This is a genomic window from Microvirga sp. GN3 (genome assembly GCF_055792825.1).
Genome location: NZ_JBVVAK010000031.1, coordinates 1 through 51,925 on the forward strand (window position 1 = coordinate 1; position 51,925 = coordinate 51,925).

64 protein-coding genes, 2 tRNA genes, 1 other RNA gene and 1 pseudogene are annotated in these 51,925 nt (G+C 61.4%); 36 read left to right on the forward strand and 32 right to left on the reverse strand.

Annotation, left to right across the window (positions count from 1 at the left end; genetic code table 11):
* Nucleotides 1–223 (forward strand): hypothetical protein (locus ACS5Q1_RS16390; RefSeq protein WP_473099223.1); only part of this gene is annotated, 223 nt, incomplete at its 5' end.
* A gap of 352 nt (nt 224–575) precedes the next feature.
* On the opposite strand, the gene nudC is transcribed toward ACS5Q1_RS16390, so the two are convergent.
* Together nudC and ACS5Q1_RS16400 are read right to left on the reverse strand one after the other, a co-directional pair.
* Entirely contained in the window at nt 576–1,478 is a 903-nt protein-coding gene (gene nudC, locus ACS5Q1_RS16395) for an NAD(+) diphosphatase (RefSeq protein WP_473099224.1), read from the reverse strand.
* A 4-nt stretch (nt 1,479–1,482) separates the two neighbouring features.
* Nucleotides 1,483–1,893, reverse strand: a complete 411-nt coding sequence (locus ACS5Q1_RS16400) for an HIT domain-containing protein (protein WP_473099225.1) — start codon at nt 1,891–1,893, stop codon at nt 1,483–1,485.
* A gap of 249 nt (nt 1,894–2,142) precedes the next feature.
* Between ACS5Q1_RS16400 and ffs the strand changes: the two genes are divergently transcribed.
* The 7 genes from ffs (at nt 2,143) to ACS5Q1_RS16435 (ending at nt 8,048) form a co-directional block, all read left to right on the forward strand.
* Nucleotides 2,143–2,239, forward strand: an RNA gene (gene ffs / locus ACS5Q1_RS16405) — signal recognition particle sRNA small type.
* Nucleotides 2,240–2,267: 28 nt separating this feature from the next.
* Entirely contained in the window at nt 2,268–4,088 is a 1,821-nt protein-coding gene (locus tag ACS5Q1_RS16410; protein ID WP_473099226.1) for a DNA polymerase III subunit gamma/tau, read from the forward strand.
* 15 nt (nt 4,089–4,103) lie between these two features.
* Entirely contained in the window at nt 4,104–4,424 is a 321-nt protein-coding gene (locus tag ACS5Q1_RS16415) for a YbaB/EbfC family nucleoid-associated protein (protein WP_473099227.1), read from the forward strand.
* Between the two features lie 74 nt (nt 4,425–4,498).
* A complete protein-coding gene (gene recR, locus ACS5Q1_RS16420) occupies nt 4,499–5,104 on the forward strand; it encodes a recombination mediator RecR (protein WP_473099228.1) in 606 nt (201 codons plus the stop codon).
* Between the two features lie 246 nt (nt 5,105–5,350).
* On the forward strand, nt 5,351–6,187 hold the full coding sequence (gene dapD / locus ACS5Q1_RS16425; RefSeq protein ID WP_473099229.1) for a 2,3,4,5-tetrahydropyridine-2,6-dicarboxylate N-succinyltransferase: 837 nt from the start codon (nt 5,351–5,353) through the stop codon (nt 6,185–6,187).
* Between the two features lie 4 nt (nt 6,188–6,191).
* Nucleotides 6,192–7,349, forward strand: a complete 1,158-nt coding sequence (dapE, locus tag ACS5Q1_RS16430; RefSeq protein WP_473099230.1) for a succinyl-diaminopimelate desuccinylase — start codon at nt 6,192–6,194, stop codon at nt 7,347–7,349.
* A 108-nt stretch (nt 7,350–7,457) separates the two neighbouring features.
* Nucleotides 7,458–8,048, forward strand: coding sequence for a hypothetical protein (locus tag ACS5Q1_RS16435; protein WP_473099231.1), 591 nt, complete (start codon nt 7,458–7,460; stop codon nt 8,046–8,048).
* Here the strand turns inward: ACS5Q1_RS16435 and truA are convergent.
* From truA to def, 4 genes are read right to left on the reverse strand one after another with little or no spacing between them, the layout of a single operon-like run.
* The gene (gene truA / locus ACS5Q1_RS16440; protein WP_473099232.1) at nt 8,040–8,789 is read right to left on the reverse strand and encodes a tRNA pseudouridine(38-40) synthase TruA; all 750 of its coding nucleotides are present in this window, start codon (nt 8,787–8,789) and stop codon (nt 8,040–8,042) included. The two genes, ACS5Q1_RS16435 and truA, sit on opposite strands and share 9 nt — an antisense overlap.
* 1 nt (nt 8,790) lies before the next feature.
* Nucleotides 8,791–9,285: a GNAT family N-acetyltransferase gene (locus ACS5Q1_RS16445; RefSeq protein WP_473099233.1), complete on the reverse strand. Its 495-nt coding sequence runs from the start codon at nt 9,283–9,285 to the stop codon at nt 8,791–8,793.
* Between the two features lie 8 nt (nt 9,286–9,293).
* Nucleotides 9,294–10,226, reverse strand: a complete 933-nt coding sequence (gene fmt, locus ACS5Q1_RS16450; protein ID WP_473099234.1) for a methionyl-tRNA formyltransferase — start codon at nt 10,224–10,226, stop codon at nt 9,294–9,296.
* The gene (def, locus tag ACS5Q1_RS16455) at nt 10,223–10,741 is read right to left on the reverse strand and encodes a peptide deformylase (protein WP_203442782.1); all 519 of its coding nucleotides are present in this window, start codon (nt 10,739–10,741) and stop codon (nt 10,223–10,225) included. Before def ends, fmt begins: the two co-directional genes overlap by 4 nt.
* Nucleotides 10,742–10,828: 87 nt before the next feature.
* Between def and ACS5Q1_RS16460 the strand changes: the two genes are divergently transcribed.
* Both ACS5Q1_RS16460 and ACS5Q1_RS16465 read left to right on the forward strand, forming a co-directional pair.
* Nucleotides 10,829–12,016, forward strand: coding sequence for a DNA recombination protein RmuC (locus ACS5Q1_RS16460; RefSeq protein WP_473099235.1), 1,188 nt, complete (start codon nt 10,829–10,831; stop codon nt 12,014–12,016).
* Between the two features lie 109 nt (nt 12,017–12,125).
* Entirely contained in the window at nt 12,126–12,629 is a 504-nt protein-coding gene (locus ACS5Q1_RS16465; protein ID WP_203442784.1) for a YciE/YciF ferroxidase family protein, read from the forward strand.
* 188 nt (nt 12,630–12,817) lie between these two features.
* Here ACS5Q1_RS16465 and ACS5Q1_RS16470 read toward each other — a convergent pair whose 3' ends face one another.
* The 5 genes from ACS5Q1_RS16470 to ACS5Q1_RS16490 all read right to left on the reverse strand — a co-directional run bounded on the left by ACS5Q1_RS16470 (nt 12,818) and on the right by ACS5Q1_RS16490 (nt 17,251).
* Nucleotides 12,818–13,549 (reverse strand): pyrimidine 5'-nucleotidase, encoded by a 732-nt coding sequence (locus ACS5Q1_RS16470; protein ID WP_473099236.1) that lies wholly within the window; start codon nt 13,547–13,549, stop codon nt 12,818–12,820.
* Between the two features lie 83 nt (nt 13,550–13,632).
* Nucleotides 13,633–14,538, reverse strand: coding sequence for an acetylglutamate kinase (argB, locus tag ACS5Q1_RS16475; RefSeq protein ID WP_203442786.1), 906 nt, complete (start codon nt 14,536–14,538; stop codon nt 13,633–13,635).
* A gap of 76 nt (nt 14,539–14,614) precedes the next feature.
* Nucleotides 14,615–14,983, reverse strand: coding sequence for a DUF423 domain-containing protein (locus tag ACS5Q1_RS16480; RefSeq protein ID WP_473099237.1), 369 nt, complete (start codon nt 14,981–14,983; stop codon nt 14,615–14,617).
* A complete protein-coding gene (gene yihA / locus ACS5Q1_RS16485) occupies nt 14,980–15,636 on the reverse strand; it encodes a ribosome biogenesis GTP-binding protein YihA/YsxC (protein WP_473099238.1) in 657 nt (218 codons plus the stop codon). Before yihA ends, ACS5Q1_RS16480 begins: the two co-directional genes overlap by 4 nt.
* A gap of 64 nt (nt 15,637–15,700) precedes the next feature.
* Complete coding sequence (locus ACS5Q1_RS16490; RefSeq protein WP_473099239.1) at nt 15,701–17,251, reverse strand: CYTH and CHAD domain-containing protein; 1,551 nt, start codon at nt 17,249–17,251, stop codon at nt 15,701–15,703.
* A gap of 196 nt (nt 17,252–17,447) precedes the next feature.
* Here ACS5Q1_RS16490 and ACS5Q1_RS16495 point away from each other — a divergent pair, with 196 nt between their 5' ends.
* Entirely contained in the window at nt 17,448–18,056 is a 609-nt protein-coding gene (locus ACS5Q1_RS16495) for an NUDIX domain-containing protein (RefSeq protein ID WP_473099240.1), read from the forward strand.
* On the opposite strand, the gene ACS5Q1_RS16500 is transcribed toward ACS5Q1_RS16495, so the two are convergent.
* The 4 genes from ACS5Q1_RS16500 to rpmH all read right to left on the reverse strand — a co-directional run bounded on the left by ACS5Q1_RS16500 (nt 18,039) and on the right by rpmH (nt 21,198).
* Nucleotides 18,039–18,683, reverse strand: coding sequence for a CatB-related O-acetyltransferase (locus ACS5Q1_RS16500; RefSeq protein ID WP_473099241.1), 645 nt, complete (start codon nt 18,681–18,683; stop codon nt 18,039–18,041). The two genes, ACS5Q1_RS16495 and ACS5Q1_RS16500, sit on opposite strands and share 18 nt — an antisense overlap.
* Before the next feature lie 75 nt (nt 18,684–18,758).
* A complete protein-coding gene (yidC, locus tag ACS5Q1_RS16505; protein WP_473099242.1) occupies nt 18,759–20,618 on the reverse strand; it encodes a membrane protein insertase YidC in 1,860 nt (619 codons plus the stop codon).
* Entirely contained in the window at nt 20,611–21,045 is a 435-nt protein-coding gene (gene rnpA / locus ACS5Q1_RS16510; RefSeq protein ID WP_203442793.1) for a ribonuclease P protein component, read from the reverse strand. Before rnpA ends, yidC begins: the two co-directional genes overlap by 8 nt.
* A gap of 18 nt (nt 21,046–21,063) precedes the next feature.
* Entirely contained in the window at nt 21,064–21,198 is a 135-nt protein-coding gene (rpmH, locus tag ACS5Q1_RS16515; protein ID WP_027314822.1) for a 50S ribosomal protein L34, read from the reverse strand.
* Nucleotides 21,199–21,452: 254 nt separating this feature from the next.
* Here rpmH and ACS5Q1_RS16520 point away from each other — a divergent pair, with 254 nt between their 5' ends.
* From ACS5Q1_RS16520 to ACS5Q1_RS16530, 3 genes are all read left to right on the forward strand, one after another.
* A complete protein-coding gene (locus ACS5Q1_RS16520) occupies nt 21,453–22,247 on the forward strand; it encodes a TVP38/TMEM64 family protein (protein ID WP_473099243.1) in 795 nt (264 codons plus the stop codon).
* Nucleotides 22,248–22,407: 160 nt separating this feature from the next.
* On the forward strand, nt 22,408–23,844 hold the full coding sequence (locus ACS5Q1_RS16525; RefSeq protein ID WP_473099244.1) for a sensor histidine kinase: 1,437 nt from the start codon (nt 22,408–22,410) through the stop codon (nt 23,842–23,844).
* A gap of 105 nt (nt 23,845–23,949) precedes the next feature.
* Nucleotides 23,950–24,026: transfer RNA gene (locus tag ACS5Q1_RS16530), tRNA-Arg, on the forward strand.
* 111 nt (nt 24,027–24,137) lie between these two features.
* Here ACS5Q1_RS16530 and ACS5Q1_RS16535 read toward each other — a convergent pair.
* Nucleotides 24,138–24,305 carry a hypothetical protein gene (locus tag ACS5Q1_RS16535; RefSeq protein ID WP_203442796.1) on the reverse strand — a complete coding sequence of 56 codons (168 nt, stop codon included), beginning with the start codon at nt 24,303–24,305 and terminating at the stop codon, nt 24,138–24,140.
* 144 nt (nt 24,306–24,449) lie between these two features.
* Here ACS5Q1_RS16535 and ACS5Q1_RS16540 point away from each other — a divergent pair, with 144 nt between their 5' ends.
* Complete coding sequence (locus ACS5Q1_RS16540; protein WP_203442797.1) at nt 24,450–24,716, forward strand: GlsB/YeaQ/YmgE family stress response membrane protein; 267 nt, start codon at nt 24,450–24,452, stop codon at nt 24,714–24,716.
* Nucleotides 24,717–24,780: 64 nt separating this feature from the next.
* On the opposite strand, the gene ACS5Q1_RS16545 is transcribed toward ACS5Q1_RS16540, so the two are convergent.
* Complete coding sequence (locus tag ACS5Q1_RS16545) at nt 24,781–25,014, reverse strand: YgaP-like transmembrane domain (RefSeq protein ID WP_203442798.1); 234 nt, start codon at nt 25,012–25,014, stop codon at nt 24,781–24,783.
* 138 nt (nt 25,015–25,152) lie between these two features.
* On the opposite strand from ACS5Q1_RS16545, the gene ACS5Q1_RS16550 reads away from it, so the two are divergent.
* Nucleotides 25,153–25,647 carry a YciE/YciF ferroxidase family protein gene (locus tag ACS5Q1_RS16550; protein WP_473099245.1) on the forward strand — a complete coding sequence of 165 codons (495 nt, stop codon included), beginning with the start codon at nt 25,153–25,155 and terminating at the stop codon, nt 25,645–25,647.
* A gap of 75 nt (nt 25,648–25,722) precedes the next feature.
* Here the strand turns inward: ACS5Q1_RS16550 and ACS5Q1_RS16555 are convergent, their stop codons facing one another.
* The 3 genes from ACS5Q1_RS16555 to ACS5Q1_RS16565 form a co-directional block, all read right to left on the reverse strand.
* Nucleotides 25,723–25,971, reverse strand: coding sequence for a hypothetical protein (locus ACS5Q1_RS16555; RefSeq protein WP_203442800.1), 249 nt, complete (start codon nt 25,969–25,971; stop codon nt 25,723–25,725).
* Entirely contained in the window at nt 25,958–26,602 is a 645-nt protein-coding gene (locus ACS5Q1_RS16560; protein WP_473099246.1) for an acyl-homoserine-lactone synthase, read from the reverse strand. The genes ACS5Q1_RS16555 and ACS5Q1_RS16560 overlap by 14 nt, the downstream gene beginning before the upstream one ends.
* Before the next feature lie 83 nt (nt 26,603–26,685).
* Entirely contained in the window at nt 26,686–27,324 is a 639-nt protein-coding gene (locus ACS5Q1_RS16565; RefSeq protein WP_473099247.1) for an autoinducer binding domain-containing protein, read from the reverse strand.
* A 231-nt stretch (nt 27,325–27,555) separates the two neighbouring features.
* On the opposite strand from ACS5Q1_RS16565, the gene ACS5Q1_RS16570 reads away from it, so the two are divergent.
* The 9 genes from ACS5Q1_RS16570 to ACS5Q1_RS16610 all read left to right on the forward strand — a co-directional run bounded on the left by ACS5Q1_RS16570 (nt 27,556) and on the right by ACS5Q1_RS16610 (nt 33,031).
* Complete coding sequence (locus ACS5Q1_RS16570) at nt 27,556–27,942, forward strand: helix-turn-helix domain-containing protein (protein ID WP_473099248.1); 387 nt, start codon at nt 27,556–27,558, stop codon at nt 27,940–27,942.
* Between the two features lie 122 nt (nt 27,943–28,064).
* Nucleotides 28,065–28,589: a hypothetical protein gene (locus ACS5Q1_RS16575; RefSeq protein ID WP_473099249.1), complete on the forward strand. Its 525-nt coding sequence runs from the start codon at nt 28,065–28,067 to the stop codon at nt 28,587–28,589.
* A gap of 11 nt (nt 28,590–28,600) precedes the next feature.
* Nucleotides 28,601–28,993, forward strand: a complete 393-nt coding sequence (locus ACS5Q1_RS16580) for a phage holin family protein (protein WP_473099250.1) — start codon at nt 28,601–28,603, stop codon at nt 28,991–28,993.
* A complete protein-coding gene (locus ACS5Q1_RS16585) occupies nt 28,990–29,409 on the forward strand; it encodes a DUF3618 domain-containing protein (protein ID WP_203442806.1) in 420 nt (139 codons plus the stop codon). Before ACS5Q1_RS16580 ends, ACS5Q1_RS16585 begins: the two co-directional genes overlap by 4 nt.
* 20 nt (nt 29,410–29,429) lie before the next feature.
* Nucleotides 29,430–30,125, forward strand: coding sequence for a hypothetical protein (locus tag ACS5Q1_RS16590; protein WP_473099251.1), 696 nt, complete (start codon nt 29,430–29,432; stop codon nt 30,123–30,125).
* A 432-nt stretch (nt 30,126–30,557) separates the two neighbouring features.
* On the forward strand, nt 30,558–30,911 hold the full coding sequence (locus ACS5Q1_RS16595) for a response regulator (protein WP_473099252.1): 354 nt from the start codon (nt 30,558–30,560) through the stop codon (nt 30,909–30,911).
* A 32-nt stretch (nt 30,912–30,943) separates the two neighbouring features.
* Nucleotides 30,944–32,002: a UV damage endonuclease UvsE gene (locus tag ACS5Q1_RS16600; RefSeq protein ID WP_473099253.1), complete on the forward strand. Its 1,059-nt coding sequence runs from the start codon at nt 30,944–30,946 to the stop codon at nt 32,000–32,002.
* Nucleotides 32,003–32,084: 82 nt separating this feature from the next.
* Nucleotides 32,085–32,537, forward strand: coding sequence for a response regulator (locus ACS5Q1_RS16605; RefSeq protein WP_473099254.1), 453 nt, complete (start codon nt 32,085–32,087; stop codon nt 32,535–32,537).
* Nucleotides 32,538–32,722: 185 nt separating this feature from the next.
* The gene (locus ACS5Q1_RS16610) at nt 32,723–33,031 is read left to right on the forward strand and encodes an SWIB/MDM2 domain-containing protein (RefSeq protein WP_203442810.1); all 309 of its coding nucleotides are present in this window, start codon (nt 32,723–32,725) and stop codon (nt 33,029–33,031) included.
* A gap of 11 nt (nt 33,032–33,042) precedes the next feature.
* On the opposite strand, the gene ACS5Q1_RS16615 is transcribed toward ACS5Q1_RS16610, so the two are convergent.
* Complete coding sequence (locus tag ACS5Q1_RS16615) at nt 33,043–33,657, reverse strand: hypothetical protein (protein ID WP_473099255.1); 615 nt, start codon at nt 33,655–33,657, stop codon at nt 33,043–33,045.
* Between the two features lie 113 nt (nt 33,658–33,770).
* On the opposite strand from ACS5Q1_RS16615, the gene ACS5Q1_RS16620 reads away from it, so the two are divergent.
* Both ACS5Q1_RS16620 and ACS5Q1_RS16625 read left to right on the forward strand, forming a co-directional pair.
* Nucleotides 33,771–34,634, forward strand: a complete 864-nt coding sequence (locus ACS5Q1_RS16620) for a D-amino-acid transaminase (RefSeq protein WP_473099256.1) — start codon at nt 33,771–33,773, stop codon at nt 34,632–34,634.
* 55 nt (nt 34,635–34,689) lie between these two features.
* Entirely contained in the window at nt 34,690–35,043 is a 354-nt protein-coding gene (locus ACS5Q1_RS16625; RefSeq protein ID WP_473099257.1) for a hypothetical protein, read from the forward strand.
* Between the two features lie 21 nt (nt 35,044–35,064).
* Here the strand turns inward: ACS5Q1_RS16625 and ACS5Q1_RS16630 are convergent, their stop codons facing one another.
* The 3 genes from ACS5Q1_RS16630 to ACS5Q1_RS16640 all read right to left on the reverse strand — a co-directional run bounded on the left by ACS5Q1_RS16630 (nt 35,065) and on the right by ACS5Q1_RS16640 (nt 37,843).
* The gene (locus ACS5Q1_RS16630) at nt 35,065–36,066 is read right to left on the reverse strand and encodes a hypothetical protein (protein WP_473099258.1); all 1,002 of its coding nucleotides are present in this window, start codon (nt 36,064–36,066) and stop codon (nt 35,065–35,067) included.
* Between the two features lie 157 nt (nt 36,067–36,223).
* On the reverse strand, nt 36,224–36,769 hold the full coding sequence (locus ACS5Q1_RS16635) for a DUF1134 domain-containing protein (protein WP_473099281.1): 546 nt from the start codon (nt 36,767–36,769) through the stop codon (nt 36,224–36,226).
* 240 nt (nt 36,770–37,009) lie between these two features.
* Nucleotides 37,010–37,843, reverse strand: a complete 834-nt coding sequence (locus tag ACS5Q1_RS16640) for a 3'(2'),5'-bisphosphate nucleotidase CysQ family protein (RefSeq protein ID WP_473099259.1) — start codon at nt 37,841–37,843, stop codon at nt 37,010–37,012.
* A 172-nt stretch (nt 37,844–38,015) separates the two neighbouring features.
* Between ACS5Q1_RS16640 and chpT the strand changes: the two genes are divergently transcribed.
* Complete coding sequence (gene chpT, locus ACS5Q1_RS16645; RefSeq protein WP_203442817.1) at nt 38,016–38,657, forward strand: histidine phosphotransferase ChpT; 642 nt, start codon at nt 38,016–38,018, stop codon at nt 38,655–38,657.
* 132 nt (nt 38,658–38,789) lie between these two features.
* Here the strand turns inward: chpT and ctrA are convergent, their stop codons facing one another.
* On the reverse strand, nt 38,790–39,491 hold the full coding sequence (gene ctrA / locus ACS5Q1_RS16650) for a response regulator transcription factor CtrA (RefSeq protein WP_114944720.1): 702 nt from the start codon (nt 39,489–39,491) through the stop codon (nt 38,790–38,792).
* 518 nt (nt 39,492–40,009) lie between these two features.
* On the opposite strand from ctrA, the gene ACS5Q1_RS16655 reads away from it, so the two are divergent.
* Nucleotides 40,010–40,399, forward strand: coding sequence for a flagellar export protein FliJ (locus ACS5Q1_RS16655; RefSeq protein ID WP_203442818.1), 390 nt, complete (start codon nt 40,010–40,012; stop codon nt 40,397–40,399).
* Nucleotides 40,400–40,456: 57 nt separating this feature from the next.
* Here ACS5Q1_RS16655 and ACS5Q1_RS16660 read toward each other — a convergent pair whose 3' ends face one another.
* A complete protein-coding gene (locus ACS5Q1_RS16660; protein WP_473099260.1) occupies nt 40,457–41,062 on the reverse strand; it encodes a GNAT family N-acetyltransferase in 606 nt (201 codons plus the stop codon).
* Nucleotides 41,063–41,335: 273 nt separating this feature from the next.
* Between ACS5Q1_RS16660 and ACS5Q1_RS16665 the strand changes: the two genes are divergently transcribed.
* Both ACS5Q1_RS16665 and ACS5Q1_RS16670 read left to right on the forward strand, forming a co-directional pair.
* Complete coding sequence (locus ACS5Q1_RS16665) at nt 41,336–42,349, forward strand: lysylphosphatidylglycerol synthase domain-containing protein (RefSeq protein ID WP_473099261.1); 1,014 nt, start codon at nt 41,336–41,338, stop codon at nt 42,347–42,349.
* A complete protein-coding gene (locus ACS5Q1_RS16670; protein WP_473099262.1) occupies nt 42,346–43,173 on the forward strand; it encodes a class I SAM-dependent methyltransferase in 828 nt (275 codons plus the stop codon). The genes ACS5Q1_RS16665 and ACS5Q1_RS16670 overlap by 4 nt, the downstream gene beginning before the upstream one ends.
* Before the next feature lie 14 nt (nt 43,174–43,187).
* On the opposite strand, the pseudogene ACS5Q1_RS16675 reads toward ACS5Q1_RS16670, so the two are convergent.
* Both ACS5Q1_RS16675 and sciP read right to left on the reverse strand, forming a co-directional pair.
* Nucleotides 43,188–43,391 (reverse strand): annotated as a pseudogene (locus ACS5Q1_RS16675) (helix-turn-helix domain-containing protein); the annotation flags it as partial.
* A 245-nt stretch (nt 43,392–43,636) separates the two neighbouring features.
* Nucleotides 43,637–43,912 carry a CtrA inhibitor SciP gene (gene sciP / locus ACS5Q1_RS16680; protein WP_099510864.1) on the reverse strand — a complete coding sequence of 92 codons (276 nt, stop codon included), beginning with the start codon at nt 43,910–43,912 and terminating at the stop codon, nt 43,637–43,639.
* Between the two features lie 384 nt (nt 43,913–44,296).
* On the opposite strand from sciP, the gene mnmA reads away from it, so the two are divergent.
* The 4 genes from mnmA (at nt 44,297) to ACS5Q1_RS16700 (ending at nt 46,656) form a co-directional block, all read left to right on the forward strand.
* Complete coding sequence (mnmA, locus tag ACS5Q1_RS16685) at nt 44,297–45,451, forward strand: tRNA 2-thiouridine(34) synthase MnmA (RefSeq protein ID WP_473099263.1); 1,155 nt, start codon at nt 44,297–44,299, stop codon at nt 45,449–45,451.
* Nucleotides 45,452–45,473: 22 nt separating this feature from the next.
* Nucleotides 45,474–46,115, forward strand: coding sequence for a class I SAM-dependent methyltransferase (locus ACS5Q1_RS16690; RefSeq protein WP_473099264.1), 642 nt, complete (start codon nt 45,474–45,476; stop codon nt 46,113–46,115).
* 113 nt (nt 46,116–46,228) lie between these two features.
* Nucleotides 46,229–46,435, forward strand: a complete 207-nt coding sequence (locus ACS5Q1_RS16695; RefSeq protein ID WP_246776759.1) for a hypothetical protein — start codon at nt 46,229–46,231, stop codon at nt 46,433–46,435.
* A gap of 144 nt (nt 46,436–46,579) precedes the next feature.
* Nucleotides 46,580–46,656, forward strand: a tRNA-Met gene (locus ACS5Q1_RS16700).
* 151 nt (nt 46,657–46,807) lie between these two features.
* Here ACS5Q1_RS16700 and ACS5Q1_RS16705 read toward each other — a convergent pair.
* Both ACS5Q1_RS16705 and ACS5Q1_RS16710 read right to left on the reverse strand, forming a co-directional pair.
* Nucleotides 46,808–48,322, reverse strand: coding sequence for a sensor domain-containing diguanylate cyclase (locus ACS5Q1_RS16705; protein ID WP_473099265.1), 1,515 nt, complete (start codon nt 48,320–48,322; stop codon nt 46,808–46,810).
* Nucleotides 48,323–48,632: 310 nt separating this feature from the next.
* Complete coding sequence (locus ACS5Q1_RS16710; protein WP_473099266.1) at nt 48,633–49,367, reverse strand: TerC family protein; 735 nt, start codon at nt 49,365–49,367, stop codon at nt 48,633–48,635.
* 690 nt (nt 49,368–50,057) lie between these two features.
* Between ACS5Q1_RS16710 and ACS5Q1_RS16715 the strand changes: the two genes are divergently transcribed.
* The gene (locus tag ACS5Q1_RS16715) at nt 50,058–50,279 is read left to right on the forward strand and encodes a hypothetical protein (protein ID WP_203442827.1); all 222 of its coding nucleotides are present in this window, start codon (nt 50,058–50,060) and stop codon (nt 50,277–50,279) included.
* A 14-nt stretch (nt 50,280–50,293) separates the two neighbouring features.
* Here ACS5Q1_RS16715 and ACS5Q1_RS16720 read toward each other — a convergent pair whose 3' ends face one another.
* A complete protein-coding gene (locus tag ACS5Q1_RS16720; RefSeq protein WP_473099267.1) occupies nt 50,294–50,911 on the reverse strand; it encodes a 3'-5' exonuclease in 618 nt (205 codons plus the stop codon).
* 246 nt (nt 50,912–51,157) lie between these two features.
* Complete coding sequence (locus ACS5Q1_RS16725; RefSeq protein ID WP_473099268.1) at nt 51,158–51,640, reverse strand: transglycosylase SLT domain-containing protein; 483 nt, start codon at nt 51,638–51,640, stop codon at nt 51,158–51,160.
* Nucleotides 51,641–51,925: the final 285 nt, after the last annotated feature.

A 51,925-nucleotide genomic window follows, 5' to 3' on the forward strand; every position in this document is an offset into this window, starting at 1 on the left:
TCGCGCAGACGGTCACCGCCTGCGGCGGTTGACTGAGCCGGCCTCGCCTGTCCGCCTCAACAAGCCGTGCGCGAAGAGGCAGTTCGGCTCTTCCCTTCACCATCAGACATCGAGCCGGGCTGCCCGTCGCGCCACCCTCGATCAACCGTCAGGCTTGCAGCGCAAGCTGCGGGCCCCAGACTGCTGGCTCTTTGACACCCGCGCCCGTCATGGCCGGATGTGATCTGGCCATCTACGTCTTTATCCAAGAGCCGAAGCAGACGGGGATCCCCGGGACTGATCCCCGGATCAAGTCCGGGGACGGGGATGACGCCAGGAGAGCCCTCATCAAGAAACGTCATCCCGGACGAAGCGCAGCGAAGATCCGGGACCGCAAGACGAGTACGCACTGTCATCCCGGGGCCGCGCAGCGGAGCCCGGGATCCATCACCACGACCTTCCGCCAGTCCGGCACTTTCAGTGGTACTGGATCCCCGCCTGCGCGGGGATGACAGGGTTGAGGTCCAGGCGCCCCATCCCGCCAACGATCCCGGATCTCGCTGCGCTTCGTCCGGGACGACCCACTTCAAATGCGCTTACTCCTTCACCCATTCCCGGATCAGGCGATTCGCTATCGCGATGGGGGAGGGCGCCGCATATTGTTCGTGGGAGCCAGCCAGCATGCGCCTCACGTCGTCCTTCGTGAACCAGCGGGCATCCTCCAACTCCTCGCCGTCGAAGGCGATCTCCTCGGTCAGCGCCTCGCCGATGCAGCCGATCATGATGTTGGACGGAAACGGCCAGGGCTGGGAGGTCATGTAGCGCACCGCACCCACACGGATGCCGGCTTCCTCAAAAGTTTCCCGGCGGACCGCGTCCTCGATGGTCTCGCCCGGCTCCAGGAACCCCGCGAGGCAGGAATACATCTTTTCGACGAAACGCGGCTGGCGGCCCATCAGGCACTTGTCGCCGCGCGTGATCAGCATGATCACCACCGGGTCGGTGCGAGGAAAATGCTGGGCGCCGCAAGCAGCGCAGTCGCGCCGGAAGCCTGCTTGGGCGAGGCTCGTCGGAGCGCCGCAATTGGCGCAGAAACGGTGGCGCCGGTGCCAGTCGAGCAGGGATTTCGCCATGGCGAGCATCCCGAGCTCGTCCTCAGGCACGAGGCCGCGCACGGCGATGGAGCGCAGGTCCACGACCGCGAAGGCAGGATCATCCTGGAACAGCTCCGCAGCCTCCGGCGCCGCCAGGGTCGCCACCACCGGGCGATCCCCGAGGGTGCCGAGAAAGACCTGCTCCTGATGGCCGGGGATACGGTTCAGCACCGAAGCGGACAGGAGGCTCGTTCCCGGCTCTCCCGCTTGAAGGATCGGCAGGTCGCCGGCCAGGATCACCATGGCGGTGCGAGGATCCTGCGCGGCCTTGGCGAGCGCCTCCGGGTCCCGCTCGGCGCTGTGGCGGACAAGCGGGTTCGTGATGTAGCCGATGGGTCGGTTCATGGGATCAGGCCGCTGCGAAAAGGGCGGCGGCGCGCTCGATCAGGGCGCTCGCCGCGTGGTCGGGATAGGGCATGCGGGTGCCATGGCCCCAAACGGGGCCGGGCCAGGCCGGATCGGAGCGGAAGCGCCCGATCACGTGCACATGAAGCTGCGTCACGATGTTGCCCAGCGCCCCCACATTCACCTTGTCGGGCTTCGAGAGCTCAAGCATGACCTTGGTGGCGATGCGGATCTCCTGCATCAGCTGGACGGCCTGTTCCTCCGAGAGATCCGTGAGTTCGCTGATCCCCTCGATGCGCGGCACCAGCACGAACCAGGGAAAGCGTGCGTCGTTCAGAAGCAGGACGGAGGAGAGGGCGAGGTCGCCGACGGGGAGCGTGTCGGCGTCGAGCCGGGAATCGAGCGTGAATGTCATGGCGCTATGTAACCGAGCCTGCGGCGTGATGTCAGCCTTCGACCGTCGTTATCCCTGATCTCGGGTGTCATCCCCGGCGAGCCGAAGGTGAGGGAAGGGATCCAGCCAACGCTCAGCACCATGGATTCCCTTCCCCTTTGCTGCGCTCCGGCCGGGAATGATACTCGACCGCAGTGGAGAGCGGGGATGACTTTGGAGGGGGCTTGTTTCCAACTTGCGTTTCGCAGCCGATACGCCCATATAGCCGGTGGGAGGTTGGCGAGGGACGTCTCACTCGCCAACCGGGTCAGGTCCGGAAGGAAGCAGCCCTAACGAGACCGAACGGGTCTTCGTCCAGCCTCCCACCTATAAGTTTCTCCAAAGCCTTGCAGTCGATGGACGATACCACAGCCGGCACGCCCCTGAACGACGAGCCGGCCCTGCCGGGCTTCCCCGCCGCGCCTGCTCCCGCAGCGAAGGCCTCCCCCTATCGCGTTCTCGCTCGAAAATACCGCCCCAAGACCTTCGACGACCTGATCGGTCAGGAGGCAATGGTGCGCACCCTGTCGAACGCCTTCGAGACCGGCCGCATCCCGCAGGCCTGGATGCTCACCGGCGTCCGCGGCGTCGGCAAAACCACTACTGCCCGCATCCTCGCCCGCGGCCTCAACTACCAGAGGCAGGACGGCTCCGGTGCTCCCACCATCCACATGCCGGAACTTGGCATCCATTGCGAAGCCATCATGGAATCGCGGCATGTGGACGTGCTGGAGATGGACGCCGCGTCCCATACCGGCATCGACGATGTCCGCCAGATCATCGACGGCATCCGCTATTCGCCGGTCTCGGCCCGCTACAAGGTCTACATCATCGACGAGGTCCACATGCTCTCGGAGAAGGCGTTCAACGCCTTCCTGAAGACGTTGGAGGAACCGCCGCCGCATGCGAAGTTCATCTTCGCCACCACCGAAATCCGGAAAGTTCCCGTCACGATCCTGTCCCGCTGCCAGCGCTTCGATCTGCGCCGCATCGAGGCGGACAAGCTCGTGGCCCACTTGAGCCGCATCTGCGACGCCGAGAGCGTGCAGGCGGACCAGGAGGCGCTCGCCGCCATCGCCCGCGCAGCGGAAGGCTCGGCGCGCGATTCCCTCTCCCTCATGGATCAGGCCATTGCCCATGGCGCAGGCGTCGTCACGCCCGACACCGTGCGCGACATGCTGGGGCTTGCCGATCGCACTCAGGTCATCGACCTGTTCGAGGCCGTGATGCGCGGCGATGTGCCGGCGGCTTTCGCAAGCCTTCGCTCGCAATACGATGCCGGCGCGGATCCGGCCGTGGTCCTCTCCGATCTCGCCGCCTTCTCGCATATCGTCACTCGCCTCAAGCTGATCCCGGAAGCGGCAAAAGATCCCGCGCTCTCCGAGATCGAGCGGACCCGCGGCACGGATTACGCGCAGAAGCTCTCGGTGCGGACCCTGTCGCGCGCCTGGCAGATTCTTCTGAAAGGCATTCCCGAGGTTCAATCTTCGAACCGCCCGATTGCCGCGGCGGAAATGGTCATCGTGCGCCTCGCTTATGCGGCCGATCTGCCGACGCCGGACGAGGCCCTACGCGCCCTGAAGGACGGTGCACCTCTTCCCGCCGGCGGCCCTTCCGCGCCGACACCGCGCCCTTCCGGTCCTGCCACCTCCGGCAACATGGCGCTTGCGACGTCCCAGCCCCACCCGCGGCCGCGCCCTCAGGCAGCACAGACTGAGCCGACCATGCGCCTGCGCCGCTTCGAGGACGTGGTGGCGCTCGCCGGCGAGAGGCGCGAGATCGTACTGAAATCGCAACTCGAACGGGATGTGCGTCTCGTCCGTTTCGAAGAGGGCCGCATTGAGCTCAGCCTCACCGAGACCGGCAGCCGCACCATCGCCAACGATCTCACCCGCGCGCTCCAGCAATGGACGGGCGAGCGCTGGATGGTGGCGCTCTCCTCTGAAGAGGGGCAGCAGACACTGCACGAGAAGGCGGTCGCGGCCGAGCGCGAGCGCAAGGAAGGCGCGGCCAATCATCCTCTCGTGCAGGCGGTGCTGTCGAAGTTTCCCGGCGCGCAGATCGTGAACGTGATCGAGCGCGCGGAGAAGCCGGGCGAGGATGCGGAAACGGAAATCCTCGGCGAGGCCGATGCGCTGGCCGCGCACGAGTCTGAGGAAGACGACGATCTGTTTTAATTCAAGGATAGGGTCATGAAGGACATTATGGGATTGATGAAGCAGGCTCAGGCGATGCAGCAGAAGCTGCAGGACGCCCAGGCCGAGTTCGACACTCTCGAAGTCGACGGCACCGCCGGCGGCGGCGTCGTGACCGTGAAGGTGACCGGCAAGGGCAGCCTCAAGTCCATCAATATCGATCCCTCGCTCATGAACCCGGACGAGAAGGAGATCCTCGAGGATCTCATCGTCGCCGCCATGAACGATGCCCGCGGCAAGGCGGAGCGGATCACGCAGGAGCGCATGGAAAGCCTCACCAAGGGCCTGCCGCTGCCCCCGGGCCTGAAGCTGTTCTGAGCAGAGCATCGCGCGAAGAAGTGGATACCGGTTCTTCGCACTCAGCGATGCAACAAAAGCAAAAGAGACCTTGAATGGCCCAGCACGTCGCCGGTCCTGAGATCGAGCGCCTGATCCAGCTCCTCGCCCGCCTGCCGGGCTTAGGTCCACGGTCGGCGCGGCGCGCGGCGCTTCACCTCATCAAGAAGCGCGAGACGCTGCTCAACCCGCTGAGCGATGCCATGCGCGTCGCCAACGAGCGCATCGTCGTGTGCTCATCCTGCGGCAATGTCGATACCTCGGATCCCTGCACCATCTGCCGGGATGCGAAGCGCGATCCGTCCATCCTCGTGGTGGTGGAGGACGTGTCGGATCTCTGGGCGCTCGAACGCTCTGGCGCGATCAACGCGAGGTATCATGTGCTCGGGGGCGTGCTCTCGCCGCTCGACGGTGTGCGGCCCGAGCACCTGAACCTGGAGCGTCTCGTCGCCCGCGTCTCAGAGCCCGGCGTCGCGGAGGTGATCCTGGCGCTGAACGCCACGGTCGACGGGCAGACCACGGCCCATTACATCACCGAGCTTCTCGCCCATCTCCCCATGAAGGTGACGAAGCTCGCCCACGGCGTCCCCGTCGGCGGCGAGCTCGATTATCTCGACGAGGGCACGCTCTCGGCAGCGATCCGACAGCGCACGTCGTTCTGAAGCGAAACTGTTTCTTCCTTCGTCATCCCCGGGCTTGTCCCGGGGATCCACGTCTTTCTTGTCCAAGGCATTAAGGCGTGGATGGCCGGAACAAGTCCGGCCATGACGGGATGGGTGTCATCCCCGGCGGCCGCAGACTGGAAGGGGATCCATCTGTCAAATCGCGCAACCGGCAGATGATGACGTGACAGGCCCGAGCGCGGTTGCTAATCAGGCGGCAACGAAACCCCTTGCCTCGAGTTGCCCATGTCCAATCTTGCCCAAACCATCGACGCCGCCTGGGAAGACCGGGCCAATGTGAATCCTTCGACGACCGGCGCCGTGCGCGAAGCCGTCGAGGAAGCGATGAACCTCCTCGGTTCCGGCAAGGCCCGCGTCGCCGAGAAGACCGGTGGCGAGTGGCAGGTGCATCAGTGGCTGAAGAAGGCGGTGCTGCTGTCCTTCCGCCTGAACGACATGGGCATCATCAAGGGCGGGCCGGGCAACGCCGTGTGGTGGGACAAGGTCCCGTCCAAGTTCGACAACTGGTCAGAGACCGAGTTCAAGGCCGCAGGCTTCCGCGCGGTTCCGAACTGCACCGTGCGGCGCGGCGCCTATATCGCGCCCGGTGTCGTGCTGATGCCGTCCTTCGTCAATCTCGGCGCCTATGTGGACGAGAACACCATGGTCGACACCTGGGCGACGGTCGGCTCCTGCGCGCAGATCGGCAAGAACGTGCATCTCTCCGGCGGCGTCGGCATCGGCGGTGTGCTGGAGCCGCTCCAGGCCAACCCGACCATCATCGAGGACAATTGCTTCATCGGCGCCCGCTCCGAGGTGGTCGAAGGCGTGGTCGTGGGCGAAGGCTCGGTGCTCTCCATGGGCGTCTTCATCTCGGCCTCGACCAAGATTATCGACCGCAACACCGGCGAGGTCTTCGTCGGCCGCGTGCCGCCGTATTCAGTCGTCGTCCCCGGCTCGCTCCCCGGCAAGCCGCTCCCGGACGGCACCCCCGGCCCATCGCTTTATTGCGCCGTCATCGTGAAGCGCGTCGATGCCCAGACTCGGGCGAAAACCGGAATTAACGAGCTGCTGCGCGACTGATCCGATGGAACACTCACCGCTTTTCCTCGCCCAAACCCTCCTGCGCTGCCCCTCGGTGACCCCAGAGGAGGGCGGGGCGCTCGCCTTCATCGAGAGCGTGCTCAAGGAGGCGGGCTTCGAGGTGCATCGGCCGGTCTTCTCCGAGCCCGGCACGCCCGATGTGGAGAACCTTTACGCCCGCTACGGCAAGGGCGAGCCCTATCTTCTCTTCGCCGGACATACGGATGTGGTGCCGCCGGGCGATGTGAGCCGGTGGCAATACGATCCGTTCAGCGGCGAGATCCATGGCGGCGAGCTCTACGGGCGCGGCGCGGTGGACATGAAGGGCGGCATCGCCTGCATGATGGCAGGGGCGCTCGATTTCATTCGCGATAACCCGGACTTCAAGGGTTCCATCGGTTTTCTGATCACAGGAGATGAGGAGGGGCCTGCCGTCAACGGCACGGTAAAGCTCCTCGAATGGGCGAAGGGGCGCGGCGAGCGGTTCAACCATTGCATCCTGGGAGAGCCGACGAACCCGAACCAGCTCGGCGACATGATCAAGATCGGGCGGCGTGGGTCGTTGACCGGCAGGATCGTTGTCGAGGGCAAGCAGGGGCACGTGGCCTATCCGCATCTCGCGGATAACCCGATTCCGGGCATGATGTGCCTGCTCGACGGGCTTCTGAAGGAGCCACTCGATCGGGGAACGGATCATTTCGATGCCTCGAATCTGGAGGTGACCACGGTCGATGTGGGCAATCCGGCCGCCAACGTAATCCCAGCCGAGGCGAAGGCGACCTTCAACATCCGCTTCAACGATCTCTGGACGCCCCATAGCCTGGAGGCGGAGATCGAGCGACGCCTGCGCGAGGCCGCCGGCAACACGGTGCGCTATGCTCTGACGGTGGAGCCGACCAACGCGGTCGCCTTCCTCACGCCGCCCAATGCGTTCGTGGGCTTTATCGCCGACGCCATCAGGGCCGAGACCGGCTCGCAGCCGAAGCTCTCCACGACGGGCGGCACGTCGGATGCTCGCTTCATTGTGAAGTATTGCCCCGTGGTCGAATTCGGCCTCGTCGGACAGACCATGCACCAGATCGACGAGCGCGTGGCCGTTGCCGATTTGGACCGTCTGGCAGTGATTTACCGCAAGGTGCTGGACGCCTATTTCGCCGCGTGAGTTCAAAAGGGGAACTTGACTATTTAGACTAAAGTCGAAGAATAGCCGGAACGTTTTGCAGGGTCCGTCCATTTCCGAGGGCAATCGTCTTCGAAAAAGAGGCCGCTCATGATCGTCACGGCTGATGAGGTCAACCGCTCGTTCAGGGGAACGCTGGATCTGCTTCATAGCAGGTCCGAGGGCCTGAAATCCTTCGATATGAGTGAGCGGGGCTTCTGGCGCTCCTTCATGGCGATCTGGCTCACGTTGCCGGCTTTTGTCGTGTCCCTTGCCTTCGAGCGCCTCCGCCTCGGTCTCCTTCAGCCGGATCGATCCCTTCTCGACAATGTCTGGGTCGATCTCGTCGTGGCGTTCGGCCATGTGGCGGGCTTCGTCGCCTTGCCGCTCGCGATGATCTGGGTCGCGCGAAGGTTTCGGCTCGAGAAGGCCTATGTACCCTTCGTGATCGTGACGAATTGGATCTCCGTCATCGGTATGCTGGTCCTTTCGGTTCCGGCCATGCTCATGCTTCTCGGCTGGGCGCCTCCGGGGCTCGCCAGCCTGTTCAGCCTCGCCTTCGCGATCATCATCGTGAGATTGCAATGGTTCGCCACCAAGGCGACTCTGGGGCTCGGGAGCCTGCCAGCGCTGGGCATCGTCGTCCTCGGCATCGTGCTCAATTCATTCGTCGGAATGGCAATGCGGGGCCTTCTAGGCTAGGTCCGGGTAATCGACACCGATGAGATAGAGGCCCGTTGGCGGTGCCATGGGCCCGCAGCGCTTGCGGTCGCGCGCGTCGAGGACTGCGCGTACGTCCTCCACCGACCAGCGCCCTGCGCCAGCGCGCTCCAGGGTTCCCGTCATCGAGCGCACCTGATGATGCAGGAACGAGCGGGCGGAGGCATAGATGCGGATCTCGTCGCCGACCCGCTCCACATCGAGCCGGTCGAGGGTGCGGATCGGGCTATTGGCCTGACATTCCGCCGCCCGGAACGTCGTGAAATCGTGCCGCCCGATCAGCAATTGTGCGGCTTCGTGCATGACGTCGGCATCGAGCGCCCAGGCCACGTGCCAGACGCGGCTCGCATCGAGCGTCGGCGGCGCACGGCGGTTGAGGATACGATAGACGTAGTGGCGCTTGATGGCGGAGATGCGGGCGTTGAACGCCCCGGGCACGACCTGCGCCGAGAGGATCGCGACGGGAGCGGGCTTCAGATGAGCGTTGGTGGCATCACGCACCGTGTCCGGCCGCCATTCCTTTTCCAAATCGACGTGTACGACCTGATGGGTGGCGTGGACTCCGGAGTCGGTGCGCCCGGCGCAGTGAATGCGCACGGCTGAACCTGTGAACCGTGCGATGGCATCCTCCACCGCCTGCTGGACGGAGAGGCCGTTCGTCTGATGCTGCCAACCGGTGAAGGGCGTGCCGTCATATTCGACGACAAGCTTGTAGCGAGGCATGTTATTCCAGTTCTGCGAATGCCTGGGCGTAGGATACCGGACCATGGGCGCCTTTGCCCCTGTCCGAAAGCGCGAGACCCTGAAGATAAGGCCCGTCATAAGGGGTTTTCAGCTTTTCCGCCAATTTCGGATCGAAACCGAAGCGGCCGTAATAATGCGGCTCTCCCAACACCAGGACCAGATCGTAGTCTTTTTCCGTCAGCCGCTTCAGCCCGTCCTGGACGAGGGCCGCGCCGATACCCTGCTTCTGGAACGAGGGTGTAACGGCCAAGGGGGCGAGGACTGCCGCCTTGATAGACGGAGTCTCGAGCAGGATCAGACGGGAATAGGCGATGTGGCCGGCCGGCTTGTCGTCATAGGCGATGAGGGAGAGGATGAGATCACCATCATCGTGCATGTCCCGCACGAGATCCGCTTCGGCCAATTGTCCGAAGGCTGCGGAATAGATGGTGTAGAGCGCAGGCCAATCGGCGGATTCCTCAAGCCGGATCCCCATGCCGGACCTCATGCAAATTTGGCGCCCGATCCAAGCCTCACGCCACGCAGGAACTCCTCGAATGATACGGGTCCCTTGCCGGCACGCTGCACCTGGATCAGACGGATCGCCCCTTCGCCACAGGATATCGTACCATCATTGTCGATGAGAGTCGCGGGCGAAGCTGAGCCTTGTCCCAGGGTCGCTCGCAAAACCTTCACCCGCTCCTGGCCCTTGCCGAAATCTGCGGTGAAATAGGCGCCGGGGAAGGGCGAGAGACCGCGGATATGATCATGAACCGCCTGAGCCGGCTGCGACCAGTCGATCAGCGCTTCCTCGTTCTTGATCTTGTGGGCGTAGGTCACGCCGTCCTCCGGCTGGGGCGTGAAGCCCAGGCCCCCACGCGAGAGAGCGGCGAGTGCCCGCACCATGAGGTCGGCGCCGAGAACCATGAGCCTGTCATGCAACTCGCCTGCATTCATGTCCGGCGTGATCGCCACGCGCTCGACCATGGCGACGGGGCCTGTATCGAGGCCTTCTTCCATCTTCATGACGGCGACGCCCGTTTCCTTGTCGCCAGCCATGACCGCCCGCTGGATCGGGGCCGCGCCGCGCCAGCGGGGGAGGAGGGAGGCGTGAAGGTTGAGGCAGCCGAGTTCCGGCGCCTCAAGGATCGTCTTCGGCAGCAGCATGCCATAGGCCACGACGACTGCTACGTCGGCATTGTGGCTGCGGAAAATCTCGGCTGCTTCCTCCGTGCGCAGGGTCTTCGGCGTCAGCACGGGAATCCCGAACCGGTCGGCCATCTTGTGGACGGGGGAGGGCTTCAACTCCATGCCGCGGCCGGCCGCGGCGGGCGGGCGGGTGTAGACGGCGATGACGTCGTGACCCTGGCCGACGATCTCGGAGAGAGTGGGCACCGCGAAATCGGGCGTGCCCATGAAGACGACGCGCAGGCTCATGCTCCCGCCTCGCGCCGTGCCACCTTCTTGAACTTGGTCATCACCCGGTCGCGTTTGAGCTTCGACAGATAGTCGATGAAGAGCACGCCATTCAGGTGATCGATCTCATGCTGCACGCAGGTGGCCAGGAGCCCGTCCGCGTCCTGCTCGATCGTCTCGCCCTGCAGGTTCATATAGCGGAAACGCACCCGGTCCGGTCGCTCGACCTCTTCGTAATATTCGGGAATCGACAGGCAGCCTTCCTCGTAAGTGCGCTTCTCCTCCGAAGCCCAAGTGATTTCCGGGTTGATGAGCACCAGCGGCTGGCGCTCGTCCTCTGACTTCGACACGTCCATGGTCACCATTCGGACCGGCACGCCGATCTGGATGGCGGCGAGGCCGACGCCGGGGGCGTCGTACATGGTTTCCAGCATGTCGTCGGCCAGCCGGCGGATCTCGCTCGTGATTTCCTTAACAGGTTCAGAAACCAGTCGGAGCTTGGAATCGGGAATGATGACGAGGGGTCTGATGCTCATGATCGCGGGAGATAAGCGCTTAGCTGAGGATGGTCAAATCGTTCGTCTTATGTTCGGATGCATCCGTCAACCGGAACTATAAGCTCCATGAACGACGTTGTCCTGATCCTCGGCAAGACATCCCTGACCTGGGGTCAGATCGTCATGGGGATGGCGGGGTTGAGTCTCCTTCTCCTCTTGCTCGTGACGGTGCTTCTCCTGCGGACCCGGCGGGAGAGGGCGTTGGAGGCTGCCATCGCGGCCGAGCGGGCGCGGGAGATGGACGACAAGGTCGCCGAACTCACCCGAGCGCAGTCGGAGATGACTGGGCGGATGCGGACCATGGCCGAGGTCTTCGGCACTCGCCAGAGCGATTTCGTGCGCATGATCTCGGAGCGGATCGACGGGCTGCAGCACCGGGTCGGGCAGGGACTGGAGACCTCCACGCGCCACCAGACGGAGAACCTGTCCAAGCTGAACGAGCGCCTCGCCGTGATCGACGCGGCGCAGCAGAACCTGACAAACCTCACCGGCGAGATCGTGGGGCTCAAGGACATCCTCTCCAACAAGCAGACGAGAGGTGCCTATGGGCAAGGACGGATGGAGGCGATCGTCCGCGACGGGCTGCCGGCCAACGCCTTCGAGTTCCAGGCGACCCTGTCGAACCGCACGCGGCCGGATTGCCTCGTGCGCCTGCCGGGCGACGAGCGCGGCCTCGTGATCGATGCCAAGTTCCCGCTGGAGGGCTTCACCCTCTTCCGGGAGGCCAAGGGCGATGAGGCACGCAGCCGCGCCGCCGCGAAGGTCCGCAACGATATGCTCGTGCATGTGAAGGACATCGCGGAAAAGTACCTGATCCCGGGCGAGACCCAGGACATCGCGATGCTGTTCGTGCCTGCGGAGTCGATCTATGCGGACCTCGCCGAGCATTTCGACGATGTGGTGCAGAAGGCGCATCGCGCCCGTATCGTCATCGTCTCGCCTTCGCTGCTGACACTCGCCATCCAGGTCATGCAGGCGCTAGTCCGCGACGCCCGCATCCGCGAGGAGGCAAGGGTGATTCAGGTCGAGGTGCAGAAGCTCCTGGAGGATGTCGAGCGCCTCGATGCCCGGGTGTCGAAACTCGACACACATTTCCGGCAGGCGCAGGACGATGTCTCCCAGATCCGGGTCTCGACGGACAAGATCGTCAAGCGCGGACAAAAGATCGAAACCCTCGAATTCGACGAGGGCGATGCCGAGGCCCGGGCCGAGTGGCTCCGTCTTCAGGGCCGGAATCTTCGGGCCGTGGAATAGGCCGGGAACTGCCTTTCGTCCACGACGTTCTTCCCACGCTACACGGGGCGCCACGTGGTTGATGGCGTTCGCATATCCGTACAGCTCAGAACTTGGGAAGGATTGCGCTATGGGCCTTTTGTCAAAGGATATCAAATCGTTGGATGATCTCTTCATCCACACCCTGCAGGACATTTACTACGCCGAGCAGCAGATCACGAAGGCGTTGCCGGAAATGATCGAGAAAGCGAGCGATCCGCAGCTCAAGCAGGCGTTCCAGACCCATCTTGGCGAAACCCAGCAACAGATCCAAATGGTCGAGCAGGTATTCCGGATGCATGGCCACGATCCGAAGGGCACGACCTGCCCGGCCATCGACGGCATCATCGACGAAGCTCAGGATATCGCCGGCGATATCGATGATCCGCAGGTTCTCGATGCAGCGCTTCTCGCCGCTGCTCAGGCCGTGGAACACTACGAGATCACCCGCTACGGGACGCTCACGGCCTGGGCCAAGCAGCTCGGCCGTGAGGATTGCGCCGGCGTCCTGCATCAGATCCTGGATCAGGAAAAGGCCACGGATCAGAAGCTCAACCGGATCGCCGAGAGCAAGATCAACACGAAGGCCGCTTAAGCTCTTCGTTCATTGGAATGGAAATGGCCTCCGAAAGGAGGCCATTTTTGTTTTCTATGTCGGGTTAGCCCACAGCTGTCATGGCCGGGCTTGTCCCGGCCATCTCGATGTGAAGAGCGCAGAGCTTCAAGCTATCGGGATCACCGGCACAAGGCCGGTGATGACGGGAAGTGGAGCCATTTCCAACTCTACTTCACCGGCAACGCGTAGGCGCGCAAAAAATCCGCCAGATCGTTGGTGATGTAGTCGATATCCGGCGTCTGGACTGCCTCCTGCTCGAAGCTCTCCCGGAACGGATCGAAGGTCTTGGGCACGATGAGGGTGGTCGTCATGCCGAGTTCGTGCGGCACGGTCAGGTTCTTGGCAATATCCTCGAACATGGCCGCGCGGGCAGGCTCCACGCCATGCTTCTCAAGGAAGATCTCGTAGGCGCGCCGGTCGGGCTTGGGCACGAAGTTCGAGGCCGCGATGTCGAACACATCCTCGAAATGGTCGAGAATGCCGATCTTCTTTGCCACGTTCTCCGCATGCTTGCGGGAACCGTTGGTGAGGATGAGCTTGCGGCCGGGCAGCTTCTCGATGGCTTCTCCCAGGCTGTGGTTCAGCTCGATATCCGTGTGGTCGATATCGTGGGCGAAATCGAGGAAGTCGTGCGGATCGATATCGTGCTCCTCAATGAGCGCCTTAAGGGTCGTGCCATATTTGTGATAGAAATACTTCTGCAGCGCCTGGGCGGACAGGCCATCGAGCCCGAAAAGTTCCGTGATGTAGAGCGTGATGCGCTCGTCGATCTGAGGCCAGACCCGCGAGGTGTGCGGGTAGAGCGTATTGTCCAGGTCGAAGACCCACGTCTCCACATGCGAGAATTGTCGGGAGTCGGACGACGACAGGTGGTTTTCAGCAGACGGTTTAGCGTTCATGGATCCCAAAGACGGCAATGGGGCCGTGCGGCCCCACTGACAAAAATATAGGCGCTTTCGGACGCTTCGTGAAGGGTAAAGCCTTACCCCCTCCGGATCAGGGTGCCTGCACCATGGTCGGTAAACAGCTCCAGCAGCACTGCATGCGGCACCTTGCCGTCGAGAATGACGACCGCTTCCACACCCTTCTCCAGGGCATAGATGCAGGTTTCGATCTTCGGGATCATGCCGTCCGTGATGGTGCCGTCGGCGATCAGGCGGCGGCAATCCTCGATGGTCATTTCCGGAATGAGGTTCTTGTTCTTGTCGAGAACGCCCGGGACGTCCGTCAGTAGCAGGAGGCGCTTGGCCGTCATGGCGCCTGCAATGGCGCCGGCGAAGGTGTCGGCGTTGACGTTGTAGGTCTGGCCATCCTGGCCGGTCGCGACCGGGGCAAGGACCGGGATCAGCTCGGCTTGGAGAACCTGATCCAGAACCGCCCGGTTCACGTTCTCCGGCTCGCCGACGAAGCCGAGATCCACCACCTTCTCGATATTGGAATCAGGATCGACCGTGGTGCGGGTCACCTTGCGGGCGGTGACCATGTTGCCGTCCTTGCCGGACAGACCGACAGCCTTGCCGCCCTCAGCCCCGATCCAGCCGACGATCTGCTTGTTGATGGAGCCGGCAAGCACCATCTCGACGACCTCGACCGTGGCCGCATCCGTAACGCGAAGCCCGCCCTTGAACTCGGACTTGATCCCGAGCTTTTCCAGCATCTTGCCGATCTGCGGCCCGCCGCCATGGACGACGATGGGCTTAATGCCCGATTGCTCGAGCAGAACCACATCCTCGGCAAAATCCTCCGCCGCCGCACGGTCGCCCATGGCATGGCCGCCATACTTGATCACCACGACCTGCTGGTCATAGCGCTGCATGTGCGGCAGGGCCTGGACAAGCACCTCGGCCTGCACATGAACGTCGGGAAGGGGCGTGGACGGATCGGACATGGACGGCTCCGGCGCGGTGATCAGGATCAAACGGCCTGCCTTCTAGCTGAAGGAGGGACGGCTGGAAACAGAGAGTTCAGGCTCGCAGGCGAAGAAGGGCCGAGATTCCCACCAGTAACCAGCCCAGCATCAGGAGAAAGCCCCCCGTCGGCGCAGCCCTCGGAAACAGCGCAACACCTGAAAAGGCCCGACGGGACAGGTCGCCGCAAAACAAGATAAGGCCGAGGACCAGCACGTAGCCGGCGATCTGGGCCAGCATGGGGTTCACGGCGCTGGCTGCCATCAGCGCCACGAGGGCGAGCAGGGCCGGAGCGTGGAAGAGCAGGAATTGTGCCGCCGTGGCGAGATTGCCGCCCGTGACATGGGCCGCGGCGGCCGAGAGGCCGACGCCGAGAAGGCCTGAGGCGGAAGCGAGGACGAGGAGGATACGGGCGGCGAGGTTCATCCCGCGCCTCGTTCGCTCAGGAGCCGGGCGATTTCGGCGCGCAGCTCCGGGATGCCGAGGCCCGAGCGGCTGGAGGTGAAGAGAATCTCGGGGTAGGCGGCGGCGCGCTTCTCAATCTTCTGCAGGGTCTCGGCGATGCGCTTGTCGAGTTCGCCCTTCTTGAGCTCGTCCGCTTTGGTCAGGACGATCTGGTAGGAGACGGCGGCCGTGCCGAGGGTCTCCAGCACCGCCTCGTCCACCGGCTTGATACCATGGCGGGCATCGATCAGCACGTAGACGCGGGCGAGGCTTGCCCTTCCGCGCAGGTAATCGTGGATCAGCTGCGTCCAGGCCTGCACCTTTTGCTTCTCGACGGCGGCAAAGCCGTAGCCGGGCATGTCGACCAGGTGAAAGCGGTCGTTGATATTGAAGAAGTTGAGTTGCTGCGTCCGCCCCGGCGTGTGCGATGTGCGGGCGAGCGTGTTGCGCCCGGTCAGCGCATTCACGAGGCTCGACTTGCCGACATTGGAGCGGCCGGCGAAGGCGATCTCCACCTTGCTCATCGGCGGCAGGTTTTGGAGGGAATTCGCGGCCCAGATGAAATCCGCCTCGCCGGCAAAGAGTTTGCGGCCGATCTCGAGAAAGGGGTCGGTGTCGGGTTCCATATCGGTCATGGAGGTCCTTATCGGCGCTTGGTGCCTGGAGTTCAAGGCATCTCGCTCAAGCTTTTCCCGTTGCTCAGGGCACAGCGAGCCAGAAGGGCTCCGCTTTCACGAGCTTTCTGGAAGCCTTTTCGGCCCTGGAGAGAAGCTTGCGCTCAAGCCGTTTCGTATAGCCGGCGGCCTTTTGCACCGATTTTTCGAACGATGGATCGAGAAGGGTTCGGCCAACCTCGATGTCGTTCAACTTGCCCAGCATGTCCTGCAGGCCTTCCAGAAGGTCCAACATGGCCTTTCGACTCTTGCGTGCCGGAACGCCCGGAAACAGGGTCGCAAAGAATTCCACGCCGTAGCGCAGCTTCTTGATTCGGATGCGGAGTCTATGGCGGGCGTCTCCGTCGAGATCGGCCATCTGCCGTGCGTCTTTCCGGATACGCTGCCAGCGACGCGAGAATTCCTCGATCCCGCGGTCCTGAGCAGGCAGGTCGCGCGCCGCCAGGATCGCCGGCTTGCGGCGTGTGAGCCATCGCCCGGACTCGATCCAAGTCGCTGCCTTCAGGATCGCTCTCATGAAGCGGGGTTTGGACAGGGTTTCCAGAAGTTCCTCGAAGGCTTCCGCGCGCTGGCGCTCGGCCTCCTCCAGCACCGGCAGGCTGTGGTTTTTATCATCGACCTTCCGCACCCGCGCGATCAGGACGTCGAGATCGCGAACTCTACCGAGTTTCTTTCCAGCCCAGCGGAGTTCAGCCTTCACGGCCTTGCTGTTCCGATCCTGCAGCATCGGCTTGAACAGCGAGATCGCCGCATCGAGCCGCCGAAAGCCCACCCGCATCTGATGAACCAACTCAGGGTCGTCGCTCCGGCGCAGCGGCGCCTCGTTACGGATGATCTGGGACAGGCAGGATCGCGCGATCATCTGGAACGCTTCGGCACATGAGGCGTGGGTTGGAATGACGGTCCGGTCGGCCTTTACAGGCTTATTGTCGGCTTGGCCGAGAAGCCTGTAGCCGCGTTCGGACTTGGTAACCGGAGAGAGACGGAACGGGATGCTGTCGGCGAGATCGTCGGCGAGGGCGAAGAGGGCGGACGGGGCGCCATCCTTCAATTCGAGTTCGACCTCGCAGAATTGCTCGGCGCCGGTATCGATTGCCGCTTTGGCCTGGTCCAGGGCGAGTTCGATGGTTGCTCCATCGCGCCTGATCTCGAACGCCTGGCGATCTGTCTCCACCGTGAAGACCGGCTTGATGTTGCTGCGGATCGTCTCGTCGGCAACAAGGGTGGCCAGCGGCGTGCCAGCCGCGGCAGCAAGATCGAGGCCGCCTTCGACAGGTATCTCCCATTCGCCCCGGTCGAGGGCGAAGCCGCGTGTCTTGCGCTCAGCCTTGATGGTCTGCGTGCTGCGTCCGTTCTTCTCCCGAACGCGGAGGGACAGTCCCGCCTTATGCAGGGCGCAATCCGTTGAATCGTAATAGACGGCGTGAAGGGCACCGCCCTGGTCCGGAAGCATCCGGGCCTGCGCCATCAGCGGATGCTGGAGTAACTCGCCTGTTGCATCTGCGGCGAGTTCCAGCTTCAGCTCGATCTCGCTTGCTCTCACGAACTTATTCTTGTCCTGCCATTGGGCGTTCATGGCTAGCCGCCGATCCGGTTTCTCTTGCCGCGATCATCTAGAGCGTTTCGGAATGAAAGCCACGAGGAAGACCTCTGGCGGGCTCTTCCGAAATGCAGATTCCAGAAGTGTATCGCTCTTCTACAAAACTGGAGGAGTGCATTCGGCTAAGGCGCCGGCATGTTGAGGCTCTGAGATTCTTCCCCAGGGCTCGACCATGACAGACGCTCCCATTCTCATCCGCTCGGTCGAAGTCCTCTCGGATGATTGGGCGATCCTCAAGAAATTCATTTTCGACTATCGCCGCCGTGACGGAAGCCTGGAGCGGCAGGTCCGGCAGACCTATGATCGGGGGCACGGCGCCGTGATTTTGCCCTATGATCCCGAGCGCGGCACGGTGCTGCTCATCCAGCAGTTTCGGTTGCCGGCCTATGTGACCGGCCATCTCGAGCCGCTGATCGAGGCCTGCGCGGGGCTTCTTGACAAGGATGATCCGGAAACCTGCATTCGCCGGGAAGCGCAGGAGGAACTCGGCTACAAGCTGCGCAACCTGCAGCCCGTTTTCCACGTCTTCATGAGCCCTGGCAGCGTGACCGAGCGGCTGATGTTCTTCCTTGCCCGCTATTCGCCGGTCGACCGGATCGGCCAGGGCGGGGGCGACAGGCACGAGGGCGAGGATATTGAAGTTCTGGAGATAGCGCTCGAAGACGCTCTCGGCATGATTGACCAAGGACAGATCGTCGACGGCAAGACCATCATGCTGCTTCAGCATCTGAAGCTCAAAGGGGTGATGCAGGATGGCGAGCGATCAGGCCGCCCTTCGTAGGGCCCCGAGATCCGCTCCCCGGATGGCGTCGAGGTTGTGGGTGATCTTGTCGACGCCCCAGTCCCACCAGCGGATGGAGAGCAGTTCAGTGATCACCTCGTCTGGAAAACGCATGCGGATGATCCTGGCCGGATTGCCGCCGACGATGGCGTAGGGCGGTACATCAGCCACCACGACCGACTTCGTTGCAATGATCGCCCCGTCACCGATGGTGACACCCGGCATGATCGTGGCTTCGTGCCCGATCCAGACGTCGTTTCCGACGATCGTATCGCCTTTGAAGCCCGTCTCGACGGCGGCGAAGTCGAAGCCTTCCTCCCAGCCGTGGCCGAAGATGTTGAACGGATAGGTCGAGAAGCCGGTCATGGCGTGATTAGCGCCGTTCATGATGAAGGTGGCACCCGTCGCGATGGCGCAGAATTTCCCGATGACGAGCTTGTCGCCGATGAAGTCGTAGTGGTGCAGCACGCAGCGCTCCACGAAGGCTTCGGGGCCTCGCGGGTCGTCGTAATAGCTGAAGTCCCCGACCTCGATGTTCGGCTGGTTCACGAAGGCCTTGAGAAACCCCACGCGGGGAAGATCCGGGAGCGGGTGAGGGTCCAAGGGATTGGGACCGGATGCCGTCATTGCCGCCTCGTCGATGATTCAAACGAAAATCCCCGGGACAGGGCCCGGGGATGATCACGTCCAATCGGTTGCCGCTCAGCCCTTGGCGGTGCTGGTCTTGCGGCTGAAGGTCTTGCGCAGGTTGTCGAAGAGTTCGATCTTCACGCCGTTGCGCTTCATGATGAAGCCCTGCTGGGTCACCGAGAGCAGGTTGTTCCAGGCCCAGTAGATCACGAGGCCGGCCGGGAACGAGCCCAGCATGAAGGTGAAGATCACCGGCATCCAGGCGAAGACCTGCTTTTGAACCGGGTCCGGCGGCTCTGGATTCATCTTCATCTGCAGCCACATGGTGATGCCCATGATGATCGGCCAAACGCCGAGCATCAGGAAGGGGCCGACCACCGGCAACGCGCCCGGATTGAAAGGCAGGAGGCCGAACAGGTTGAAGATCGTGGTCGGATCGGGCGCGGCGAGGTCGCGGATCCAGCCGAAGAACGGCGCATGGCGCATTTCGATGGTGACGAAGAGCACCTTGTAGAGCGCGAAGAAGACCGGGATCTGGATCAGCACCGGCCAGCAGCCGGCGACCGGGTTGATCTTCTCCTTGCGGTAGAGCTCCATCAGCGCCTGCTGCTGCTTCATCTTGTCGTCGGCATAGCGCTCGCGGATGGAGGCCATCTCCGGCTGCACCGCCTTCATCTTCGCCATGGAGGCGTAGGACTTGTTGGCGAGCGGGAAGAACAGGATCTTCAGCAGAACCGTGACGAGCAGGATCGCGATGCCGAAATTGCCGAACAGGTGGAAGAAGAAGTCGAGCACCTTAAAGAGCGGCTTGGTGATGAAGTAGAACCAGCCCCAATCGATCAGGAGATCGAAGTTCTTGATGCTGTACCGCTCGTGATAGGCATCGACGGTCGCGACCTCCTTGGCGCCGGCGAAGAGGCGCTGGGTCACTTCCGTGGTCGCGCCGGGCTGGAGCGTCTGAGCTGCGCCGGCGATCGTGGCTTGGTAGGTGCGATCCGTCGTCTGGCCCTGCTGCGAGGTGAAGGAGCCCTGGAAGGGCTGCGTCTGATCGGGAATGACCGCGGCGGCCCAATACTTGTCGGTAATGCCGAGGAAACCGCCGGTGACGGAGTTCCAGATCTGGCCGACCGTATTGCCGCCCGAGATCGGCTCCTTTTTATCAAGGTTCGCGTAGGTGATTTCCTGCAGGCCCTCGTCGCCGAGAACGCCGATCATGCCCTCATGCAGCACGTAATAGCCGAGAGTGACAGGGCGTCCGTGGCGGGTAACGAGGCTGTAGGATTGCAGCGTCACGGGAGCCGAGCTGCGGTTCTCGACCGTGTCCTTCACCGTGAACATGAACTTGTCGTCGACCGAGATCGTGCGGCGGAAGACCAAACCCTGCTCGTTCTGCCAGGTCAGGGTAACGGGGCTGTTGGGGGTGAGCGAGGTCTTGTCCGCCGTCCACACGGTATTCTGGTTCGGCAGGCTGCCGGCCTGCGCGCCGATCCAGCCGAATTCCGCGTAGTAGGGATTCTGGACGCCGGTGGGCGACAGGAGCACGATGATCGGGCTCTTGGGGTCGACAGTCTCGCGATAGTTCTTCAGGGACACGTCGTCGATGCGGCCGCCGCGCAGGTTGATCGAGCCGGCGATGGAGGGCGTATCGATGGTCACGCGCGGCGAGCGGGCAAGGGCCGCCTCGCGGGATTCGATCGTCGGACCGGTCGGCGTGCTCGGAACCGTTCCGGGCACGGTGGGCGAGGCACCGCCGGCCTGGCTCGGGCTCGCGGGCGGATTTGGCGCCGTCGGATTGACCTGCGTGGATTGCTGCTGCTGGGCGGCCTGCCGCTGCCTTTCGGCCTGGGGAGCCGCAAAGAAGTATTGCCAGCCTAGCAAAACCGCCAGCGACAGGGCGATGGCGATGATGAGGTTTTTGTTGTCTTCACGCATGGGAATGTCCGCGACGCTCGCCGTTAGGGGGAGGTGAGGAGGATTTGGTACGCTCTGCGGGGGACGCACTTTTCGGCTTGGTGACTGCCCGCAGCGCGCGCCGAAGATCGTCGATGAGCAGATCGAAATCGGCTGCGAGGATTTCGCGCCGTCCGATGACGACCACGTCCGCATCGATGTTCGCGTAATCCTGGCCTGCCGTCGGAATGGCGGCCCGGAGTCGGCGCTTGATCCGGTTGCGTTCGGTGGCGTGGCCGACCCGCTTCGTCACCGTGAGGCCGAAGCGCAGGCCGAGGCCTGAACCCTCGCGCAATCGAGCCTGGACCGACATCCGCTCGGTATGAAAGCGGCGGCCAGAGGCCGCCGCGACGAAGTCAGGTCTTTTCGTCAGACGCCCGAGGCTTAACTCTGCGCGAGGCTCGCGCATCGGGCTATCCTAGGCTGCTTACGCCGAAAGGCGCTTGCGGCCATGGGCGCGGCGAGCGGCAATAACCTTACGGCCACCCTTGGTCGCCATGCGCGCACGGAAGCCGTGGCGGCGCTTGCGAACCAGCTTGCTCGGTTGATACGTCCTCTTCACGGCACATCTCCGGTCGAATGGGGCAGCGGTGCTCGATGGCTCGCGCCCGTCTAGTAAGATGGGGTTGCCCCCGAAACTGTTTCGAAAAAACGATCAGCGCCCCAGAAGAGCGCTGTCAGCTTGCGGGCTTATGACGGAATGGAGGGGCAAAGTCAACGCCGCTCTGGCCTTTATGCGGCAATCAGCCCGGCGTCCAGATCCGGTAGGTTTGTCCCGGTCAGGCGTTACATATCCCACCGAAACCAGGAGAATCCGTGGCCGAGACGCCGCCAAAATTCCATAGAACGGAGAAGCCCGGCCGTCTCCGGCGCATTTTGCCTCTCGCACTGCTGCTTGCGGGCTTGACGGGTGTTTTCGCAACCGGTCTGCACCGTTCCTTCAACCTCGAGACCTTCATCCATTATCAGGCTGGGCTTCAGGAGCTCGTTGCGGCCCATCACTGGACAATGCTGGGGCTTTTTGGCCTGATCTATGTGGTGGCGGTGACCCTGTCCCTGCCGGTTTCGGCCTTCTTGACCACCATTGGCGGCTATCTTTTCGGCTGGGCTCTCGGCGGGATCGCGGCCTCTATGGCGGCCACCCTAGGGGCGATCAACATTTTTCTGATCGCCCGGAGCTCCCTGGGAAGGCCCCTTCTGCAGAGGGCAGGCGCCAGGATCCAAGGCCTCGCGGCCGGCTTCCGGAGGCAGGCCTTCCTCTACCTGCTCTCCTTGCGCCTGATTCCCATCGTGCCGTTCTGGCTGACGAATCTCGCCGCCGCCTTCTTCGGCATGCGTCTGAGGCCCTTCGTCTTGGCAACACAACTGGGCATGCTGCCGGTTTCCTTTGCCTTCGCCTTCGCCGGATCGGGGCTCGACGAGGTGATATCCCGGCAAGAGAGGCTTCGCGCCGATTGTCTTGCAACCGGTCAAAGTGATTGCGCTGTCGATTTCAATGCCGGAAGCCTGTTGACGCCCGAGTTGATGATCGCTCTAGCTATCTTAGGAATATTGGCGCTGGTGCCGGTTGGATTGCGACACTGGCGCAGACGCGTCGTCGACGAGGGGTAATGGTCAAGAAGGCAGAGAGGACTGGCGGGAAGGGGTCATGCCTACCTACCTTTATCCCAGGTCACGTTGAGCGCGGCGATGGAGTTTCCGAGAGCGTCGGCTCAAAATCCGTGATCGCGGCGGCCGGGTTCTCCGGTTCGCCGCCTGGAATGAAACCGGAATGAGCCGCGAGCCGACCACCTTCACAGGACGTTTTTTCAGCCAGTTCGGGCTCTCCGCCCGTCTGCTCATGCTGACGGTGCTCTTCGTGATGATCGCGGAAGTGCTCATCTACGTGCCCTCCGTCGCCAATTTCCGGCTAACTTGGCTCAACGACCGCTTGGCGGCAGCGCAAATCGCCGCCATGGTTCTCGATGCCGCGCCTGAGGAAACCCTGTCGGAAGAGCTGGAAATGCGTCTTCTGCAGGGCGTCGGCGCCAGGGCGATCGCCTTGAAGGGTGGCGGGCGCAGGAGCCTTCTGGCAACAGGCGATGTTCCGCCCGAGGTGAGCAAGACGGTCGATCTGCGCGATACGAAGTGGATGACCCTGGCCCAGGACGCCCTGGAGGTTCTGTTCAATCCTGCCGACAAGCCCATCCGGGTCATCGGCTCGGGCATGGGAGTCGAGTTCGTCGAGATGATTCTCGATCAGCGCCCCCTGCGCCATGCCATGATCGAGTTTTCGCGCAACATCCTGCTGCTGTCCCTCTTCATCTCCGCCATTACGGCGAGCTTGGTCTATCTGACCCTGCAATGGGTGATCGTGCGGCCCGTGCGGCGGCTCACCGGCAACATCGCGGAATTTTCCAGCAACCCCGAGGATGCCTCTAGGGTCATCCAGCCGACCGACCGCGTCGACGAGATCGGTTTGGCCGAACAGGCGCTCGCCCGCATGGAGACGACGCTGGCCGACGAGCTGCGCCAGAAGCGGCGCCTCGCGCAGCTCGGGCTGGCGGTCAGCAAGATCAACCACGAGCTGCGCAATATGCTCACCACGGCCCAGCTCCTTACCGATCGCCTCGACCGGGTCAGTGACGAGAGCGTCCAGCGCATTGCCCCCAGGCTCGTCAACACTCTCGACCGGGCGATTGCCTTCTGCGAGACCACCCTGGCCTACGGACGTGCAACGGAGCCGCTGCCGCAGCGGCGAATGATTCCCCTGGCGCCTTTGATCGCGGAACTGTCGAACCTGACCGATCTTGCGCCGGAGGTGGGCATCGCCTTCGAGGCGCAGGTACCGGAAGACCTGATGATCGACGCCGATCCGGACCAGCTTTCCCGGGTCCTGGTGAATGTGGTCCGCAATGCGGTCCAGGCCCTGAGCCAGACCGGGTCGCCCGAGGGACAGCCGCGGATCGACGTGACCGCGGAGCGGGAGGGAAGTACGGTTTGCATCCTGATCAAGGACAACGGTCCCGGCATCCCCGAGCGGGCGAAGGCCAACCTGTTCACGCCCTTCCAGGGCTCAGCTCAAAAGGGGGGGACGGGCTTGGGTCTGCCGATCGCGGCGGAGCTCGTTCAACTCCATGGCGGGACGATTACTCTCGATGAGAGCCATGGAAAGACCTGTTTCAAGATTACGATCCCGGATCGGTTGTCCGCGATCGGGACAAACTGAGGCATTCCGCATATCTTCTGCACGAAGAGGCTTGCCAACCGGATCAGATCCCTCTATGTCACCGGCCTCGGCCAACGTTGCTTCCCGCAACGACCTGCCGACCAAGCGCCCGTAGCTCAGCTGGATAGAGCACCAGACTACGAATCTGGGGGTCAGAGGTTCGAATCCTTTCGGGCGCGCCATTCTCCTTCTCTACATTGATGCAGGCAAGACAAAGGTTCGAGGCCGCAACCTTGTGCGCCGCAGCCTCGCGCGCGTCTCTCCAAAGTCTCTAAGTTCTAAGTCTCTAAGTTCTAAACCTCGGCGGCTGGGGTGATGCCGAGATCGTCGAGCTTGGCTCGAACCTCCGTGACCGACCGCTTCAGCTTCAGGCTGATCACCGATACCGGGACTCCCTCCCTGGCGAGCGCCAGAAGAGCTTGAACGGCCTCATAGTTCCAGTGTTCTCCAGCAGGGTTCATGGCAAGCTTCTCCCTATGCGCGAAGCGGAAGCGTCCGCTGCAAGTGCGGCGAGATGATGAAAAACATGCTTTGAGGAACCTCCCGCCGCAACCTTAGCCGAAGCTGTGCGTTCCTTCTGGAGGCAGCACAGACAGGGACCCATCATGAGCATTCTCTGGACCATTATCATCGGCTTCGTCGCTGGCGTGATCGCGAAATGGGTCATGCCTGGCCGGAACGAGCCATCCGGGTTCATCCTCACCACCATTCTCGGCATCGTGGGTGCCTTCGTCGCGACCTATCTCGGGCAGGCTCTGGGTTGGTATCGGGCCGATGAGGGGGCGGGTTTCATCGGCGCCATCGTCGGAGCCGTGCTTGTGCTCTTCATCTACGGCCTGATCGCCGGGCGTCGTTCGACATCGTCGTACTGATCGTCCGTCGGGATTTCGGAAACGGAACGCCAGGGGCCACAGCGAAACTGTGGCCCTTCTTGCATCAGCCGTGATGGGCAATGCGGTCGTATGCGTGCGAGCCGGTGAGGGCTGCTTTGACAGGGCAATTGCCGACATAGCCGCGCCAAGCGAGATAGGAACCGCCCAGAAGCGCTAGGACGTTCAGCAGCGGGTTGGGGCGCGGTTTGGCGGCTGCGGCCGCAAGCCCGAGGCCGGCCAGCATATAAGCGCCGCGCTCGGTCATGCTGAGATTGGGCTCTCCATCCATCATGTTCATCGCGTCGATTCTCCTTTTTGACCTTGGCCGAACGCGACGTGAAGCAGTGTTGTTCCGCCACGTCGTGGAGCAGAAAATTTGGAAGGAACCTCAAAGCTTGGCCCTCGTTGAGTCCACTCTCAACCGAGGAGCGTGACAATGGCAGGCAAGGACAAGACCTTGAACGACCTGTTCCTTCATACGCTGAAGGATATCTATTACGCCGAAAAGCAGATCCTGAAGGCTCTGCCGAAGATGGCCAAGAATGCCGAGTCGGAAGAACTGCAGCAGGCTTTCGAGACGCATCGTGAAGAGACGGAAGGCCAGATCGAGCGGCTCGAGAAAATTTTCGAAATGCTCGATAAGCCGGCCCGCGGCGTGCAATGCGAGGCCATCAATGGCCTCATCGATGAAGGCAAGGAAATTATGGAAGACTTCGCCGACAGCGAGGCTCTCGATGCCGGCATCCTCGCCGCAGCACAGGCCGTTGAGCATTACGAGATCACCCGCTATGGCTCTCTGAAGACCTGGGCTCAGGAACTGGGCATGAGCGATGCCGCAAAGCTCCTCGATCAGAATCTTCAGGAGGAGAAGAAGACCGACAAGCTGCTGACCGAACTCGCTGAGGCACGCGTGAACACGAAGGCAGCCTGAGGGCTCTTCAGGAATGGGCCTCGCGCTCCCTCGAGCGCGAGGCCTTTCTATTTGCGGCGTTCCAGACGATAAGCCTCAATGCCGATGGGCAGGGGCCGGTGCAACCTCCGTGTCCAGGGTCAGGCGCATAGATCCTGATGGCGTGATCTCGAGCGAGGCTCTCATCGTATCGGGGTACTCGACCAGATGCATGAAAGCCAGAAGCCTCAGGCGCACGATGGGAGGAAAACGGGCAAGACAATGCGCCAGGTTCTTGGTTGCACGGTCGGTCATCTCCTCCTGTACGGAGGCGGAGAGGGGAGGGTTCTCCTCAGGCAGTGACATGCGGCACTCCATCAAGATGAGAGGGAATCCCGGAATCCCGCGACAGGCAGGGGCCGCTCAGACCGGCCAGCTTTTGGATATGCTCCAGACTGTCCTCTGAAATGCGAATGGCCGCCGCGATGCAGGGCTGACCCTCGACCATGGTCGGCAGACCGAGCGGATGCACCTTGAAACCGGCCTGCTGCCAGCGGGGCAGCCACCACATCTCGACGACGGCTGTCACCTCCGTAATCCCCTCTTCGAGGCAGAATTGCTGGAAGGCTGCCAGGAGCCGGCAATCCGTGCGACCGGTCCGCCGTTCCTTGACGATGAAATAGCGCGTGCATTCGAGGATGGTGGGCCCGGCCAGAATGCCGGGCTCCTTCACGAGGTGAGGGAAGGTCTCGCTGATCATGTGCGGCAGGAGGGTAGGATAAAGCCTCAGACCGCCGATGACCCGGCCCTTGTCGAGAACGATGAGATATATGGCGTGGTCGTTGTCGTAGGCATCTATCTCCCGTCCGTCGGGACGCCTGAGGTCATGCCATCCTCGTTCGTTGACGAAAACCTCATGCCTGAGATGGAAATACCCGTCGAGAATCTCTGAATAACGGGCTTTGTTGTTTTTGGTGATCACTTGAATTGAGGTCATGCCCCATGCTCCCGATTTCTCGAAGAGCAGTGTTCACGGCCTAAGGCGTTTGAATATTGTAGGAAATTACAGGTGCTTTTACGTCACATCTCGATGAGGCGATGCTGAAGGGCCCGAGCCACGGCATGGGTCTTGTTGGCAGCACTCAGCTTCTGGCAGGCGCTGCTGATGTGGGCCGTAATGGTCCTTTCCGTCACGCCGAGGATCTCGCCCGTACCCGCAGCCGACTTGCCCAAGGCGGCCCAGCGCAGGGCCTCTTTCTCGCGGACGGTCAGCGGGTTGGGCTGGGGAGAGGGGGCTAGGATCAACCTGGCGCGCTCGAAAGCGTAGATAGCCATCAAGTGAAGGGCGGGCTTGGTCTGCGGTGTCAGATCGAGATGGGGACCGCTCATGGAGAGGCATGCTTCGAAGCCGTGCAATCCATGGATTGGCAGGCAGTAGCCCTGCTTCATGTTGAACTCTGCCGCCCCGCGCATGATCTCCATCCCTCTGGGATTCGTTTCCGGATCGTAAGGCGCCTCGGCCCATTCGAAGGGCTGGACGGTTTGCCGGCAGAGGCGGATGACAGGATCATGGCGGTCATACCCGTGCTGGATGTAGCGCCGATACCAATCCAATGGCCATTTCTTCAGCAGGACCAAGCTCTCGATCCGTTGGTCCGGATGGGGCAGCCCCGCCATGATGAAATTCTCGAAGCCGAAGCGGGCAAAGGAGCGCTCCATGGCATCGACGATATCTTGTGGGGGTTTCCAGACGGTCGAGCTCCTCGACGAATTCAAAGGCTTGTGCCGTATGATCAAGGCTACGAGCGCTCAAGAGCACCTCCGAGGACTTTCAATCAGAAATGTCATATAATAAAGTTACTCAACCCATGGATTAATGCAATAACTATGCTACCAAAGGTTTGCAAAACGGCCTAGATAGGAAAAGCTAGAGAAAAGCAGGAGCGGCGTTTGCAAAAGAAGTCCCCCAATCAGATCGACAAGCATATCGGAAGTCGGGTCAGGGCCCGGCGGATCATGCTCGGAATGAGCCAGGAGAAGCTTGCGGATGCCTTAGGGCTCACGTTCCAGCAGGTTCAGAAATACGAGAAGGGCGTCAACCGCATCGGCGCAAGCCGTCTGCTCCATATTGCCGGTGTCCTGGATGTCAGCATCGAATTCTTCTTCGAAGGAGCTCCCGGATTGCGTGCTGGAGGCTTCTCCGACGATAGCCTCGTGGCTGAGTTTCTGACGCGATCGGAAAGTGATCGCCTCGTCCGCGGTTTCCTGAAGCTGAAGGACGACGAGGCGCGCAGGAAGGTTGCCGATCTCGTCGATTGGCTCGCATCGGCCAGTTAAGATTTCTTTCCCGGTCGAGCTTCGACTAGGGACACCTCAATCCCTAAGATATTGAGCCTCCGAGACGTTCGGAACCTGCCGCGCTTCTAATGGTTACTCACTCACGATTGAGAGAGGTTACCATGGGCGTGGGACAGCAAAATACCAACAGGCAGGATAACGGCAACGAGGATTGGGATGCGCTCAAGGGCGATGTCGGCGACCTTGCCGGCGCAGCAGTGGAGCGTAGCCGCTATTTCATCGATTCCGCGCGTGAACAGGCGACGGATTATGTCGACCGCCGCAAGGACGATGTTGCGCAATCCGTTGCCGATTTCGCTACGTCCTTGCGCGAATCCACCCGGTCCTTCGATGAGCGACCCAACATCCGCGCCGTCGTCGATACCGCAGCGGAAGGGCTGGAGCAGCTTGCGGATTCCATTCGTGAGCGCACCTTCGCAGACTTCTTCAACGAGTTCGAGGATGTGATCCGTCGCCGTCCGGCCACCGTGGCAGCCGTATCCGTCGCTGTTGGCTTCCTTGCCGCACGTTTCATCAAAAGCACGGCTGAGGATCTGCGCTATGACCGCGTGAATACGAGTCCGGCTCAGAGCAGGCAGGTTCACGCGCGGCAGGCCCAGCGGCCGCGTACACAATCTGGCTCCTGATGGAGGCTGCCATGCACGGCAACGGCAATCAAACCATTCAGGGTCTCGTCGGTGAGGCGCTGCGGGAATCGACCGATCTCGCGCAGAAGGAATTCACCCTCTTCAAGACCGAGGTCTCCCAGAACATTCGCACCCTTTTCATGGGGCTTGCCATGGTCGTCGTAGCGGCGGTTTTCGCCGTTGCAGCCGTCATGCTGCTGACCGAGTCCCTGGTCGAGTGGCTGGCCACCGTCGTCAACTCCGAGGCGCTTGCCGCGCTGATCGTCGGCGGCATGCTTGCAGTGATCGCCATCGGTCTCGGGCTGTGGGGACGCAGCGCCATGATCTCGTCCTCGCTGATGCCGCAACGGACGATGCGTTCACTCAAGCGCGATGCGGAAGTTCTCTCCGAAAGAGGTACATGATGACGACACAGAGTCTGCAGGAGATGGAGAGAGACATTGAGCGCAGCCGCGCTCAGCTTGATCGGACTATCGATCGTCTTCAGGACAAGATGTCCGTCTCCGGCGTCGTCGACGATATGCTCGGCACAGCCCGCAATGGGCAGTACGGACCGCTTTACGATAAGGTGCTGGACACAGTCAGGCGTAACCCGGTCCCCGTCATGCTGATCGCCATGGGCATCGGGCTTCTTGCTTACCGGCTCGGTCAGTCTGCGAAACCTCGGAGAGCGCGCTTGATCGCGGCCGACGAGGATCTGATCACGGAAGAGCATCTCCTGATGGAGATGGAGGATCCGCGCCTTTACGGTTCAGAGGCTGCGCCTTTCCACACATCGGACGAAACATTCGAGCGTCCCGGTATGAATCCCCGACTTTGATGAACAGAGGAGCTTTATTCATGGCCAACAACAAGAACGAAACTGGCAAGCCAAGCGGAGCTCAGTCGAGCACGACCGGCAATGTTTCCGCTGGCACCTCGGTCGGCAATATCGGTGAGCCGCCGATGCCTCATGCTCACGATCAGAAAGCGGCTCATGCTTCCAGTTCAAGCAGCGGAAGCCAAGCGATGGGTCAACGGAAAGATCAATCGCCGCAGCAGCAGACACAAAACAGGAGCGAGTCGGTTGCTGGTCGCGCTCAACACGCTGCGGATCAAGTGCGTCACAGAGCGGAAGATGCCTATGAAGATGCTTCCGAATGGGCGCGCGATACTTATGAGCGGGCCTCCCATTGGGCATCCGATACCTATCAGGGCCAGCGCCGCCGCGTAAGTCAGGTGGGTGGTCGTTCTGCACGTGCCTTTGGGCATGCCCGCGGCGGCGTTCAAAATTACGTCTCCGAAAATCCCATGGTTGTTGGTCTCGTGGGGCTTGCCGCAGGGCTCCTCCTGGGAGCGCTGCTGCCGCGCACGCGTCGCGAGAACGCGATGTTCGGCGAATGGGCAGACGAGGTTCGTAACCAGGGCCTCCGCTATGCTCGTGAAGCGGCCGATCGCGGCCGCGAATATGTGGAAGACGCCTTCAGCGGCGAAGAAGCACGCTTCAGCCGGCACGAAAGCGAGTTCGATGGCCAGCGTGACGCCAACCGCCACTGACCTTTAGATTTCGAAGGATGAACATGTGCGCCGGCGAAAGCCGGCGCTTTTTCATGCATATTTGAAAGGACTTGCCGGAAGCAAAGGCTTCGACCAAAAATAACAACGGCCACGGCGAGATGATGCGCGTACATCCGGCGTCATCATCTCGGCATCGTGACCGCTTCTGGTGGGCGATCACGCCACCAGGTTGGGCATGAGATAGGAACGCGCTGCTCCGGTTTCAAGGGCTTGCTGACGAATGGCTTTACACCCCCGAGGAACGGTGCCTGTTTCTTAACCATAATTCTTCAAAGAACTGTCCTGAAAAGTTCAGACTGGAACGAGGCGCCAACGAACTTGTTGCCCCTGCATATGGATAAAACTTCCTAATCCTAAGGAGCTCGGTGCGAGAGACGGTCCCGTCGAAGGATCGGATGTTGGAGTTGGGGCATGCGTATTCTGATCCTAGAAGACGATCCGTGGATCGCGACTGATCTGCAATCCATTCTCGAGGCCGAGGGGCACGAGATCGTCGATTCCCTCAGTTCCCTCGACGAGGCTTATCGGCATATCGATGATGAATTTGATTGCGCGCTGCTCGATATCGATGTGATCGGCGGTAAGAGCTTCGGCGTGGCCGAGGCTCTCATCGAGCGGCAGATCCCGTTCGCCTTCGTATCGGCCTCCAAACCTTCAGACCTGCCTCAAACCCTTCGGCGAGCCGCCTTCGTCTCGAAGCCTTTCGAAGAGCAGACTCTTCTCGAATCCGTGGAACATCTCGCTGCCAATCGCTTGCCTTGCTGATGACGCCGCGGATGGGAACCTGTGACGGTATCATGACGTCAGCCCTCGTCATGCAAGATTCACGCTTCGGCTTCTGCTGCAAATACATTCCCGAGGATGGCGATGCGCAGGCCGCGCGGGCAATGAATACGAGCACAGTGACGATGGCCTATCTCGCACGGCTCGAGCCGAAGGCTGCGTATGACAAACTCAGCGCCGTCGTGGCTCATAATCTGGAAGCATTCCGTCTGCAGATCGCGCATGTGGCGACACGGCCGAAGATTGAGCGTCTGCATCGCCTGTCGAGCGATCTGCTTCCCGGCTACACTCATTCAAGCTGCAAAGAATTCTATTGCGATCCGGATCTGCGCGGTCTGATTGAAACCAAACTTGCTGCAATGGGGCAGTTCGCTCGTGACAGCGATGTGCGGCTCAGCATGCACCCTGGCCAGTTCTGCGTCATCGCATCCGCCAATCCATCGGCGGCGGTCAGCGGTCTGGCGGAGTTCGAGTATCATGCAGAGATCATGGCGCTCATGGGATACGGTGATGGCTGGCATCCGCACGGAGCACACATCAACATCCATGGCGGTGCCAAGGCTCTGGGGGCCGAAGGTATCAGAAGTGGACTGGTGCGCTTGTCGCATACGGCGCGCAACCTGATCACGATCGAGAACGATGAGGTCAGTTACGGCCTCGGTGATCTCCTGCCTCTCGCTGATGATGTGCCGCTCGTCCTCGATCTCCATCACCACTGGATCATGAGCCAAGGCGAATATATTGAGCCCGAGGACTCAAGGATCGCACGCATCGTCGCCTCCTGGCGCGGTGTTCGCCCGGTGAGCCATGTCAGCGTCTCCCGAGAGGTCCTGCTGCGTGACCAGGACATCGGGGTCTTGCCGGATTTCAAGGGGCTGATCGCGATGGGGATCAAGCCCAGGGACCTGCGTGCCCACTCGGACCTCATGTGGAACGAGGCCGTCAACGATCTGGTGATGCGCCACCTGTCCTGGTCGGATTTCGAAATCGAGGCCAAGCTCAAAAACATTGCCTCGGAAGGCCTGGCTCATCATGTGGAAAAGCGGCGGTCCGGCGGTAAGGGATTGGGATAAAGTTTCAATTTTCTTGATTGGGACTTGGAACCAAACCGTTTTGGCGGCGTTGTCGGGCATTGTTCAGTGAGTCAAGAAGTCGATGCCCGCCGACCCGTCCACCGTTCTCCTCGTCGAAGACGAACCTCTCATCCGCCTCTTCATTTCAGATCTCCTCGAAGATGCTGGCTTCAAGGTGGTCGAGGCTGCCAATGCCGCGGAAGCCCTGGTGCTCCTGGAGGCGGGCCTGCCTGTGAACGTCCTTTTGACGGATGTGGACATGCCTATGGGCCGCAACGGCTTCGAACTCGCGCATCAGGTCCATCGATCTTGGCCTGAAACCGAGATTCTCATCATGTCGGGTCGGCAATGGCCTTCTCAAGGCGACCTTCCTCCCGGAGCGGCTTTCCTCGCCAAGCCATGTCCCAATGAGGCCATTGTGTCCCACGTCCTCTCTGCGGCTGAGAGGACGAAGCGCCTAAGCCATGTTGCCAAAAGTCCACGGCCTTCCGCGGAACACGCGGCCAAGATCCTCCCCTTTCCGAAAACCGCCTAAATTCCTGAAGTCTGGCTTGCTGATGGCGTTGAGCGGACATAAGCTCTGCCGGAATTGACCTTCTGTCAGGGGGCCGGGCTCCGGTAAGCCTATCCGCGACGTCCGACCGAAGGCTGGTCAATGAGCTTTTCGGGCCTGGTTCAGGGCTGTCGACGAGCTTTCCCATACCATTCCCGGAGGAATAAATGCCGACCAAGACTACAGACGGAAAAGACGGTGCGAAGAAGGCCGCCCCAAAGGCTGCCGGCTCCAAGCCCAACGCTCTTCAGAAGCCTTTGCAGCCGTCGAAGGAACTGGCCGCCATCGTAGGTTCGGACCCGCTGCCGCGCGGCGAAGTCGTGAGCAAAATCTGGGACTACATCAAGAAGAACAACCTCCAGAATCCCGAGAACAAGCGCGAGATCCTGGCTGACGACAAGCTGAAGCCGATCTTCGGCAAGCCGAAGGTGACGATGTTCGAGATGAACAAGCATCTCGCCCAGCACCTGAAGTAAACTGATATCTCTTAGGAATCCTGCCGCCACTGCGTGAGCGGCAGGATATCCGGCCGCTGGCCAGGCGCCTTCTCCCAGGGGTCCACTGCCCAAGCCGTCCCCGTCCGCTTCTCGGCAATGACCGCAGTGAAATGCGGATAGCGCCCGTCGAGGAAGAAGCCGCGCGATTCCGGGTATTCCACCACATGGTGGGTCAGAAGCCCCTGTTCCTGAAGGACCAGAAGCAAGCTCGTGGTGTTCGTCGTCTCATCCAGACAATCCATCTGTCCGGAGACGCCCGACATCTGGGGCGGCGAGCCGGGCATATCGGGCTTCCCGCCGAATGAACTGGCCAAATAGGCCGTGTAAGATCGTATCACCTCGCCCAGGGCCCGTCGCTCCGCATCGGGGGAGCCCTGACTCGATCTCAGGGCAGCTCTCGCCCGACCGATCCACGCTCCGTCGACCGAAATCGCCATCCGTCGCGCGCATCCATAGCCGTGGCAGGCGATAATCTGGCTCCCCGACGGCCCGACATAGCCCTGCTGCTTGAACCAGCTTTGGGCCGGCAGCGAGCCTGCGGTGGCGGATGAAATCGTGAACAGGAGGGGGAAGGCTTTCAAAATGAGAAGTGGCGCCGATCTCATGATGGGGTTACCTATCGCTCGCACGGCTGAGGTGCCCCCGGTCATATAGATCGAGCGGTTCGTCTGCCCATAGGTTAAGCTTGATTGAGTCGGGTTACGACTTTGGAGTTCTCATGTCCCGCATTGTCTTCCTGAATGGATCCTTCCTGCCGATCGAAGAGGCCAAGGTGCCTTTCATGGACCGAGGCTTCATGTTCGGGGACGGCGTCTATGAAGGCATCGGCATGCTCGATGGGCGCCTGATCGACAATGAGGCGCATCTGGAGCGTCTGGAGCGCTCGCTTGCCGAGATCCGCATTCCCAATCCCTATACGACAGCCGAATGGACCTCGATTCAGGAGGAACTCGCTCGCCGCAACGGGATGACGGAAGGCTTCATCTATTTCCAGGTCACCCGCGGTGTCGCGGAGCGGGATTTCTTCTTCCCCGAGAACGCCAAGCCTACAGTCGCGATGTTCACTCAGGCCAAGTCCATCGCCCAAGCTCCGGCGGCGCAGACGGGCATTGCAGTCGTGACCGTGCCGGATCTGCGCTGGCAGCGGCGCGACATCAAGTCGATCAACCTGCTCGCCCAGGTTCTCGCCAAGCAGGCGGCGAAGGATGCGGGCGCACAGGAAGCTTGGCTGGTGGAGGACGGTTTCGTGACCGAGGGCGGCTCTTCGAGCGCCTTCATCGTCACGAAAAAAGGCAGCATCGTCGTGCGCCCGTTGTCGAATGCCATCCTGCCGGGCATCACGCGCAAGTCCCTGCTGCAGCTCTCGAAGGAGGCCGGCATTCCTCTTGAGGATCGCCGCTTCACGGTCGAAGAGGCTTACGATGCCGCCGAGGCCTTCCTGACCAGCGCCTCGAACTTTGTTCTCCCGATCGTGTCCATCGACGGACGTCCCGTCGCTGATGGCAAGCCGGGTCCGGTCACGAAGCGGCTGCGCGAGCTTTACCTGCAGATGGCAAGCGCTCCGGCTCTGGCGGCCGAGTAGCTTTGCCGGAACCCCCTTCTGGGTCGCCCGTTGCCCTTTTCAAAAGGAGCGACCCATGAAGCGTGTGTTGGTCTTATCCACGATCCTGGCAGCCGGCCTCGGCACGGCTGCCCTGGCGCAAAATCCCGAGGTGCTTCAGCAACAGGCCCCGAACATGCCTCCGCTGCAGAAAATGCCGGCCGAGAAGGTGGAGCCGAATCTGAACGGGGCTCAGCCCAACGATCCTTCGGAAACAGGCTCGACTAATACCTTGAGCGACAAGCTGGAGCGGTCCGACGGCGTGATCAGGCCGCCGGAAAATGCCACTCCTGACATCACCGTGCCCGCGCCGGTGCCCGATCCGGGTACGACTCCGGTCATCCCTCCGCCGGGCAGCCCCGGCGGCAATCAGCAGCTGGATCCCAAATAACCCCGCGGCCCGGCGGGGAGGCTACTTTCCTGCCGAGCGCCGCCGCTTGCCCTCGCGGGATCTGTTGTTCTCGCGGGCGTTGCCGGACTGACCGTTGCCGCTCGTCATGATCTGGGCGGCGATTTCGGAAATCCGGCGGCGCAATTCATCGTTCTGGCCAGCGGAACCGTCCAGGTTTTCGAGGGGGCTTTGAGCCTCGTCCCGCTTGCTTTCGATCTCGCGGATCCGTTGCTCCAGGCTCAGGCGGCGCTCCTGCTCGGCAGCGAGGCTCTTGGCCAATTCGGCTAGGCGAAGGCGCTCGTCCGAGAGTTCGTTGTGACGCTCGCCCAAGGCTCGCTCGAAGTCGTTGCCGCGTGCCGTTTGGGTCATCAGGCGGGTTTCGAGATCCGAGATGGTGATGCGCTTGGTGTCGAGTTCGCTCAAGGAGCCCGTAAGGCGGCGTTGCGTATCGGTGAACTCCGTCTCCAGGTGGGCGAGCTTCTCTTCGGCATGGATGAGTTCGGTCTTGATCTTCGAGCGTTCGTTCTGCGCGAGGTCCAGCTCCATGCGGGTGTTGGACAGCTCGTTCAAGGTCGCACGGTGGGCATTCTCGAGGGCGGCTAGCGTCTCGCGCAGGCTCGTGAGATGGGTCTGCGTCTCAGTTTGATCGGCTTCGGTGCCCACGAGGCGGGTCTGCGTTTCGGCAAGCTTGGCTTCCAGCTCGGACACCGTCCGGTCGCGCTCGGTGAGGGTAGCTTCAAGGGCGTCGATCCGGATGGCCCGCCGGCCGAGCTCTTCCATGCTGTCGTGCTTGGCGGCCATGGCCTCCTCTGCCTTGCGCTCGATCCGCCGCTGCAGAACGGCGAATTCCGCCCGCAGGTGATCCTTCTCCGCCGTCAGCTCCGAGACCGACATGGGAAACAGCACCTCGGCCCTGCGACGGGCCAGACGCTCCGCGCGGGCATTAATGGCAGGAATGATGAGAAGCGCGATGAGGGATGCTGCAACGAACCCCAGCGCAAAGATCATGATGCTTTCGATCACGCGGACGCCAACTCCAGTATGCTTGACCGGTAACGCTCAAGCACCTTGCCTTGTGCCTGCGCAGTTTTCCAGAGCTGTCATGCTCCATGACCGCCCGTTGTAGCGCATTCGGAGGTGGTTTCCACCGGCATCGGCGCAGCGCGCCCGCCGGATGATCCTAGAAGGGGTTCCAGGTCGGCTCAGGCGTGAACTTCAGGTAGCCGATATTGACGCCAAGCCGGGCGCCGACACCGGCGCGGATTGGCACCACGATCATCTCGTCCGCCGCCAGGGCCGTCACGCCGAAACCGCCAATGAAATAGGCCGAGCCGTCGATGCCCCCGAAGCGCTTATAGAGGGCGTCCGTGAAGGGCATGTTGTAGACCAGCATCATGGTGCGGGCACCATCGCCGCCCACATCGAAGCCGAGCGACGGTCCTTGCCAGAAAACCTTGCGTTCCCCGGCATTGCGGGTGAACAGCTTGCCTTCGCCATAGCGCAGCCCGCCGAAGAAGGCGCCGGAGGCCTCCTGACCCAGAATATAGCCGTTGGGCTCGCCCCAGCGACGGACGGCTTCCTGCAGGGCTAGGGCCAAGCCGCGGGAGGCGGAGCCGAAGAACTGATGGCCTGACTCGACCAGTTCGTTGGAATTGAACGAGTTGGGATTGCCGGGATTGCTCGCATAGGCGCGTTGGACGGTTTGGGCCGACGCCTGCAGGGGCATCGCGCCGATGAGGGCAGCAAAGGCTGCTGCCGCAAGGATCTTGGACCGGGAGCGCATGGGCTATCTCCTCGCATGAGACAGGGGACAATCCGGCCTCTTCAGGACGGAAGGCTGCTATCGAGGTTCGAACCTTAAGATCATCAACCCTAACAATCTCTGTACGGAAAGCCTGTCCGGAACGCGAGATTCATCATCTGCGCCGAAAGATCCCAGCGAAGACCTGATACTGACGATGGAGTTTCAGGCGGCCGAGACTGAAACGGGCAGGTCGAGGCGCGGCGCGAGGGCGATATCGCCGATGGCCGCGAAGGGGCCATTCCGATAGCCTCTGTCCTCGTGGCCATAGGTCAGGGGGGCTCCGCCCGGACCGACGACACTGCCGCCGGCACGGGTGAGAATATGGTCACCCGCCGCCGTGTCCCATTCCATGGTCGGGCCGCAGCGCACATAGACATCGGCTTCGCCGGAGGCGATGAGGCAGAATTTCAGGGCGGATGAGGTCATCCGCCGCGTGCCGATCGACAGAACCGAAAGGCAGGCTTCCGTGGCGACGTCCCCGTGACGGCGGCTTACGAGCGCCACGAGGTCCTTTTCGGGGGCAGGCCGCACCTTCGCTTCGCGCCAGTCGAAAACCGTCTCTGCCATGTTGGGGAGGGGGCTTTTCCAGGCTGTCTCGCCCGCCATCCAGATCGACCCCATGGCCGGAGCGGCCACGACAGCCGCCACGGGTCTGTTGCCGCGGATCAGGGCGATGTTGACGCTGTATTCGCCGGTGCCGTGGATGAAATCTCCCGTGCCGTCGAGCGGATCGACCAGAAAGAAGTAATCGTCCGTATGTGTGGAGCTACAGGTTTCCTCTGCCACCACCGGCACACCGGTCCAAGCCTCTTCCAGGCGCTTGATGATAAGCTCTTCGGCGGCGAGATCGGCTGCCGTTGTCGGCGTTCCGTCGTCCTTGATCCGCTTGTCCAGAAAAGCGCTTTCCATGCCGCGCAGGACGCGACCCGCCTCCCAGGCGATATGAGCGAGCTTCCGGGCGATCTCGTCGAGGTTTTGACCATCGAAGCGCATCATGGCTTTGTGCCCGTTCGCTTAAGAACTGTCGATCTCTTTTTGCCCGCTTCCCAAAGAACTCGTAGCCGGGTATCCGGGTTCACGTTCTCTTTCCTGTTTGGCTGTATGGGTACGCGTCGAAATCTCGATTTCATGAACATATAGCTGATATTACGGTGCCCCCGGAGCCCTCATGGCCACGATCTCGCTCGATTCGCTCGACCTCGCCGCTCTCCTCTGCTCGCGCGTCTGCCACGACGTGATTTCGCCGGTGGGCGCGATCGTCAACGGACTCGAGGTGCTGGAGGACGACAGCGATGCCTCTATGCGCGACTTCGCGCTCGACCTGATCCAGAAAAGCGCCAAGCAGGCCTCGGCCCGGCTGCAGTTCGCGCGCCTTGCCTTCGGGGCCGCCGGATCGGCCGGAGCCTCCATCGATCTCGGCGATGCCGAGCAGGTGGCCCGCGGGCTCTTTCTGGACGACAAGGTCTCCTTTTCCTGGTCGTCGCCGCGGCTCCTGTTCCCGAAGAACCGGGTGAAGCTTCTTCTCAATCTGGTCATGATCGCCACCACCGCCATTCCGCGGGGCGGTTCGATTGCCGTGACCGTGACGGGAGAGGCGGAGAATTGTGCCTTCACGATCGTCTCGAAGGGGCTGAATGCCCGCATTCCTGCGCATTCTGAGGCGCTGCTCGCCGGCAATTCGGAGTCCGGCACGGTCGATGCCCACGGCATCCAGATCTTCTATGCCGGCATGGTCGCCCGCGCTTCCAACATGGGCGTCGCCTTCAGCATCGAAGGCGACGAGGTGACGATCAAGGCTGCTACGGTTTAAGGCTGTCGCGGCTTCCCTCTTAGAGCATCGGACCCAAAAGTGGGTCCACTTTTGGGTCCGCACGATGCGCTAGCGTTGCAAAAGAAAAGCCCGGCGAAGCGCCGGGCTTTTTCGTTTCCGTTGTCGCTCGCGTCAGATCGCGATGCGCTCTTCCGCTTCGTTCGGCTCACGCAGCACGTAGCCACGGCCCCAGACGGTTTCGATATAGTTGCGGCCCTGCGAAGCATTGGCGAGCTTCTTGCGCAACTTGCAGATGAAGACATCGATGATCTTCAGCTCCGGCTCATCCATGCCGCCATAGAGATGATTGAGGAACATCTCTTTCGTTAGGGTCGTGCCCTTACGAAGAGAGAGGAGTTCCAGCATCTGGTATTCCTTGCCGGTCAGGTGCACGCGGGCGCCGCCGACTTCGACCGTCTTGGTGTCGAGGTTGACGATCAGATCGCCGGTGGTGATCACCGACTGGGCGTGGCCCTTCGAGCGGCGGACGATCGCATGAATGCGGGCCACCATCTCGTCCTTGTGGAACGGCTTGGTGAGGTAATCGTCGGCGCCGAAGCCGAGGCCCTTCACCTTGTCCTCGATGCCGGCCATGCCGGAGAGGATCAGGATCGGCGTCTTCACCTTCGCGACGCGAAGCGTCCGCAGAACCTCGTAGCCCGACATATCGGGGAGGTTCAGGTCGAGAAGGATGATGTCGTAATCGTAGAGTTTGCCGAGGTCGATGCCCTCTTCTCCGAGATCCGTCGTGTAGATGTTAAAGTTCTCGGACTTCAGCATCAGTTCGATGCTTTGCGCAGTCGCGCTGTCGTCTTCGATCAGAAGTACGCGCATGTTCAATCCCCAGCCCTTGCCCTTGAGCTTGTGAGCAGCGGTTGGCTGCCCATCCGCCGCCAGGCCTGCGACGGATGCTCTTTTGAACTGATTCGAAACGCTAATTCAGAATGGTTAACAAACCCTGATTCTGTGATGCAAGCGCTTAACGAGCTTGACAGCCGGATCATCCGCTGAAGGCAATTATCCTGTGGATTCTGGGTAACCATAGGGAACCGCCTTACTCCATCCCAAAAGCTTATTCCGTAAGCGTTTCAACTGAGTCCGGACTCGGATCCGAGGAGACCGTGCCCGTGACCGAGGCAGTGTTAACGAAATCGGTAAACGAAAGGTTTACGAGCTCCGAAGGCGGTGGTCCCGGGACAGGACATATCCTAGGGGACCGAAGGGGATAGGAAATTTTTTGTCGCAGCCGGTAAGGAAAGCTCAACTTCCGTCGGCGAAGGTGCGCATGTCTGGCGGGTAACTGAGCGATCCGTGAGATGCAGTGAAACAGCGACGTGTGGAGTTGAATCAAGATGAAGTCGCGGGATACGCTCATCCGCCTCAAGCGCTTTCAGGTTGACGAGAAGCGTCGTCGCGTGGCGCAGATCGAGATGATGATCGCCGAGTTCGACCGCATGGCGGCTGACCTTGACCGGGAAATCGCGGCAGAAGAGCAGAAGGCCGGCATCGCCGACCCGAACCACTTTGCCTATCCAACCTACGCGCGCGCCGCAGCCCAGCGTCGGGATAATCTTCGCCTTTCGGCTCAGAACCTGCACATCCAGCTCGACGATGCGAAGGCCGAACTTGGCGAAGCCTTCGAGGAACTGAAGAAGGCCGAAAGCCTGGAAGACCGCGAGCGGAGCCTGGATGCCGCCATCAGCCAGGCCGGACAGGCGCGCGCCATTCGCGCAACCGCCTGATCTTCCGCGCAAAGAGGGTTTCTTGAAAGGGTGCATCCTGACCGGACGCGCCCTTTCTTATTTCCGCGATCCCAGGACCGGAACATGGGGTGCCGCCTCCACCGGAAGAAATCCGAGGAGGCGCGGATCGTCCGCTACCTCAATGGCACGCCGATAGGGCGTGAAGCCCGAGCGTATATAGAAGGCGAGGGCGCTCGGGGAATCGAGCGTGCAGGTATGGACGAAGAAGCGCTCGATCGGCTGGGCAAAGGCACGGCCGATCGCTTCGTTTATCAGGAAACGTCCCGCCCCCTGGCCGATGAACCCGGGAATGAGGCCGAGGAAGGCCAGCTCGACCTCTCCCTCGGGTCGGAAGTCGAGTTCGAGCAGGCCGACATCACTGCTGCCGTCGTGCAGGGCGTAGGCCTCGACCTTGGGATCGTCGAGGATGGTCGCGAGCTTGTCGTCGGGCATCACCGCCCGGCTGAACCAGAGCCAGGGCTCGCCGATCGTCCTAAACAATGCCCGGTAGCGTCGATGGTCCTGGTCGATGCGCTGAAGGCTCCAGCTATCTGGCTTTTGGAACGGTGAGAGGGCGGGGCGCTCGCGCATCTCCAGATAGGTGACGATGGTTGCGATCTTGCCCGGCGGCAGGTCCGTATAGCCGTCGAGGTTGAGAGCCATTGCCGGTTCCGTTGTCATATGCCGATGCCTTTTGCAAAGCCGTAAAAGATAGGAGAAGTAATGCTTGATAAGGGCATTGCCTCCCAACGTCACGCTTCTTCCGGCAGCGCTTCCAACCGGCCCGGCATCCTCCACGAAAATTGCTCGGCCTCTATCCCTTCAGACCGGTGCCAGCATTGGACCTTATGTCATGCCGCAGCAAGGCATAATCCCCTTGCGGAGCAAAGGGATTGTGGGCACAGAGGAGACCGATGAGGGAGTTCTGCCGGCTCGATGAAGAATGTGCGTGAGTTCATTTGGCCCGTGATCGGGCTGCTGGCAGTCGTCGTGTCAGGCTGGCTTCTTTATCGTGAGCTGCGTGGCATGTCCCTCGACGATGTCTGGGATAGTCTGACGGCCGTTCCGCCTCAGCGCTATGCCCTGGCGGCGCTCTCCACCCTCGTCGCCTACGCTGCGCTCGCTTGGTACGACCGGATCGCCCTGCTGCACTTGGGCGTACGCCATATTTCGTGGTTGTTCGTGTCGATCACCTCGTTCACGACCTATGCCCTGTCCCATAACATCGGCGCCTCGGTCTTCTCCGGTGCCGTCGTGCGCTACCGGGCTTACACCTCGAAAGGCCTGGGCGCTCCCCAGATCGCCGTGCTGGTGGCCTTGTGTTCCTTCACCTTCGGCCTCGGCACCATTCTCCTCGGCGGGGTCGTACTGGTCGCCGATCCGACCCTGCTGCACCGTCTCGAAGACCTTATGCCGTCGATGCTCACCAATCCGGCGACTGCCCGCGTCGTCGGCTTCCTGCTTCTCGGCTTCGTTGCGCTTTATGTGGTCGGTTCCATCCTGCATCTCCCGCCGCTCGTCATCCGCAAGGCCAAGCTGGAATATCCCCGTCCTGCCGTCATGACGCGCCAGTTGATTGCCGCCCCGCTCGAGCTTCTGGGAGCCGCCGGCATCATCTATTTCGTGCTCCCGGCCCATCTCGAGCCTAGCTTCATTATCGTGCTTGCCGTCTTCCTGGCGTCGTTCTCGGCTGCGCTCGTCAGCCACGCTCCCGGAGGGCTAGGCGTGTTCGAGCTCGTCTTCCTCACGGCCATGCCGGACATCCCTAAGGCGGACGTGCTGGCGGCGCTGATCATCTTCCGGCTCTTCTACCTCCTGATCCCCTTCGGCCTCTCGCTCGTTGTCGTCCTGATGTTCGAGCGAGCACGACTGGCGCAGGCCTGGCGCGGCCGGATAGCGGCCGCGGACGGATCCGTGCCGCCACCGCCCCTGTCCTCCTCCGATCAATGACCCATTCCTGGCGACGGCTGCGCTTCGGCCTCTCGACGCTGCTTGGCGTCAAGCAGCTCGGCTTCTTCATTCCCTATCGCTATGCCGAGAGCGTCGAGCCGCAGGATTACCCGGCGCTGCGTCCGTTGTTCGAGGCAGCGTGGCCGCGTTTTTCCGGGGTGCTGGAGGCTATCGAGAGCCATGCGGACGATCTGCGTTCCATCCTGCAGGGCAGGGGACCGGCACGCTTCGATCAAAGCTGGTTTCCCCGTCTCGATGCGGCTGCCGCTTATGCCATCTCTCGCCGGGAGAAGCCGCGGCGGATCGTGGAAATCGGCTCCGGTCACTCGACGCGTTTCATGGCCCAGGCGGTGCTGGACGAGGAGTTGTCCACCCGGATCACCTGCATCGATCCCGCTCCCCGGGCTACGTTAAAGAAGCTCAATGTGGAGCATCGGCAGGCTCTCCTGCGGGAGGCGGACCCGGCCGTGTTCGAGGCGCTTGAAGCCAGGGACATTCTCTTCATCGATTCCAGCCACATCGCCATGCCCGGCACCGATGTGGATCGCCTCTTCCTCGACGTGCTGCCGCGCCTTGCCAGCGGGACGCTGGTCCATGTTCACGACATCACGCTGCCCTATGCTTACCCGGAAATCTGGGACTGGCGCGGGTACAACGAACAACTGCTCGCCGGTGCGCTCCTGCAGGGCGGTGGTTACGAGCTCGTCTTCGCGAGCCATTATGTGGTGAGAGACGTCAGCTCGGCCCTGTCACGGGGTATCCTGTCCGAACTGCCGCTGGTCTCCGGCGCGCACGAGACCAGCCTCTGGCTGCGGAAGCGATAAAGCGCGAACCGTCCTTAAGCCACGGCCGTGGACCTCTGCCCCGGCTCCGGCACCACGATACCCGCCTCCATGTACTCGTTCAGCTTGTTGCGCAGGGTCCGGATCGAGATGCCGAGGATCCGCGCGGCGTGCGTCCGGTTGCCGAAGCAATAGGCGAGGGTGTCGAGGATCAGGTGGCGCTCCACATCGGCGATGGTGCGCCCCACCAGGATTCGCCTCAAGGCATCAACGGTCTGTTCCGCTTCAGGAGGGGGCTCCGAACCTGCATTCGCGTGGCATGAAGCTTGCTGTTCCAACGAAACCGGGATGCCAAGCACGATGTGAGCCTGCCTTAAGGGAAGTGATTCAGGAGTTTATGCTCATTGTATGGTTAGAAAGGTCTTAACGGCCTAGCTTCCGGCTAATGAAAAAGGCGCTGGCTCGGATGAGCAGCGCCTTTTTCATTGCGAACTCTCGGACGTGCTTATTGCCGGTATTGCTGAATACGCGTGGTGCGCAGGCCGGCCAGTCCATGCTGATCGATGGACATCTGCCAGCTTAAAAATTCCTCGGTGGTCAGCGTGTAGCGCTGACAGGCTTCTTCGAGGCTCAGCAGTCCGCCGCGGACAGCAGCGACAACCTCGGCTTTGCGACGGATAACCCAGCGGCGGGTGCCGGAGGGGGGAAGGTCGGCAATCGTCAGGGGACTGCCATCGGGCCCAATGACATACTTGACCCTTGGGCGGTGGGGTTCGGTCATGATACGCTCACACAAAAATTCAACGACCTTTGACAGGCTCGAACCTACGCGACGGGACTTAATGTTTTCCTAAGCCCATCAGGTGGTTACGAGAATGCCTAAGCTTAGCCATAAACGTTAACGTTGGCTTATTACCGCACACTTTCCCTTTAAGAATTGTGGCGCAAGAACATCGGACCCAAAAATGGACTTGCACTTTTGGGATCCATTCCGATGCTCATCCTTTGAGCTGGCCCATCGTTCTGTGCGGACCCAGAGGGCCGCGTCAGCGACCCGAAGGGCCACGCCAGTGAAAACCGGGTCCACTTTTCCGCACGATGCGCTATAGAAGGGCTTTGAAACCCCTCCCGTGCGCCGCCTTGAACGGCGCCTCTGGATGGAAACATGCTCAATTCGCTAGACCTTCCCACCGATCCCTCGAAGACCCGCGTCGTGGTTGCGATGTCCGGCGGCGTGGATTCGTCGGTCGTCGCAGCCCTGCTCAAGCGCGAGGGTTACGACGTCCTCGGCATCACGCTCCAGCTCTACGACCATGGCGCCGCCGCTCACCGCAAGGGCGCCTGCTGCGCCGGCCAGGACATCTACGATGCCCGCCGGGTGGCGGAGGCCATCGGCATCCCCCATTACGTGCTCGACTATGAGGCCCGCTTCCGCGAGGCTGTGATCGACCGCTTCACCCAGAGCTATCTGGCGGGCGAGACGCCGATCCCCTGCGTCGAGTGCAACCGCTCCATCAAATTCCGTGATCTCCTGGAGACTGCCAGGGAGCTCGGCGCCGATGTGCTTGCCACGGGCCATTACGTGGCAAGCCGCGCCCTGTCAGACGGGCGCCGTGCGCTCCACCGGGCAGCCGATCCGGACCGGGACCAGAGCTATTTTCTTTATGCCACCACCCCGGAGCAGCTCGACCTTCTGCGCTTCCCCTTAGGCGAGTTGCCCAAGGAGAAGACCCGCGAGCTGGCGCGCGAATTCGGTCTTACCGTGGCGGAGAAGGCCGACAGCCAGGACATCTGTTTTGTGACGCAGGGCCGCTACAGCGACGTGATCGAGCGCTTGAAGCCCGGTGCCGTGCAGGGCGGCGAGATCGTTCATGTGGATGGCCGCGTGCTCGGCCGCCACGAGGGCATCATCCATTACACGGTAGGGCAGCGGAAGGGGCTCGGCCTCTCCGTCGGCGAGCCGCTCTATGTCGTGCGACTTGAGGCCAAGGAGGCCCGGGTGGTGGTCGGTCCCCGCGAGGCTCTGGCCACCCGTCTGATCCGCGTGACGGACATGAACTGGCTCGGTGACGTGCCCCTCGAAGCCTTGGGCGAGAAGGGGATGGAGGTGGCTGTGCGCGTCCGCTCCACCCGCGAGCCGCGTCCGGCCACGCTGAGATCCACAGGAACTCACACGACGGTCGAGCTGTTTTCGGCCGAAGATGGGGTGTCTCCCGGTCAAGCTTGTGTCATCTATGAGAGCGATGCTCCCCGGGCACGTGTGCTTGGCGGGGGTACCATTGCTCGCACGCTAGCCGAAGCCGCACCCGCCGCGGCCTGAGGTGCTTACCTAGGGATAGTTTATGACGGATGGAGCGACCACCGTCCTGATGCGCAAGGCCTATGCGCGTTGGGCTCCGATCTACGACCTCGTCTACGACAAGCTGACCGAGCCGGCGGCTCGTGCGGCCGTGGATGCCGCCGTCGCCTGCGGTCCCAAGGTGCTGGAGGCGGGTGTCGGCACGGGATTGTCCCTCGGCTACTACCCCAGGCATGCCGAGGTTTACGGGGTCGATCTCTCCAAGGACATGCTCCGCCGCGCCCAGGACAAGGTCGAGAAAAGGGGCCTCAGTCACGTGAAGAGCCTGCAGGTGATGGACGTCACCCATCTCGGCTTTCCGGATGAGAGCTTCGATGCCGTCACGGCCCAGTTCATCATCACCCTCGTGCCGGAGCCCGAGACGGCCCTCAGCGAGTTCATGCGCGTGCTGAAGCCGGGCGGCGAGATCGTGCTCGCCAACCATTGGGGCCAGCCTTCGGGCCCGATCGCGGCCCTGGAGGAGCTGGCCTCACCCGTCGTCAAAGCCATCGGCTGGAGCTCGGCCTTCAAGGCGGCCCGTGTCGAGGATTGGGCGCGCGGGACCGGCCGCATGGAGGTCGTGGAACTGCGGTCCCTGTTCCCGGTTGGGTTCTTCAAGCTGATGAGAATCAGGAAGAAGGCCTGAGGGCCGCCATACTGGCAGGGGGCTTGAGACCGAGGTGACTTTCGGGGCTCGGGCCCTATTTGCATGGGAGCGGCGACCTGTTCAGCACGAAAGCCATTCCCATGCGCCTCTTCATGTTCACTTCCCAAGCCAAGGACGACCTGCATGCATTTGCGGGCGATGAGGCAGGCAGCAAGCTTCCGGCCAAATATGCGCCCTGGGGGCTGACCGGCACGCTGGGCTCCCGCGAGGCCCCGCCGCACAAGTTCTCCCGCAAGACCATCGAACACGCGATTTCGACCGATGGCTTTCAGCTCTGGCGCATGAAGCCGAAGGGCTGACGGATCTGCGGGCTGGAACTTTCGGAGCCTATCAAAGGACGGCTTTCACAAATCCGCAGCTTAGGCGCGCGTCTTTCTTGACACTGGGGGGCAACCTTCCCTATATCGCCCATGCCTGACGCGGGGCTAAGCCCCGCTTCCCGGGGCGGAGTAGCTCAGTTGGTCAGAGCAGAGGAATCATAATCCTTGTGTCGGGGGTTCAAATCCCTCCTCCGCTACCATCCCTTTCCAAGATAAAATGTACGTGCGGTCCGCACGGCGACGTGCCCGGAGCCATGCTCGGATGCAGTCGGGGAGCAACTGTAATTTGGTTCGTCTTTAGGACTTGCCGCGGTCGCCTCTGAGACGACCAACACTTCCCTTAAGCGCGGATCAGGCCGCTTCATGCGGGAGAAGTGTACCCTGAAATTTGGCTCCGTCCTCCGGACTGCGCACGCAGTTCCGGCCTGCCGCTTTCGCCTGATAGAGCGCCTGGTCCGCAGCATCGAGGAAAGTGGCCCGTTCGCTTCCGCGCGACGGCTGGACTGAGGCGATCCCTATGCTGGCCGTCACCATCTGATACGGGCTGCCTTCATGCGCGATGCCCATGGCGATGATGGTTTGGCGAATGTTCTCGGCAATCAACCGAGCGCCGGCAAGATCCGTCTCGGGCAGGACAATGGCAAATTCCTCTCCGCCATATCGAGCTGCGACATCGCGAGGGCGGCGGATATTGGTCTCGAGCGTGCTGGCGATCCCCCGGAGAACTTCATCGCCTCGCCCATGACCATAGCGGTCGTTAAAGCTCTTGAAATAGTCTGCATCGACAAAAAGAAGCGACAGGACTGAGCCGGAACGAATGGCTTGACGCCACTCACGCTCGAAGGTTTCGCGGAAGGCACGACGGTTCGGCAGCCTCGTCAGGTCATCGGTTCGCGCAATGCGCCGGAGCTTGGTTTCCGCTCTCGTGCGGCGTTTCAATTCACGCTGAAACAGATACGTGAGTCCGACGACGGCGCAACACAGCGCGAGTGTCGCAAGGCTGAGGACGAGAGCCTTTCGTTGCCAGGCCGAAAAGATCTCATCAACGGAGAGAGCAACGGTGAGAACGAGCGGATACTTGTTCAACCGTTCGAAGGAGATGATGCGGCGAACGCCATCGATCGGCGAGATCGAGTCGAAGGTGCCGGATTTCGCCTGGAGGAGGCGCTGGACATGCGGAGAGGTACCCAGGTCCTGATTAATCTGGCTCGCATCATAAGGGTAGCGCGTCAGCAGGGTGCCATCATAGCGGAAGAGATTGATGGCTCCTTGCTGGCCGAGGATCAGATTGTCGAACCGTTGATTGATGGTGGCCAGGGGCATCGATCCCATCACAACCCCAGCAAAGCGTCCGGCTGAATCCGATAACCTCCGGCTGAATCCGATGCTGAGGTCGCCACTCCGTGTTCTGCTCGCGAAGGGGCGGCTGACATACAGACCGATGTGGTTGTTCTCTTTGTGCGCGACGAAATACTCGCGATCCGAAACATTGAGAGACCGCGAGGCGATGACAGGACCGGCATCGGCGATGAGATTACCGTCCTGATCCACGACCAGCAGCGTTCCCATGAAGGAGGCCGAGGCGGCGCGATCAAAGAGCATCCGGTATTGAAGGTCTGGAGGGAGTTGTTGAACGCCGAGATATCTCAGCCCCTCCATTGCTCCCTTCAGCGACAGATCGAGCAGCTCGAGGTTGCCGTCGAGATCGCGCGCGATGGTGGTCAGCACATTTCGCGAGGATTTTTCAGCCTCATGCCATGTATTCTGGCGATCCATCCAAAGCGTATGCGCCGAAATCCCGAGGATGCCCAGGGCGATCACGCCTGCAATCAGGTGTAAGTAGACTTCTGAGAACAGACGTTTCATTCGGCGCTGCACAAATCTCGTTAGAATATATTCTATAGACGATCCTAATAGATTGTTACAACGCGGGAGTGTGAAACTATTTGATAGGCAATTGCTCTAACAAGATTGGCCTTCAAGCTTCACAGTGCTGCTTTACGCGAGATAACGTTGCAATATCTGTATCGATTATTAACATAGATCAGTCTCGTGAGGCGTATGTTCTTTGTTTGAAGGTTGCCGCTTCTTTCTCGGGTGAGTAGGTCGCTCTGATTTGCGAAAAAACCTCGGGCGCAGTCGAGATTTTGTCGACTGCGCCCGATTGGTTCGAGGTTTATCGTGTTTTCTTGCCTCGCCTCGAGAGCATGTTCAGCGCCTCGATCAAGGCCGAAAATGCCATCGCGGCGTAGATGTAGCCCTTCGGCACATGGGCTCCGAAACCTTCCGCGATCAGAACCATGCCGATCATGAGCAGGAAGCCCAGAGCCAACATGATGATCGACGGATTGGCCTGGATGAAGCGGGCGAGGGGATCCGCGGCCAGAAGCATGACGGTTACGGCGGCCACGACAGCCACGACCATGATCGGTACATGATCCGTCATGCCGACGGCCGTGATGATGCTGTCGATAGAAAAGACCAGGTCTAAGAGCAGGATCTGCACGATCGCTGAGGCAAAGCTCATCTGAGCCTTTCCGCTTTCAAAGAGGTCAGGTCCATGATCGGGATCGACATTGTGGTGGATCTCCTTGGTCGCTTTCCAGACCAGGAACAGACCACCTGCAACCAGAATCAGGTCACGCCAGGAGAAACCATGGCCGAAAGCGGTAAAGATGGGCTCTGTGAGCTGGACGATGATCGCAATGGTTCCAAGCAGACCCAAGCGAAGGATAAGGGCAAGACCGATACCGATGCGCCGGGCCTTCGTTTGCTGATGGGCGGGCAGCTTGTTGGTCAGGATCGAGATGAAGATCAGGTTATCGATCCCGAGCACGACTTCCATCACGACAAGCGTGGCCAGGGCAGCCCAGGCCGCCGGATCCGCGGTCAATGCCAATATGTAGTCCATGAAGCTCTTCCTATAATGTCATGACCTTATTTTGGTTATTGCCGAGCTTGCGCAAGGGGTTGGACTGGATCCCGTCGTTGCTTGCTGCTTTCACAATTGGCTGATCTCGATATCCGAGCCGTTGAAGCGGAAGCGGCTGCACCCACATCTTCCAACAATGAGCATTGAAGCCGCGTCACCGTCGACTATGCAAAATTGACTTTGGTTCCAGTGCTTTAGTTCCTTTGTTGGCCATGCGGCGCCGGCGCAATGGAACCGCCCATGGCAGGAGGAGCGTTCCCTCATGGAATGATCTGGAGGCATGTCATGGCAGGATTTTCAGTACGTTGGCTGGTGACTGCCTCGCTTGTGGGAGTTTTGGGAAGTCCCTTGGCGGCTCTTGCCCAAGCGGGACGCCCCTGGGTTGACCCTCCGCCCGAGTCCGACACCAAGACCCAGGCGCCAGTGTCAGTACCGTCGGCCCTTCCCGCGACACCGCCCGCTCAAGCCGCCGGTCCCAATTCGGCTCCTTCCCCCGTCTCATATCCGACAGAGGCCAAGGCTGCTGACTCTCAGCCGGCTGACGAGACCGCATCGCAGAAAACAGCAACCGACGATCAAACGAAGCAGAAACCAGTTGTTGAGCGCAAGACGCGCGCTTCCTCTCAGCAGACTAGCTCGTCTGGACGCCAGAGGAGGGAAGGGCAAGTTGTGCGCCGGCGCGCAACCGGCACGCAGGTGTCGCAGGCACAGCCTCGTAGCGCCATTGAACGGCGTGCACGGGTTATGCGTTACGGATCGGTTCAGGAAGGGCTGGACGCGGGTCTTCAGGTGATGCGACTGCGAACCATTCAACTGCCTGACGGTCGTCGGATCGATGTCCTGACTCGTCCCGATCAGGATATCGCATCCGGATTGCCGGACGGCTACTAAGCGGCTGAGATCAGCTAACTTGTTTGGCCTGCTGGTGCGGGAGCTTGAACGACGTCCTGTCGGTATTGTGCCGCGATCTCTTCTGCGCGACGGCGGATGTCGAGCCAAAGACAACGCTCTCGTTGCGCATCTGCGAGGGCACGGTGTACCGCAGGCCCACGTTCCTCATAGCCGCGTTGGGCCTGCACAAGAATGTCCCGCATGAGTGTGCGATGAAGATCGGCTGGAATGTGAGCGTCCCGCAACATGTCACGCATGATCCTTCTATGAGCCATTTCGGTATCCTCAAGACGTAGCGCGTGGCGCGGCAATCCTGCTGTGCGCAGGAGCTTGCTCAGCCACTTTCCATCCCATGATGGCGCCGTCGCATAGAGGGTACGCCCTGCCAGAACCGATACCATGCGTTGAGCGACATCTTCGAGCGATGTTCCCTTGGCTCTCAGCTGCTCTCTGGAAATGCCGTGAATTCTTCCCGCTTTGACATCCCAATCGGTCCAGGATGCAGCGGGCCTGATGAGATAGCTCTCCTCCTCGCCACTCGCGAAAACCCAGGCAACCTCGATTGGATAGCCCTGTTTGCCGAGAGAGGAGGCCTCGAAATCAAGGAACACGATATTCGACAGATCAGGCATCGTGAATCAACTCACACGTGTCTGCATTCGTTCGACTGGTTTAAGTCATTATCTTGACCTGGAAATGCAGAAGGAGAGTGTCGTTCCCTTGCGCTGCCCAGCATGCAGGCGATTAGCCGGAAATGCATTGACACGGAACTGCCTGATCTGATTTTCGAAGAATCCCGCATCGTCAATATCGCACAATCCTTAAGGGTCCGTGCGACGATTCTGATGGTTCAGGACTGACGTTGTCGTAGCAGCGGACTAGCGCGCGCTGGACGATGTGAATGCGGCGGACGCGGATACTGAACCGGTCGCTATGGGGTCGCTGGTGCCTGTTCTGAGAGTGTGCAATAAGCCCTTGCGCTTGGCTTCGTAGTAATAGCCGCCGGCATAAAGTGCGACTGCGCGATCCGGATTGCCGCCTGCGACGTTGTAGGCGTTCGCCAGATAAGGGACTGCGTACGTCAGATTGGTATTGGCATCAAGAAGTCCTGAGACCGTTCCTCTGTAGCCCATGCCGCGCGCTGTAGCATAGCGGATCTGCATGAGACCGAAATTGCCCCGACTGGAGGCCCGTGGATTGTAGCCGCTCTCGCGTTTAATGACGCGGTGTATCAATGTTTCAGGAATGCCATGAGCCCTGGCGTGTTGCGCAACAAGTGCATCAATTTGGGCTCGTTCGGATGCCAGTGCAGGCAAGGTGCAAGCGATCGCCGCACACGCGAGAACAAGACGAGAAATCATGAAGGTCCCCTTGTTTGAGGAAATTTCTCGTCACCAATCGTGGCAATTGGACGTCAGCTTGGCTGTAAGGACCTGTCGAGCAGCTACCAATGCGATGCATCTCGCCAAGATGCCACTCATGGCAATAGCGCCTTAAGCGTAAGCTGTTTGGCAGATGCCTTGCAGACACCATCCTTCAGAGATGCAGTTGCCGCTCTCCCAAAGAGGTAGTGATACGGCGGTATGGAAGTGCGTGCAGATTATCGATTCTTATTGCTTTGCAAGAAATTGCTGAGGTTCAGAAGG

Excerpts from the sequence above, each read along its gene's own strand:
- ACS5Q1_RS16720 (WP_473099267.1), bottom strand. The coding sequence starts at position 50,911 with ATGCCTGATCTGTCGAATATCGTGTTCCTTGATTTCGAGGCCTCCTCT.
- ACS5Q1_RS16725 (WP_473099268.1), bottom strand. The coding sequence starts at position 51,640 with ATGATTTCTCGTCTTGTTCTCGCGTGTGCGGCGATCGCTTGCACCTTG.
- ACS5Q1_RS16690 (WP_473099264.1), top strand. The coding sequence starts at position 45,474 with ATGACGGATGGAGCGACCACCGTCCTGATGCGCAAGGCCTATGCGCGT.
- ACS5Q1_RS16635 (WP_473099281.1), bottom strand. The coding sequence starts at position 36,769 with ATGCCCCTGCAGGCGTCGGCCCAAACCGTCCAACGCGCCTATGCGAGC.
- ACS5Q1_RS16470 (WP_473099236.1), bottom strand. The coding sequence starts at position 13,549 with ATGAACGCTAAACCGTCTGCTGAAAACCACCTGTCGTCGTCCGACTCC.
- ACS5Q1_RS16465 (WP_203442784.1), top strand. The coding sequence starts at position 12,126 with ATGGGCCTTTTGTCAAAGGATATCAAATCGTTGGATGATCTCTTCATC.
- dapD (WP_473099229.1), top strand. The coding sequence starts at position 5,351 with ATGTCCAATCTTGCCCAAACCATCGACGCCGCCTGGGAAGACCGGGCC.
- ACS5Q1_RS16435 (WP_473099231.1), top strand. The coding sequence starts at position 7,458 with ATGATCGTCACGGCTGATGAGGTCAACCGCTCGTTCAGGGGAACGCTG.
- ACS5Q1_RS16580 (WP_473099250.1), top strand. The coding sequence starts at position 28,601 with ATGCACGGCAACGGCAATCAAACCATTCAGGGTCTCGTCGGTGAGGCG.
- ACS5Q1_RS16615 (WP_473099255.1), bottom strand. The coding sequence starts at position 33,657 with ATGAGATCGGCGCCACTTCTCATTTTGAAAGCCTTCCCCCTCCTGTTC.
- ACS5Q1_RS16545 (WP_203442798.1), bottom strand. The coding sequence starts at position 25,014 with ATGAACATGATGGATGGAGAGCCCAATCTCAGCATGACCGAGCGCGGC.
- ACS5Q1_RS16560 (WP_473099246.1), bottom strand. The coding sequence starts at position 26,602 with ATGACCTCAATTCAAGTGATCACCAAAAACAACAAAGCCCGTTATTCA.
- ACS5Q1_RS16625 (WP_473099257.1), top strand. The coding sequence starts at position 34,690 with ATGAAGCGTGTGTTGGTCTTATCCACGATCCTGGCAGCCGGCCTCGGC.
- mnmA (WP_473099263.1), top strand. The coding sequence starts at position 44,297 with ATGCTCAATTCGCTAGACCTTCCCACCGATCCCTCGAAGACCCGCGTC.
- ACS5Q1_RS16495 (WP_473099240.1), top strand. The coding sequence starts at position 17,448 with ATGACAGACGCTCCCATTCTCATCCGCTCGGTCGAAGTCCTCTCGGAT.
- ACS5Q1_RS16660 (WP_473099260.1), bottom strand. The coding sequence starts at position 41,062 with ATGGCTCTCAACCTCGACGGCTATACGGACCTGCCGCCGGGCAAGATC.
- ACS5Q1_RS16415 (WP_473099227.1), top strand. The coding sequence starts at position 4,104 with ATGAAGGACATTATGGGATTGATGAAGCAGGCTCAGGCGATGCAGCAG.
- ACS5Q1_RS16610 (WP_203442810.1), top strand. The coding sequence starts at position 32,723 with ATGCCGACCAAGACTACAGACGGAAAAGACGGTGCGAAGAAGGCCGCC.
- ACS5Q1_RS16400 (WP_473099225.1), bottom strand. The coding sequence starts at position 1,893 with ATGACATTCACGCTCGATTCCCGGCTCGACGCCGACACGCTCCCCGTC.
- chpT (WP_203442817.1), top strand. The coding sequence starts at position 38,016 with ATGGCCACGATCTCGCTCGATTCGCTCGACCTCGCCGCTCTCCTCTGC.
- recR (WP_473099228.1), top strand. The coding sequence starts at position 4,499 with ATGGCCCAGCACGTCGCCGGTCCTGAGATCGAGCGCCTGATCCAGCTC.
- ACS5Q1_RS16595 (WP_473099252.1), top strand. The coding sequence starts at position 30,558 with ATGCGTATTCTGATCCTAGAAGACGATCCGTGGATCGCGACTGATCTG.
- fmt (WP_473099234.1), bottom strand. The coding sequence starts at position 10,226 with ATGAGCCTGCGCGTCGTCTTCATGGGCACGCCCGATTTCGCGGTGCCC.
- ACS5Q1_RS16480 (WP_473099237.1), bottom strand. The coding sequence starts at position 14,983 with ATGAACCTCGCCGCCCGTATCCTCCTCGTCCTCGCTTCCGCCTCAGGC.
- ACS5Q1_RS16640 (WP_473099259.1), bottom strand. The coding sequence starts at position 37,843 with ATGATGCGCTTCGATGGTCAAAACCTCGACGAGATCGCCCGGAAGCTC.
- ACS5Q1_RS16600 (WP_473099253.1), top strand. The coding sequence starts at position 30,944 with ATGACGTCAGCCCTCGTCATGCAAGATTCACGCTTCGGCTTCTGCTGC.
- ACS5Q1_RS16575 (WP_473099249.1), top strand. The coding sequence starts at position 28,065 with ATGGGCGTGGGACAGCAAAATACCAACAGGCAGGATAACGGCAACGAG.
- def (WP_203442782.1), bottom strand. The coding sequence starts at position 10,741 with ATGAGCATCAGACCCCTCGTCATCATTCCCGATTCCAAGCTCCGACTG.
- ACS5Q1_RS16550 (WP_473099245.1), top strand. The coding sequence starts at position 25,153 with ATGGCAGGCAAGGACAAGACCTTGAACGACCTGTTCCTTCATACGCTG.
- ACS5Q1_RS16705 (WP_473099265.1), bottom strand. The coding sequence starts at position 48,322 with ATGAAACGTCTGTTCTCAGAAGTCTACTTACACCTGATTGCAGGCGTG.
- sciP (WP_099510864.1), bottom strand. The coding sequence starts at position 43,912 with ATGACCGAACCCCACCGCCCAAGGGTCAAGTATGTCATTGGGCCCGAT.
- truA (WP_473099232.1), bottom strand. The coding sequence starts at position 8,789 with ATGCCTCGCTACAAGCTTGTCGTCGAATATGACGGCACGCCCTTCACC.
- ACS5Q1_RS16670 (WP_473099262.1), top strand. The coding sequence starts at position 42,346 with ATGACCCATTCCTGGCGACGGCTGCGCTTCGGCCTCTCGACGCTGCTT.
- ACS5Q1_RS16445 (WP_473099233.1), bottom strand. The coding sequence starts at position 9,285 with ATGGGGATCCGGCTTGAGGAATCCGCCGATTGGCCTGCGCTCTACACC.
- ACS5Q1_RS16540 (WP_203442797.1), top strand. The coding sequence starts at position 24,450 with ATGAGCATTCTCTGGACCATTATCATCGGCTTCGTCGCTGGCGTGATC.
- yidC (WP_473099242.1), bottom strand. The coding sequence starts at position 20,618 with ATGCGTGAAGACAACAAAAACCTCATCATCGCCATCGCCCTGTCGCTG.
- nudC (WP_473099224.1), bottom strand. The coding sequence starts at position 1,478 with ATGAACCGACCCATCGGCTACATCACGAACCCGCTTGTCCGCCACAGC.
- ACS5Q1_RS16710 (WP_473099266.1), bottom strand. The coding sequence starts at position 49,367 with ATGGACTACATATTGGCATTGACCGCGGATCCGGCGGCCTGGGCTGCC.
- yihA (WP_473099238.1), bottom strand. The coding sequence starts at position 15,636 with ATGACCGATATGGAACCCGACACCGACCCCTTTCTCGAGATCGGCCGC.
- ACS5Q1_RS16585 (WP_203442806.1), top strand. The coding sequence starts at position 28,990 with ATGATGACGACACAGAGTCTGCAGGAGATGGAGAGAGACATTGAGCGC.
- ACS5Q1_RS16535 (WP_203442796.1), bottom strand. The coding sequence starts at position 24,305 with ATGAACCCTGCTGGAGAACACTGGAACTATGAGGCCGTTCAAGCTCTT.
- rnpA (WP_203442793.1), bottom strand. The coding sequence starts at position 21,045 with ATGCGCGAGCCTCGCGCAGAGTTAAGCCTCGGGCGTCTGACGAAAAGA.
- ACS5Q1_RS16565 (WP_473099247.1), bottom strand. The coding sequence starts at position 27,324 with ATGGAGCGCTCCTTTGCCCGCTTCGGCTTCGAGAATTTCATCATGGCG.
- ACS5Q1_RS16620 (WP_473099256.1), top strand. The coding sequence starts at position 33,771 with ATGTCCCGCATTGTCTTCCTGAATGGATCCTTCCTGCCGATCGAAGAG.
- ACS5Q1_RS16555 (WP_203442800.1), bottom strand. The coding sequence starts at position 25,971 with ATGTCACTGCCTGAGGAGAACCCTCCCCTCTCCGCCTCCGTACAGGAG.
- ctrA (WP_114944720.1), bottom strand. The coding sequence starts at position 39,491 with ATGCGCGTACTTCTGATCGAAGACGACAGCGCGACTGCGCAAAGCATC.
- ACS5Q1_RS16410 (WP_473099226.1), top strand. The coding sequence starts at position 2,268 with ATGGACGATACCACAGCCGGCACGCCCCTGAACGACGAGCCGGCCCTG.
- ACS5Q1_RS16655 (WP_203442818.1), top strand. The coding sequence starts at position 40,010 with ATGAAGTCGCGGGATACGCTCATCCGCCTCAAGCGCTTTCAGGTTGAC.
- argB (WP_203442786.1), bottom strand. The coding sequence starts at position 14,538 with ATGTCCGATCCGTCCACGCCCCTTCCCGACGTTCATGTGCAGGCCGAG.
- dapE (WP_473099230.1), top strand. The coding sequence starts at position 6,192 with ATGGAACACTCACCGCTTTTCCTCGCCCAAACCCTCCTGCGCTGCCCC.
- ACS5Q1_RS16525 (WP_473099244.1), top strand. The coding sequence starts at position 22,408 with ATGAGCCGCGAGCCGACCACCTTCACAGGACGTTTTTTCAGCCAGTTC.
- ACS5Q1_RS16460 (WP_473099235.1), top strand. The coding sequence starts at position 10,829 with ATGAACGACGTTGTCCTGATCCTCGGCAAGACATCCCTGACCTGGGGT.
- ACS5Q1_RS16490 (WP_473099239.1), bottom strand. The coding sequence starts at position 17,251 with ATGAACGCCCAATGGCAGGACAAGAATAAGTTCGTGAGAGCAAGCGAG.
- ACS5Q1_RS16695 (WP_246776759.1), top strand. The coding sequence starts at position 46,229 with ATGTTCACTTCCCAAGCCAAGGACGACCTGCATGCATTTGCGGGCGAT.
- ACS5Q1_RS16590 (WP_473099251.1), top strand. The coding sequence starts at position 29,430 with ATGGCCAACAACAAGAACGAAACTGGCAAGCCAAGCGGAGCTCAGTCG.
- ACS5Q1_RS16500 (WP_473099241.1), bottom strand. The coding sequence starts at position 18,683 with ATGACGGCATCCGGTCCCAATCCCTTGGACCCTCACCCGCTCCCGGAT.
- ACS5Q1_RS16665 (WP_473099261.1), top strand. The coding sequence starts at position 41,336 with ATGAAGAATGTGCGTGAGTTCATTTGGCCCGTGATCGGGCTGCTGGCA.
- ACS5Q1_RS16605 (WP_473099254.1), top strand. The coding sequence starts at position 32,085 with ATGCCCGCCGACCCGTCCACCGTTCTCCTCGTCGAAGACGAACCTCTC.